This is a genomic window from Stenotrophomonas sp. GD03958 (assembly GCF_029839005.1).
Classification (GTDB): domain Bacteria; phylum Pseudomonadota; class Gammaproteobacteria; order Xanthomonadales; family Xanthomonadaceae; genus Stenotrophomonas; species Stenotrophomonas hibiscicola.
In genome coordinates this window covers 54,033-110,343 of sequence record NZ_JAOBZT010000005.1, presented here as the reverse complement: position 1 = coordinate 110,343, position 56,311 = coordinate 54,033, and the positions used below count along the sequence as shown (strand labels likewise).

The window sequence follows — 56,311 nt, the reverse complement described above, 5'->3', positions numbered from 1 at the left end:
CTCTCTTCCAACGTCGGGTAATCGGTGAAGCCGACCGCTCCGCCACCGAAGAACGTCGCACGATCCGGCGGATTCAGTTCCGCCCCCAGCCGCAGGCGCTCAGGCAGATCCGGGTTGGCGATGAACGGCCGGCCGAAGCCAATCAGGTCAGCCCAGCCTTCGGCCAGTGCCTGCTCGGCACGCTCGGCGGTGTACTTGCCGGCGTAGATCAGCGTGCCCGGATAGACCATGCGCAACGCCTGCTTGAACGCCACCGGCATCAACGGTGCATCATCCCAGTCGGCCTCGGCGATGTGCAGGTAACCCACCTCCAGTTCGCCCAACAGGTGGGCTGCCGCCAGATAGGTCGCCTGCGGCGTATCGTCCACCGCGCCCTGCAACGTGGTCAGTGGCGCCAAGCGCACGCCGACGCGATCACCACCGACCACCGCAACCACCGCCTGCACCACCTCGCGCAGGAACCGCAGGCGGTTCTGCAACGCGCCGCCATAGCCATCGGTGCGCTGGTTGGCCTGCGAGTCGATGAACTGGTTGATCAGGTAGCCATTGGCACCGTGCAACTCTACGCCATCGAAGCCTGCGTCCAGCGCGTTGCGTGCCGCATGGGCGTAGTCGGCGACGATGCCCGGAATCTCGTCTTCGCGCAGCGCGCGTGGCATCGAATGCTGGATCATTTCGCCCACCCCGGTTTCGGGACCTGCCCCGGTCGGGTCGACGAACACCTTCACGCCTTCCGCCAACAACGCCGACGAGGACACTGGAGCGGCGCCGCCCGGCTGCAGCGCCACATGCGAGACCCGGCCGACGTGCCACAGCTGGGCGTAGATGCGACCGCCGGCAGCGTGCACGGCATCGGTCACCCGGCGCCAGCCCTTCACCTGGTCCGGGCTATGGATGCCCGGGGTCCAGGCATAGCCCTGGCCCTGGGGACTGATCTGGGTGCCTTCACTGACGATCAGGCCGGCGCTGGCGCGCTGCGCGTAATACGTGGCCATTTCTGCAGTGGGCACGTTCCCATCGGCGGCGCGCGAGCGGGTCATCGGCGGCATCACGATGCGGTTGGGCAGCGTCAGCGCGCCCAGGCGGTGGGGGGTGAACATCATGGCGGCAATCTCTTTCGGGGGGAGTGCCGCAAAGGATGGGGATGCCGGCTGCCAGGCAACAGGCATGCACTGGCAAAACAGTTGTTCCCCCACGGCAAGGATCAACCGGTACGAGGGCTCGTCCACGCATGGCGTGGATCTACTCCAGCCTTGGCTCGATCCTTACCGCGCCATGCGCCACGCGGTCATAGCAGGCGCGCACCACATCTTCCCCGTACTTCAGCTCGAGCCGGCGCACGATGAAGTGGCCGCGCGCCATGTCCTGGTAGTAGTCGGTGAACATGGTATTCAGCGTTGCACCGGCGGCAGCACCGACGATCGGCACCGCCTGTGCGGCGAATTTCTCGGTAACCACCACGCCGAAGCGCGCCGCCACCTTTTCCACCATCTTCGCCAGCAGCTTGCCAGCTTCCTTTGGCGCCACGCCCAGGGTCAGGTCGCGGCCGGTCACCACGCGCCCGGCCAGCTCGGCCGACAGGTGGCGCATCACATCCGTGGTGAAGCCGCGGGCCAGGTAGTAGCCGGTCTCGCTGGCATCATCGCGCGGCGAGTTGCCGCCCAACGCGAACACCTCCAGGCACGCCTGGCGGGTGCTGAACTCGGACAGGTCGAAGCCCTCGCTGCGGGCCACGTCGGCCACCGCACGCATCATGATGGTGGTCGACACCGGCAGCTCGATGAACAAGGCCGCGAAGCCGAAGGCCCCACCGACCGCGCCCGAGGTGGCCGCCGCCAGTTTGTGCCAGCGGGTGGACGCCCCCTTGCCGGGGGTGTTGTCCATGCTCCACAGCGCGGCCTGTGCCGATTTGCTCAGCGCCGCCTGCACGGCGCCGTGGATGCGGTTGGAGACCGAGCTGGGCAGCGCCTTCACCGCGAACTCCAGCGGCGTGCCGACCAGGTTGGCCATGCGCGCGGTCAGGGTCGGCGCTTCCAGCAGGGCCACCGCGCGCTGCAGGTCGGACCAGTCGCGGGCGTCATGGGCGATGTCGCGGGGGAGCAGGATCGGCTCGTTCATGGCGCGGATCTTAGCGCCCGGAAGTTGAACGGTTCGTCGCGGGGTACGACAGAGGGGTCAGAGCCCTTTCCGCAGCAAAGGGATCCGACCTCCGCGCCTTGCCGGCCAGCGGCCGGCACTACCCGTTGGTGTGTCACCCGGTAGCGCCGGGCCATGCCCGACGGCGTCGTTCAGGCAGCCGGCAGGCCCGACAGCGCGCCCATGAACTGGCGGTAGTGACGCAGCTCGGCGATTGAATCGTGTACATCGCTCAGCGCGGTATGGTTGCTGTTCTTGCCGACGCCGGCGGCCACGCTCGGCGCCCAGCGCTTGGCCAGCTCCTTCACCGTGGACACGTCCAGGTTGCGGTAGTGGAAGTACTTCTCCAGGCGCGGCATCTGGCGGTGCAGGAAGCGGCGGTCCTGGCAGATCGAGTTGCCGCACATCGGCGAAAGGCCGGCCGGGATCCACTGCGCCAGGAAGTTCACCGTCTGCGCCTCGGCCTGGCCCAGGGTGGTGGTGCTGTCCACCACGCGCTGCCACAGGCCCGAGCGGCGGTGCTGGTTGCGGTTCCACTCATCCATCGCTTCCAGCGTTTCCAGCGGATGGTGGATGGCGAATTCCGGCCCTTCGGCCAGCACGTTCAGCTGGGCATCGGTGACCACGGTGGCGATCTCGATGATCGAATCGTTGTCGGTATCCAACCCGGTCATTTCCAGGTCGATCCAGATCAGTCGCTCGTTGGCCGCGCCGTTGTCCGCCATGTGTCGCCTCGTTGCTGGGCAGGCGCGCGGCCTACCGGTGAAGGAAAGAGGCGCCCATCATACCCGTTCGCCCCTCAGCCCTCGCCGGCGTGGTCTTCCAGCAGCAGCGGCGGCTTGCCACGTTTGGCACGGAAATAATTGGTCAGGCGCATGCTGGCCTCCTTGGCCAGCACCCCACCGTGGATCTCCACCCGGTGGTTGTGGCGGGCATCGCCCAGCAGGTCGAACACGCTGCCGCAGGCGCCGGTCTTGGGGTCGCTGGCGCCGTAGACCAGGCGGGCAACGCGTGCATGCACGATGGCCATCGCGCACATCGCGCACGGTTCCAGGGTCACGTACAGGGTGCTGCCGAGCAGCCGATGATTGGCCAGCCGCGTGCCGCCGGCACGCATGGCCACGATCTCGGCATGCGCACTGGGATCGTGCGAGGCGATGTTGAGGTTCCAGCCCTCGCCCAGCAGCTGGCCATCGGCGCCCACCAGTACCGCACCGACCGGAATCTCGTCGAACTCGCGCTGCGCACGCTCGGCCAGCGCCAGCGCATGGCGCATCCAGTGTTCATCGGCGTCGTGCACCGGTACACCCAGGGCATCGGTCATGGCGGTTCTCGCGTGTCTGCAGGGCCAGGATGGCCGCCGGGGCCGCATTGTACGCCCGCGGCCGTGCAGGCGCCGCTAACGCGCGTCGAAGCGCTCGCGGGCGGCGTCCAGCGCCGGGAAATTGTGCTCGGCCCAACGGTCCAGGGCGGACAGCGTGTCAACCAGTCCACGTGCGACCTCGGTCAGCCGGTATTCCACATGCAGTGGCTTGCTGCCCCGCTCACACCGCTCGACCAGGCCGTTGCGCTCCAGCTGCCGCAGGGTCTGGGTCAACACCTTCTGCGAGATGCCTTCGATCTTCCTCAGCAGCGCGCCATTGCGTTGCGGGCCCTGCGCCAGCGCCGGCAACAGCAGCATCACCCACTTGCCGGAGATCAGCGCCAGCGCATCGCGTGCCGAGCAATCGGCGGCATAGACATCGCCCGGATAGGCCATGGTTACCTCAAGGTGCGTAATTGCCGGGGCATACCGGCGCCGCGAGGATGGTCGCACACTCCTCGAACACCTCGCCCCATGCGCGCCCTGATCCTGCTTGCCCATCCCGAACCCCGCTCCTTCAACGCCCACCTGGCCGCGCAGGCCGCGGAGCAGCTGCGGCATGACGCGCTGGAGGTGGACGTGGTCGACCTGTATGCAGAGGGCTTCGATCCGCTGGAAGCGGCCCACCATCATTCAAGTCGCCTGGAGCCCGGCCGTTTCGATGCCCAGCGCGAACAACGCCACGGCGCCGAACAGGGTCGGCTGCCCGCCGATGTGCAGCGCCATCTGCAGCTGCTGCAGGCCGCGGATCTGGTCATCCTGCAGTTCCCGCTGTGGTGGTTCGCGCCGCCGGCAATCCTCAAGGGCTGGCTGGATCGCGTGCTGGTTTACGGGCCGATGTACAACAGCCGCCTGCGCCACGAGCACGGCGCGATGCGCGGCAAGCGTGCGTTGCTGAGCGTCACCACCGGCTCATCGGCACGGGCCTGCGCCGTCGACGGCCGCGAGGGAGATACCCGGTTGTTGCTGTGGCCCTTGATGTACAGCCTGCGCTACGTCGGCTTCGACGTGCTGGAGCCGCATCTGGTGCATGGCGTGCGTTCCGGGCTGGCAGCGGAGCACGTGCAGGCACACGACGAGGCATTGGCTGCAGCAACCCACTACTACCGCGAACGCCTGGCGCAATGGCCGCGGTGGCCCACCGTGCCCTTCAACGACAGCGGCGATTTCGAGGATGGCGTGGTGCTGCGCGCGGAGACCACTGCCTACAGCCCCTTCATCCGCCATCGCAACACCGGATGAATCCACGCCTGCGCGCTGGGTCGGGACGCGCCATACTACGCGCTCTTTGCAAGCACCTTGGTGAACCCATGACCACCCTCCGTCCCTCGCGCGCCGACGACGGCGCCGCCCTCGTCGACCTCTGGCGCCGCGCCGTCGACGCCACCCACAACTTCCTCAGCGCCGACGACCGCCAGGCCATCGATGCCGAAGTCGCCGGCTTCCTGCCGCAGGCTCCGATGACCGTGGCCGTCGACGCTCAGGACCGCCCCCTTGGCTTCATGCTGATCGACGGCACGCACATGGAAGCGCTGTTCATCGATCCGGACGTACGCGGCACCGGTATCGGCCGGCAGTTGCTGCAGCACGCGCTGGCCCTGCATCCGCAGCTGAGTACCGACGTCAACGAACAGAACGCGCAGGCCGTCGGCTTCTACCAGCGCATGGGCTTCGTCGAAACCGGCCGCTCACCGCTTGATTCGCAGGGCCGTCCGTATCCCCTGATCCATCTCCGGCACAACGGCTGACATCCCTCGGCAGCAGCCACGTGCTAGCGTGGCTGCTTTCGGAGAGGAGTGCCGTGCATGGATGGTGGCAGAGCCCTGCTGACCCTGTTCGCACTGGGAATCAGCCTGGTATGGATCCTGGTGCCGTTCGCGATCTTCGCGGTGCGCGATCTGCTGCGTGAGCTGTTGGCCGAGCAGCGTCGCACCAATGAACTGCTTGAACACATCGGCGGCTACCGCATTCCCAAGCCGCAACCCGAGCCTACCGTCTGGCGTGCGCCCTGACCTTCCGCACGCTCAGGCGGCGGCTTCAAAGGCCGTGGAATAGCTCACCTCTCCCTGCGCCATCGGTGGCCGCAGGCACAGCGCCTGGAAGTACTCTGGTGGCACACCCGGCAGCACCAGGCCCGGCTCGGCGCGGAATCCGAATCGACCGTAGTACGCGGGTTCTCCCAGCAATACGCAGCCCCGCGCCCCCTGCTCACGCAATGCATCAAGCGCCGCGTGCATCAGCGCCGCGCCAACACCCTGCCCCTGCCATCCGGGCAGCACCGAAATTGGCCCCAGGCCAAACCAGCCGGTGCTGCCATCGCTGATCGTCACCGGCGACAAGGCAACATGCCCGACGACCTGCCCGTCCTTCTCGGCGACCAGCGAGAGACTCAGCTCTCCACGCGAACGCAGTGCATCCACAATGAACTGCTCGGTATGGCTGCTGTGCGGGGCTTCGCGGAAGGCTGCCTCGGTGATTGCGTGGATGACAGCACGGTCTTCGCGGTTTTCAGGGCGGATCATGCAGTTCAAGGAAAGCGCCTTCTATAAAGTGATGGACATGTGAATGATTGATTTCAGTCACGGATTCAGCCGCAGAGATGCCCCCGGCAGCAATGCCACCGTGACGATCGCGAGCCTTGTGCGGCAAGCGATCCGCCCGGGCAATGCCTCCCCAGCGCGTCAAAAATCCGTCTCCAAGGGTGGCACAGCGCTCCCGGCACGTTCCATAATCGAGATACCTGCCACCCAGGAAGGATAGATGGACACGGACGCACGATGCAGGATCGCGCCATGGGTGTAGTTCGCCCCGAACCAAGGGGACGGCCGCTGCTGGCATTGCTCGCCCTCGTCCCGCTTGCGGCATGTTCGCCCTACGCCGATGCCGAGCGTGACGTCGCCGCAGGTGGACGCGGCCTGGCCAAACTCAACCCGGCACCGAAGCAGGCCTACGAACTGGTGCTGACACTGAAGGACGCGCCGGGCCCGTTCGTGATCGTGGAGGGCGTGGCCCAGTACGACGTCAGCAACTACGAAGACTGCGGGCGGATACTGCCTGCCACAGGCACTGCGAGCCGCATCACCAGCCAAGAGCCCGTCACCTTGCACAAGGTCAGCGAGAACGAGTACCGCGGTACGTTCTACCTGGACCGCATGCTGGATGAGGACTACTACGGGCGCGGTGCCTGCCATTGGTCGCTGAAGGGCGTCGGTGCGATGTTGCGCGCTACGAACGGCGAGGCGGATACGCGATTCCTGACGTTCATCGACAGGAAACGCATGGAGAGGGATTCACCTCTGACGCTCTATTACCCGACACTTATCTATCCGCGCGCCACCACCGTCGCCAACTTCGGCGCCAGTGGCGAGGAAGATCCGTCGGGGTATAGCGAAGATCTGCGCGACGCGCTGTTCTCGACCACAAGCACTGTGCGGACGCTCGCGCCATGAGCTGCCAGTGCCACATTTCCCCCTACACACCAGGAGGCCGACATTGCGCCACAAGATGATTCCGTGCCTTGCTCTGCTTCTGTTGACCGCCTGCCATCCGGAGACCGCCATGAACCAGGAACGTGCCGCTGCTGAAGCCGATGTCGCCCAGGGTGGGCGCGGCCTCGCCAAGCTCAACCCCAGCCCGCGCAAGGCCTATGAACTGGTGCTGCGACTGAAGGACGCCCCCGGCGATTTCGCGGTGGTCGAAGCCGTCGCGCAGTACGACGTCACCAACGAAGACCAGTGCGGCTATATCGAGCCGGCCACCGGCACAGCTGCACGCATCACCAGCCAGGAACCGGTGGAACTGCGCAAGGTCGCCGATGGTGAGTACCGGGGCACGCTGTATGTGGACCGCATGCTGGATGAAGACTACTACGGCCGCGGCGTGTGCCACTGGGAGTTCACTGGTGCTGGGGCGATGTTGAAGGCGACGGGTGCCGAAGGCGAGACGCGCTTCCTGTCATTCATTGAAGCTTCGCCGCTTATCGAAGGCCAAGTCGAGATCCGCCACTATCCGCGAGCCGACTATCCCCGAGTCAGCGAGATTCCGGACTACGGTGCAAGTGGCCAAAAGGATCCGACAAAGTTCCGCCCTGAACTGCGGAATGCGCTGTTCTCCGCTTCGCTTGAAGCCAGCGAGGTCCGCCAATGAGCCTCAACAGCCAAGACTACGCTGCGCTATCCGAAGATGCATACAAGGATTATGCGGTCGGTCGTCGAGCGCCTGGTCAAGAAGAAATCGTTCCGATCAACGGGCACAAGTACAAGATCCTCGAGCACGTTGACAATCGGCTGAACGGTTATCAGGGAACGATCTACCAGCGAGTCGACACCAATGAAATTGTCGTCGCACATCGCGGAACCGAACAAATCGCACGCGATGCGATTCTGACCGATGGTGGCATGGTCGTTGCCCGTACCAATGTGCAGGCGCCAGACGCAATCGCGCTGACCCAACGCGCCCTGGCTTACGCCAAGAAGGAGGGGCAGGATCTCGGCCAACGTCCGCCTGAGGTCACCGTCACCGGCCACTCCCTCGGCGGCGCTCTGGCCCAGATCACCTCGCACCACTTCAACGTCAAGGGCGAGACCTTCAACGCCTATGGCGCGGTCAGCCTCAGCTACCGCATCCCGGAAGGTGGCAACACCATGATCAACCATGTCATGGCCTCCGATCCGGTCAGCGCGGCGTCGCCACATTTCGGCCAGGTGCGGATCTACGCCAGGCCGAATGAAATCAGCACGCTCGCCGCGAACGGTTTCAGCAATCACTCGTTGCGCGCCCTTATCCCCGACCGGCCGATCATCGCCGCAGGCAGCTCGTTCGGCGCGCACAAGCTGGGCAACTTCCTCGGTGACGGCTCGGTGCTGCAGCACCCGGAAACGCAGAAGCTGGCAAAAGACAACGCCAGGATGATCGAGGAATACCGCGACGACGTTGAATTACTGCGCCGTGGTGTCACCCGCGCGGCGCGGGGCATTCCGGGCGGCGCCGTCGACCTGTACGACCACATCCGCGGCCCGCTGCAGCCCGGTGAGCCGGCACGCCGCGAAGCGGAGAAGAACGGCCATCACACCAGCATGCTGCGAATGGACGATGCCAACCATGTGGGCAACCCACTGTTCAACGACGCGATCCGTGGCGTGCACGCGCAGGATGTCCGCGTCGGCCGGGTACCAGACGTGATGAGCACGCAACTGGCAGGCAGTCTGGCCGCCGAAATGCACGCAGCAGGCGGCAAGCGCATCGACGAAGTGGTCATGAATGCCGATGCCTCGCGCAGCTTCGCCGTGCAGGGCCAGGGCGGTGACCCCGCCCACCTTCGTGTGTCGGTGGATACGGCAGTGGCGATGAACACCCCGCTGGAACAGAGCAGCCAGCGCATCGACCAGCAGGCCGCCGACCAGCGCGTTGCGCTGGAGCGCGACCAGCAGCTGGAACAGCAGCGGAACCAGACCCGCAGCCTGCAGGCCTGATGGCGGCGCGGGAGCCACTCACCCCGGCTCCCGCACCCTTCGGCACTCCGGCTCAAGGGCTGGAGGCCGCCACTGGCACGCCTACTCCGGCAGTCACGAACGGATCCGGGCCCGAATCCGGGAATCCGCCGCAGGCACGATCGCCGGGTGCCACCGGATCACAGGGCCACAGGGCGCGTGCGACCTTCTCACGCAGCTCGAAGCGATCCCCAGTCCAGACCACGAACGCGATGTGCTCGCGGTTCCAGTCACCGTAGGCGCGCGGACCGCCCTTCTGCGCAGACTCCGGGTACTGCACGAACCAGCGCATGGCCGGGCCGTACTGCAACTTGCTATGGTCCAGGATGACACGTCCCTCACGCGACAGCTGTCGCGCACGGTCGGCGTCCGTCACCGGCGGCATGGCCGGCATGGCATCGGCGGTCACATCCCCCGGCGGCGCGTCCCCGCGGACCTGGTACACACGCTGGGCCACATAGGCCTCGGGGCAATCACCCGCTGGTACGCGGACCGGCTCCGCGCCGTACTCATCACGGTTGGCGACCTGGTCGCTGCAGGTGAACGGCGCCGACACCAGATAGAACGTGCTGTCGGCGTCGCGCCCTTCCAGCGAACGCACCCAGATGTCGCCCATCCGCACGATGAAGTCCGGGCGCTGGCCATAGCCCGGCACCGCCTTGAACCATGCCTTCTGTCGCACCTCACGCTCGCGCCAGCTGCGCGGCAGGTGGATGTCCTGCACGGGCAGCGCGACCAGCAACGCTGCCAGATGCGCCGGCATGGTGCCCTGGCAGGCGCCAATCAGCAGGTCGCCCTGGGTCGCCAGCCGCCCGGCCAGATCCACCGGGCAGCGGGCACCGAGCGCCCGCTCGGTCGCCTGCTCTGGCGGCAACGGCACGATGGCCAATGCGGGCGGAGCGGGGGCTACCGCGGGAACGGTTGGCTCGACGGAGGCGGGCGGTGCAGCCACAGGTGCCGCCGCTGCGGGCGCAACGGGCGCCGGCGCCGGGTCCGCAGCCGGCGCCGGCTGCGTGTCCACCACCGGTGTCGCAGGGGGTGTCACGGCAGCCGGTACTTCGGGAGCCGGCGCCGCGACAACGGCGTCGGCCGCCATGGGCGCTGCGACGGGCGCCGCCCCTGCAGGCGCCTCAACGATTGCATCTGCAGCGGGGGGCGTCTCCACGGCGGGTGCCGCTGCCTCCTGAGCCTGTGCCGACGCTGCGGCAAGTCCAAGTGACAGCAGCCAGAGCGGCGGCAGGCGGCGCACGGATGCATTGCAGCGGGCCGCGGCGTGCCGGGCATTCGAGGTAACGATTCGCATGTGGTGTCCTTACGGGTGGGTTTCCATGTCGGCGCCACAGGGCGCCACGCGTCGTACGTAAAGCGCCTGCAGGCACCCTGCCCGCCGGCATCAAGTGCTACAGGGATCGAGAGCGCTGCTCCTGCTCGCGGGCGAGCGCGGCCGCGGGGTCCTGCTGGGCGACGCTGGCGGCCAACTGCTGGCTGCTCTGCGCCAGCGGCTGCTGCGCCGCCTGTTCGCGATCGACCGATGCGCGCAGCATGGCTGGGTCACCCAGCGCGCCCTGCACGGCAAACAACGTGCGGCCGTCGTTGCCGGCCAGTAGATGATCGATGCGCGACATCCCCGCCTTCTGCGCGCTCAGCGCCAGTGCGCCGGCAGCATTGTCCAGTTCCTGCACGCTGCGCAGACCGCTTTGCGGCCCCATCTGCTGCAGGTGCTGGCGCGCTCCCGAGAACAGCGTGTATCCCGGCTCGCCCGGTTGCGACATGTCGCGTCCCGTTGCCTGCTGGGCAGGCGCCCCCACTTCGCAGCGCTCCAGGCGCGCCATCACATCGGGGGTCAGCTTCTGTTGCCACACGTCAAAACGCTGCTGGCGGGCTTCGATGCCGTTGAGCGCGCCATTCAGGGCACGCGTGGCTTCGCGCACATCCTCGCGTGCCGCCTCCGGCACCCGCGTCTGCCACTGCCACACGGCAATGCGACCTGCGTGCTCGGGCTGCGCGGCCAGTTCCGGGTGATTCACCAGGTCCAGTTCCAGCGCCTTGCCGGCACGCTCATAGTTCTCCTTGCCGACCAGCGGCAGATAGCCGCGGCCGTGATACTTCAGTGCGTCGCCAGGGGCATCGTTGCCCATGCGCCCGCCGTACATCAGCTCAGCCAGGTTGTCCGGGCGGCCACGCAGCGCGTCCTGACGGGCGCTCTCCAGCGCACCGTTGCCATTGCGCCACGCTGCTTCCACCGGGATCTGCGAGATGCCCCGGGTGAAGTTGAAACTCTCGTTGAGACGGCTCAAGCCACGGGATTCATGCCCGGCCTGCGCCATGAAGTTGGCCAGTTCCCGGGACGAAGTCATGCCGGCCTCCGTGGCCTGCCGCAACAGCAACGACTCCCTATCCTGCGACACGGTGAAACTCCTGCTCGATCATCGTTGGATACTCCCGCCTCCTCACAGGCATGGCATTCAGGGCAAGCTCACGTCGGCGACGACGGAAGGGTCGAAATCCTCGAATCGCACCCGGCCAAGCTCGGCCGCGGAGAAATCGCGCGTGTGGGTCGCTTCGGTTTCGGTGTCCACCACCTTGCGCTGCACGCCATGCACCCAGCACGCCTGCTCGGCAGGTGCATACCGGAAGGTGTAGACGCTGCTCCAGCGTTCGCGGCTGCCGCCGTTGGTGATCACGCTGAACGCGCCGTCTTCAATCGTCACGTAGGCGAAGGGGTCACCGGCCATGCCACCGCGCGTTGAGCACGGCACCAGCTTGTCGTTGCGTGCCGCCAGCTGCCAGCGGCCCGTGGCATCGCCCAGCAGCAACAGCAGGACCCGGTTCGGTCCGTGCTCGCCGGGCAACAAGCCCTCCGGAGGAGGTTGGTCGATCACCAGGAGCTGGTCCTGGAAACCATTGCCGGTCAGATCGCCGCGTACAGCTTCCAGCAGGTTCGCGCCGGACGGAACGAACGCCAGGGCATTGTCCATGTGCGTGCCACTCCCCTTCTCCATCCCCTGCAACTCCTTCAATCCCGTCTTGCCAGTTCCCGAGCGGAGGCCGGAAACGGGGCGATGCCCCGCACGTGCCCGGCGGCCGCCATGGCGGATGATAGCCCCGAGCCCACGGCAACCGCGATGGTGGCAAGCGTCACCCGCACCGCGGGGGGACACAGTCCTCATGGACGGAAAAGCTCCTGCGTTCGATGGCACCGGCGCGTCGGGATTTTGACGCGCACGCAGCTTACTTCGAGGAGGCGGGTCTCGTCGAAGGGGGCTTGGGATGAAAAGCGCACTTGATCACAGAAAGAGTGCGGTTAACGTGAATGGATGCCTACTTGGAGATGACGGCAGCGCTGATCAGGCACTTAACGCTCGTGCAGACGCAAGCAGAACGGGTGCAGCGAACACGGATCAGGTGAACGAACCCACCCGAATACAAGCACCATTGCGGCGCTCGGGATCCGTCATTCGCAATGAGAATTTCCAAAAAATTGAAAACACTACGGCCGGCCCCACGAAACAACCGGGGCGCTCGCGCGGCGCTATCCTCGCTTCACTTCCGCACATACTCAGGAGCTGAGCACGCGGTGTACACGACGTGGCATCCCTGACCCCCATCCCTTATACAAAGACGAGTTGCCAATTGAATTGCTTCATCAACAGTCGCCTTTCCACCAAAGCTGGTGCCGCCGGAACCCGAACTGGGGACCACCGCAGCAATGCACTGATTCTCGTAGGAAAAAGAAGTTCGACAGGCACGACCACCTGAGTGCCGGCATTGCATCACAGCCTCTGCCTCTGCCTCAGACTTACTACGCTTCCCGGTAGACACTCCGGACGCGCCCTCAGGAGAAACAGAGATCGCGCCCCACGTTTTGATCCACTTTCCTCCGGGCTGCGGCGTCTTGAGCGAGCCGTCACCCGCCCCAGGGATCGGAGCGCATCCTTGGACACCTTGCCCGCCAATAGGATACTGCCCCGGAGGACACCCGCCCTCCGCGAACGCTGCCGACTGGAAGACTGCGGCGAACAAAAGGCCCAGGATCACCCGCCAACTACGTAGAAGCGTAAGCCTCCAAGACATCGCGCCTCCTGCCCGTATTCGACTGCACTGCCACCCATCTGCAAATATGCCATGAAGCTGCCCGAGGCGCCCTAGACGAACATGGCCGCCATTGGCGACAGTCAGATAGTGTTCGCTAGGATCAAGCCCATGTCGCGCTACTGCTGCCCGGACCTACTCAGATGTGAGCGCAGCACCCGCCACGTCAATTGCTGCGGCCAAATTTGTCGCTGCTGAACGCCTGATCATACCGAGAATCTCCCAACATCAAGAGTAGAGTTCTTCTTAGTTTGATGGGCGCAGAAAAGAAACAGCCCGCTCAACGGCGGGCCATTCTATCGCCGCATCATGAGAAAAATGCGGGCAATTATTCAAAACTTCTCAAACTCCGGCTCGGTGCAATTGGACATGACAACTTCACATGTCCGTTTGGAAGCAGCACGACATTGCGCCAAGGATAGGCCTGCCGCCTCCTCCTTTGTGGCTGCAGCAGAGTAGAAAGTCCCTCCGGCTCCCGCATTCGAAACAGCCGCCGTCGCGCATTGATTCTTATAGGTGAACTTCACTTGGCAATCCCGACCGCCTGCATCAGAGCAGGATCTCACCGCCGCGCTTCCCGCATCCGCCTTCTTCCTCCACCCACTTGCCGCTCCTGCGATTCCGGAAGGCGAGGCGGCAAATGCTCCCCAAGTCTTGATCCACCGCCCCGTTGGACGCGGGCTTTCCGCTCCTGATCCACCAGCAGGTATTGGCGCGCATCCGCCGGCACCCTGCCCGCCAATCGGATACTGGCCTGGAGGACACCTTCCTTCCGCCCAAGCCAGGTCGGACGTAAGTGCTAGAACTACCGCTAGACTCGCCGCGAACCTATACATGACCTTCGAACCCCTGATGACGTTCGAAATCCCCCAACATCCGAAGGAAAGCTTTTCACCTGTCATCCAGAGCCAAATCCCGAAGAATCCACTATCAGCTAGCCATTCGCAGCCGGTACAGTCACCCGTGCTCCGCCAATCCGCAGAACGCAGGAAACTACGAAAGAGTGGCCACGATTGACAATGCGCAAGAATCTAAATCAACGCATCGACATCAAGCCAACTCTCTGAATTTCCGGCCCATTTACGCAAGCCCTGGATGCACCTTCAAGCTCCAGGCGACTCCGACGCAACCAATCATCGACTTAAGAGAATCGACGAACTTGCATCGCTAGAACTTACGGAAAACGGGTTCAGAACAGTCTGCGTAAAAGACCCTGCACTTCTTTCCACTGGGATCTACGCAACCTTTACCCGCCAAGGAGATCGCTTGCCTTTTCTTTGGAGCCTTACCAACTGCGGATTTAGCCCCCGAGCCACCTGAAGAAGGAATCAACCACGCGACGCACTGATTTGAGTAAGAGACAGTAACCTTGCAGTCCGTGGCTCCTCCACCACCACAGCGCCTCACAGCCTCGGCAGCGGCGGCTTCTGCGGAATTCATTCCGGAGGCCATTCCTACCTCAGAAGTTGCTTCGGACGCAGCGATTGCTCCCCACGTACTTAACCATTCCCCCGTCGGCGTTGGAGGAAGTAGCGGCAGCTGATCCGAGCCACCGCTGTCGCCACCAGGAATCGGAGCACAGCCTCTGGCCCCTTGCCCTCCTATCGGGTAGAACCCTGGCGGACAACTACCGCCTTCGGCAAGTGCGGACACAGGAGCCAGCAGCACCCCAAAGAAAAGGAGCAAAGAAAGCAGCTTCATCGTTTTCACCTCTTGCATCCAGTACCCTACCCATTCAGCAACTGCCGTGACATAGCTCACCGAACTGCGGCGTTACCAAGCGACCCCGGCGTATGTACCGAGTTGCTAGTACCCGGCGCGATTTTCGGGATCGTAAGGCTCTGGCTACTCACGGATTCCTCTGAATTGGTTGGAGCTGCCGGCTTGTAACTACCCGGCGGCTGTCCGCTCGGTCCCGGCGCCTGTGCCACCGGGCTGCCACCTATCTGCGAATATGCCATGAAGCTACCCAAGGTGCCCTGGAAGAACATGGCCGCCATTGGGGGCGCAGTCAGAATCAAGGTCGTCAGAATGAGGCCCATGCCGCCCTGCTGCATCGCCTGACTGGTCATACCGTCGCTGGAAGCTCCGTCAAGGAGGAACCTGTTCACCAGCGCCGTCGCCCAGAACGAGGAAGACACACGGATCACCATATCCAATGCAATGGACACCATTGCCGACAGCACCGCCATCGAGAACATGGTCCCGATTCCGTAGAAGAGCCATCGCTGGAACAATTGTTTGGTCTGATCGAACAACAGACAGAGGATGAACAGTGGGCCGAAACCGATGAACAACGCCATCGCGACCTCATAGAGCAACAGCATCGAGCCAGACCGCCCGTACCCAAGCCGATGAACCACATGGCTCGTGTCTTGTCTTCCTGCAGCCCCGGGTCATTCAGGATCTTGATTCCGTCCACGCTGGACAGCGCAACCTGCATCCAGGCCAAGCTCTTGTCGATCTGCTCCTCGGGCTTCTGATCCTTCCCGGTAACGACGTGGGTGATGAGACCCTTCACGTCCTCGGTCAGGAATTCATGAAGATCCCGGCCAAACATGCCCATGCTTGTCGCTACAGCCACGATCAGTACTGGCGTTCGCCTCTTCTATCGCGGGGGCCATCAGTAACTCGCCACTTAATCCCGGGGCAATGTTAGATTCAGCATCTGATCCGCTGTCATTCATCTTTCTGCCATCACGCACTCGAGCTACGGAGGCATGCCGATTCGCCTCTACAACAGCCGCCCAAGTCAGCGCGCAATTATGGCGCACCGAACCATTCCGGCCTGGCTGACATTCAATCGAGCCGGACGATCACAGACCCGCTATGGGACTTCTAGAATTTCTCGAAGATCGGCTCAGAGCAAGCGGCATAGACGGCAGCACAATCGCTCCCTCCTTTCGAGGCACAGAGCCTGGAGGCAAACTCCTTTGCACTCTCGATCGTCGCGCCAGTACCAAACTGCGTGGTTCCATCTGTGCCCGAGCTGGCGACAACGGCGGCCACACATTGATTCTTATATGTAATTGTGACCTTACATCCCACTCCGCCGGATTCAGCACACTTCCTCTGCGCCTCTTCAACAGCCTCCGTCTTCCGTACCCGCCCTGTTGAGGAGCCAGAGGCACCCGACGGCGCCAACGATATTGCGCCCCAGGTCTTGATCCATTTACCCGTCGCTCTAGGCCCACTGGTAGCTGCACCTTCGCCTCCGGGAATCGGCGCGCAACCACCGACCCCCTGCCCTCCGATGGGGTACTGCCCAGGAGGACACCGTCCCTCAGCCTGAGCCTCAAGGGCCGATGTGGCGAACATGAACACCATCGGCGCTAGCAAATGGATCATTCTCATCAGGCAACTCTCCTTACACAGACAACGCGTATCTCCGCGAACTAAATAGGTGCCTTAGCAAATCGACCTGTATCTGACTGCGTATCGGCAACATGTGGAGATCCAGTAGATCTACCCATCTGTCCCACTCCGCTCGCCACATGCCCGGAGCTCCCCTTCTCTGGAGTCGTCGGCGTGTAGTAACTACCCGGCGGCTGCCCACTCGGTCCCGGTGCCTGAGCCACCGGGCTACCACCTATCTGCGAATATGCCATGAAGCTACCCAAGGTGCCCTGGAAGAACATGGCCGCCATTGGGGGCGCAGTCAGAATCAAGGTCGTCAGAATCAGGCCCATGCCGCCCTGCTGCATCGCCTGACTGGTCATACCGTCGCTGGAGGCCCCGTCAAGCAGGAACCTGTTCACCAGCGCCGTCGCCCAGAACGAGGAAGACACGCGGATCACCATATCCAATGCAATGGACACCATTGCCGACAGCACCGCCATCGAGAACATGGTCCCGATTCCGTAGAAGAGCCATCGCTGGAACAACTGTTTGTCCTGATCGAACAATAGATAAAGTACTAACTTCACCCCATGCCAATGAGATCAGCATTGCAGCTATAAGCCAGCAGGCAAATGAATTTCAGACCGAAGCTTGCTCTCCAAGAGCGCTCGACACTCTCACGCAGACTAAACCTGTGAACAGCGACACCCAGCCTTAGTGCAAAGTAGACTTCTCAAGCGAAAAATAGAAGCGGCCCACTTCTCAGCAGCCCCCCCCCTAAAACAACAAACAAAATGTCATTACTCACAACATCAACCCAACGCCAGGATTCACATCAGCGGAAGGGCTTAAACTCAGACATGCTGCAGGCAGAGTAGATAACAGTACAACTGCGACCCTTTCCCTCGGACTCACAACGGCGCACTGATTCCACCTTCGCATCTTCTTCATTAGGTGATCGATACGCCACAGTTTTCACGTCGACGAGGGGTACTGAACCAATCACCGGGCCAGCTAGCGCGGCGCATTGATTGTGATACTCAAGAATAACTTTACACTTCTGCCCCCCCATGCGCTGACATTCAGAAAGCGCGAGGGACCTAGCTTCTCTCTTTGTTTTTTTAACCTCCGCCACACCAATCGCCAAATTCTGGCCGACTTGATGGTCTGTGTCTTGCGCCAAAGCACCCCACCGGGTTTCCCATTTACCGGTCGGCATGGGGCCACTGCTCTCACCACCAGCTTGACCACCGGGAATTGGCGCACAACCTCCTATACCCTGACCTCCCACGGGGTACTGCCCTGGGGGGCAACGTCCTTCTGCCAACGCCACATTAGAAATAACGAGCAGCAAAAGCACGACAATGCACTTCATACGCACACCTTTATCATTCGACACTGTCAATCCACGCTCAGGCGCCAGCCTGCCCATACTTTCCAGTATCTTGCTTGACCTCACCTGAGCGCCCGATACCGTAACCAGAAGTCGCTCCATGGCCGGAACTGACCGATGGAGCACTGGAATGATCCTTTGTCTGGGCCGGCGTGTAGTAACTACCCGGCGGCTGCCCACTCGGTCCCGGTGCCTGAGCCACCGGGCTACCACCTATCTGCGAATATGCCATGAAGCTACCCAAGGTGCCCTGGAAGAACATGGCCGCCATTGGGGGCATGATTCATTACTGCCGCGAGGCTCTCGGCTCAGCAGGATCCCCCAAGGCACTACCCATTCGATACGGTCAGAATAATGTCGCGACGGAGTTGCTTGCGCTTGCGCTTGTGCCTGCTCCTGCCACCCGCAGATATGACCAGCTCAATGATGCGATCCACCAATAGAGTAGATAGCTTCGCACCAGCTGAGAACCGGTAGCAAGACCGGACATTCAACGCACGCCTAGTATCTCTTGAAAAGTGGAATAGTGCACGCGACGTAGACGGATCTACATTTTCCTCCGGCCGCCGCTTCGCAATCCCGTTAGGCAGTCTGGGTTACCCAGTCTACTTTACTGGAATTAACGCATTTCGTCCCAGTGAACATCAGTTCAGGAGAGGAAACTGCTGAGACACATTCAGCCGGAAACAAGCGCGCAGAATTTTATGCCGTGACTCGCCAAGGATAACGCTGTTCGAGACTATACTAGCGAGCCCACCGGCACATTTACATCAAAACTCTTCAAAAATAGGCTTGGTACAGTTTTCATACAGCACCGCGCACTTCCCGCTCACATCGTTCTTGCACTTGGAATGCGCCATTATCAGCGCCATTTCCGGCGTAGCACCACGCCCCAATGCCGACATTCCACGACCAGTCTTTCCACTTGGAATGACCCAAGCCACACACTGATTTCGATACGCCAAACTGACGGAGCAATCGGCGGCACCTGTTGAACTGCACTTCCGCAAGGCCTCTTGCTCTGCCGCTAGCTGTGACCGAAGGCCGGTCGATGCTCCTGCATCCTGAGTAGACCGAGACTCGGCGATTGCCCCCCAAGTCTTTATCCACCGCCCCGTCGGAGAGTTTGCGGGCAATTCGGAAATCCCGCCACTCGATGTACTACTCGGTGCGCCACTTGGAATGGGGGCACAACCTCGGGCGCCCTGACCACCGATCGGGTAGTAGCCGGGAGGACAGTTCCCCTCCGCCGCAGCCGTCGCAGCTGCGCCCAGAAGAGCAAGCATCGACAAGGAAATTACATAGCGTCGAAACTTCATTCTCCAACTTCCTCCAATCTCTGGACCGCAATCATCCAATTCAAGCTACACCCGTACCAGCGTTACCCCTAAGGCCTGGAGAATGTGTCGCGGAATCCGGGCCGACGTGCAACCTAGGGTTCGCTACCTGCATTCCCATGGGTGAACCTCCACCTTCTCCCGCGGGGGCTTGGGGCCTGTAACTCTGCCCGCCCGTCGAACCCGGCGGCTGACCATTCGGGCCAGGCGATGCCGGTACTGCACTACCGCCTATCTGCGAATATGCCATGAAGCTGCCCAATGTTCCCTGGAAGAACATCGCCGCCATTGGGGGCGCAGTCAGAATCAGCGTGGTCAGGATCAGGCCCATGCCGCCTTGCTGCAGCGCCATGCTCGACATACCTTCACTGAAATTCTGACCCATCAGCGTACCCGTCAACGTGCTTCCCCAGAAGGCGAACGCAACCTTGGACACCATCTTCATCGCGATGCCGGTCATCGCTGCCAGAACCGCCATGGAGAACATCGTGCCTATGCCGTAGAGCAGCCACTTCTGGAACAGCTGCTTGGTCTGGTCAAACAGCAAGCACAGGATGAACAATGGCCCCAGGCCGATGAACAACGCCAGCGCGACCTCATACAGCAAAAGCATTGAGCCAGCTGTGACTGCCGGACCGCCCGTTCCCATGCCAATGAACCACATGGCACGGGTCTTCGCATTGTCCAGCGTCACGTCGTTCATCACGTCCAGCGCGTCAACGCTGGATAGCGCCAGCTGCATGTAGCCCAGATTCTCATCGATTAGATCCTCCGGTGAGTCCTTCTTCCCGGTCACGACGTAAGTGATCTCGTTCTTCACGTCATTGATGAGAAAGCCATGCATCTCGCGACCGAACATACCCATGGTCGTGGCAACCGACACGATCAGCGCAGCCTTGGCCATGTTGGTCACAAGCACCATCAACGAATCGCGGCTGCGCCCGGTGGCGATCCGGAAACCCTGAATCAGAACCCAGAGCGTCATGAGAGTCAGTGCAATGCCACCGACCCACGCCATCATGCGTCCAAGCAGCTTGACGCCGTACTCCGCGATTTCCTTATGCAGGTAATCGAGGATCAGCCGGAAGAACACAAAATCACCAATTGAGGATGACGCGTGCAGATTCTGCAGCATGTGCAAGGGACCCTGCCCCAACATGCCATCCATCAGCCCAAGATCCATAACTTCACCTAGAATGTGATTGCAGCTCGACCGGAGCAGCGTCTAATCAGTTGGAGAGCGCTGCCTTCAGTGCCGCGGCCTTCACTACGGTACCGAGAGGTGACTGACCGGTACCCTTCAATGCGCGCTGCGCAAGAATCTGCTGCATCTTGGTCAGCGCCTGAATCTGCTTGTCATACCCTTCAGTCTTCTTTTCCCAAGTCGCAAAATCCGCCTGCATATAGGCATCAGAAACGACTGCATTCGCGGAGGCCTCCGCCATCGCACCCTCGCCGCTCCACAGATCACGGATATCCTTGATCCTGTCCAGCACCTTGCGCATGTCAGGCATCGTCTTCTGCACAACTTCCACGGTTTCGTTGTACTTCTGATTCTCCATGACCTGGATTGCAGCGCAGATGTTGCGCTGCTGGGCTAGGATGTCCCCACCCGGGCTCAAGTCCAACGCAGTAAGGATACCGCTCAGGCTCATGATATTGCCGGCGCCGCAGCGCTCGGCGACATTCCACTCAAGCGGAACCGGCTCCAGCTTCACGCCTTGAGGCATCAGTGGCGAGGCGATGATCTGATTGAACTTCGCGAGCTTCTGCGCCCAGTTCTGAGTGGTTTCCAGAAACCGTTGCGCCTGGGTACTGTACTCAGCCAAGGCTTCCGCCTGAGCGGCAAGTGTATTGGCTTCAGTCAACGTGCTGTTTAAGGTATTCAATCCAACTTCAACCACCGGGATGGTGTATCCCTTCGCAGGGAAGACAAGCAATGCGGCGACGGAAATCGCCATGGCGGTGAAACGGAGCCGGGATCCTGCGCTCGGCGTCTTGGCAATACGGGGAGGGGTTTCCATGTTCTTCTCCATCGAATTCAAGGGGCTTGCTGCGTTCACGTCCATTGCGACAGTCATGCTGCAACCTCCTCATTGTTGGATGCGGGCTTTCCGGAGCCCTTGCGGTTCTTGTAGAAATCTTCCAACCACTGCTCCGGCGTCAGCTCATCCACCGTCACCCGTGCACGCACGGCGGCGGTCTGCAGTACGCGATGCATGATGTCGATGTTGTCGGTCGAGGCCGAGATCACTGACAGGATGTCGTCCATGCCACGCAGGTTGAGCTGGCACACGCTGGAGGCATGACCCTGCTTGACCAGGAAGCAGCGCGAGCGCTCGTCCAGGGCGGTAACCACCTTGAACTCGGCCTCGGTCAGTTTCAGGCCATCCATGTAATCGCTCTTGCTGGCATTCGGGTTCGGCAGCAGGATCAGGGTGGCGGTCTGTTCGATCAGGGCGGCAGAGATATCGCTCTTCAGCGCGTCCTCCGGGCTCTGCGTTGCGAAGATGCCGAGACCATTCTGCTTACGGATGGTCTTCTGCTTGTTCTTCGCGAATTCCTTCAGACCACCCTCGCCGTCCAGGATCTTCCAGAATTCGTCCATCACGTAGATCAGCGGACGACCATCGATCAACGACTCCAGGCGGTGCAGCAGGTAATTGATGACCGGCACGCGCACTTCGGGATTGTCGATGATGTCGGTGTAGTCGAAGCCGATGATGTTGGCCTTGCTCAGGTCAACGGTATCCACCGGATTGTCGAACACCCAGCCCAGCGAATTGCCCGAGGTCCAGCGGCGCATGCGTGCATAGAGCCCATCGTCGCCCATGTTGGGCAGGCTCTTCTGGAAGTTGGTCATGCTGCGCAGGTGCATCGGCGTATCGAGCATGCTTTCCACTGCGCGGTAGATGTCCTCCTCCTCGCGCGCACTGTACTCACGCTTACCGGCCAGCACCTTGATCAAGTCGGCCAGGAACTGCACGTTGGCTTCATTGTTCTCGCACTGGAACGGGTTGAACCCGGTCGGCGCGCCGTTCTCCAAGGCCAGATAGTTACCACCGCAGGCGCGCACGAAGATCTCCGCACCCCGATCCTTGTCGAAGAAGAAGATGGTCGGTGACGGCTCATACTTCTGCACCTGGCTGAGCAGGAAGTTGATCAGTGCGGTCTTACCGGTACCGGACTTACCAATCACCATGGTGTTGGCGATCGCCTTCTCGCCCAACGAGTTCTCTGACGGATGGGTCGCGTGGAAATTGAAGTAGTACGGCTGGCCGTTGGTGGTCTGCAGCGTGGTGACGCAGTCGCCCCACGGATTGTTGTGCTGCTTGCCGGTCGCGAAGTTGTGCAGTGGCGACAGGCCCAGGAAGTTCAGCGAGCTGACATTGGCCAGGCGGGTGCGGTAGCGCCAGTTGGCCGGCAGCTGCGAGTAGAAAGACGAGGTAACCGCCAGATCTTCCTTGGTCGACACAAAACCGGCATTGGACAGCTCGGCGCGCGTCGTGGCCACGTTCTGCGACAGCTTGGCCTGGCTATCGCCGTAGACTGCCATGATGAAGTGGTATTCGCCCAGCACGAAATTGCCCGACGACAGCTGGTCCATCGCCTGGTCCAGCTCGACAATCTGGCTGACTGCCTTGTCACCGGAGGAGATCATCATGCCCTTGGTGCGGTCGAGCACCTTGAGCGCGTCCTGACGCCCCATCGGGCTGAACGAATGGGTGATGACGTACTCGTAGTCCAGGTACTTCAGGCCGTTGAGGATGCCCGGGTAAGTCCCCTCGGCATACTCCTTGATGTTCAGGATGGCGCCGAAGTGGTTGGCACCATTGGGGGTATTGATGACGAAGTCACCGGTCTTGGCCGAAAACATGTGCCGGCTGACCGGCAGGTAGTCCTTGATGGGTGCCGACAGCACCGGGACCGGCTCGTCAATGCGATTGATCAGGTAGCCGAACAGCTCCAGCGTTTCAGAGAACACCACGCCGTTCTTGGCCTCGTACATTCCGAGGCGGTACGGCGCGTAGTCGCGGATGACGGCCTCGACGTTGCCGGCCAGCTCCATCAACTTTTCTACTGCCTGCTCCTGCTCGGCGCGCAGCTTGTCCACGTTCGCCGACTTCTCGACGAAGCGCTTGCCCGCCACCACGGGGCGGTAGATCATGGTCAGGTACAGCTCGTTCTGCATGATGCGCTGTGAGGACAACATGCCCATGTACTGATCGGACACATCCTGGTTGAAGCGCTGCTTGTAGTTGCTCTTGCCCTTCAGGGTCCGGCGACGACGGATGTCATGCACCCAGAACGCCACGTTCACGAAGTCGGGTGCACGCAGCGTCTGCAGCAGGCGGTTGAACGTGTTGTGGCGATGCTCAAGCTCCCACTCCTCACGGCCGACGAACGGCAGCCCTTCCAGATGCCAGGTCAGCAGGTAATCGCCGCCCGTGGTCTTGACCACGTTCGGGGCGACGTGCGACGACAATGGAATGAACTCACTGATGGACGTGTCAGGGCTGAACATACGACTGCTTCCAAAGAGGTAGTGCCAAGGAGTTACAAAAGACCCGACGGGCGCGGACGCCCGCCAGGCCGGATCCGGACCTCAATCCATTCGGGCCGGCTTGTCGCGGTAATGGTTGGGGTTGAACACCCACATGCCATCGTGTTCCTGCACGTTGCGGACTTTCAGCTTGAACATCAGGCGCAGGCCCAACAGGCGGAAGATCATTTCGTCACGCTTGGCCATCTGCCGCATGATGAAGACCGCCACCGGAATGGTGAGCAGGAACCAGAAGTTCGTGTACATGCTGAGCAGCAACAGTCCGCCTGCCACCATGAAAAATGGCAGGTAGGGCACGCCCAGGAACATCGCTGGGCGCGTGCAGCCGCGGAACACGACGTTCTTATGCACTGTAGTACTGGATCACGTGGTTGATCAGGTAGGAGGTGCTGGTGCCAGCGCCGCACTTGCCGTCGCTGCCCTCGCCCAGCAGCATGCGCGCGATCTGGCCCGCAGCGCCGATCAGCACGCCGCCAATCAGAATCGGCGCGACGTCACCGATGCGCTTGTGTGCGAAGGCGATCTGGTAGCCAGCGAAGATCACCGCAATGGTCACCACGGCGATCGAGGCCATGTTCAGCAGGCCATTGATGTTGGAAAAGAAACCGCAGACCTTCTTGTCGGTGCCGCCGAAGTCGGTGTTGGTGGCGAACACCTGCGGGGCGAACAGTGCGCCAACGAAGATCGTGGCCATCAGCAGGGTCTTCAGCGTGCGCTGGGCCTGGACGAGGTCGAGATTGGATCGCTTCATGGATTGATTTCCTTGTTGATGGACTAACACAACTGAATCGGCCAGCCGGGGGACTGGCCGCACCACGACTTCGTCAGAACACGAAGGCCGCATCCCCTGCGGGAATCTGTTGCACCGGCGCGGCCTGCACCGGCGCGTTGTACGAATTGTCGGTACCGGCCACAGGCTGGTTACGCTCACTCCAGGGGCGCAACATCACTGGACCCTCGTTGCCGGCGCCAGCCGCGCCCGGCAACTGCTGCGGCATGGCCATCGCCTGTGCGGAGCCCTGCTGTGGCAGCTGCTGTGGCAGCTGCTGCGGATAGGCGCCCGCTTGGGTCGGCTGCGCCTGCGGCTGCATCATCCGATCCACCGAACCCAGTACCACCTTGGACAGTGCCTGGTCGGCGATGTTCAGCAGGCTGCCCCGCGCCATCGCCCCGGTGGACGGGTACACGACATAGGCGCGTGCGGGATCTTCCGACGGCACGTACACCGGGCCATTGGACTGCGCAACGATGCGCGCCTGCGCCGGCGAAGCGAGCTGCGGATGATGCTCGACCTTTACTGCACGGCGCTCACTGCGACTGACCACGTCGATCGGCGCGACACCATTGCTGGCGACCTGCTGGCCGCGGCGGATCGAGTCGTAGATCTTCTGCACGTAGCCGTGACGGAAGCCGGTCTCGAAATTGCCCGAGTAGTAGCAGCTGAACGACTTGCCCCAGTCACCACCGGAGCGCTTGTAGCACTCGGCGAGAATGCGCGAACCGGCCTGCAGGTTCGGGCACTGCTGGAAGGCCTTCTCGTAGGAATCCAGCCCGTATTTGCCCAGGTTGTAGCGATTGACCTGGGCCAACCCGATCGAGAAGTTGTAGCCCTTCTCTTCCAGCATCCGTACCGTCGCCAGCGCTTCGTCCAGCGCCTTGGGCTGGCGCACCAGTGCACCGCCCACCACACCGATGGCGTAGGGATTGCGCGATGACTCGACGTTGATGACGTGCTGCATCACGTCCATCGAGACGGCCATTTCCGGGCACGCCATCATTTCCAGTCCTGGCAGCATTGGTCAGCCCTCCTGCCCCTGGGCACGCCCAGGATTGAAGTCGATGCCGGTGATGTAGCGCGAGCCGGCATGCGCCTTGATATGCACGACGATGTCGATGGTCATCATCAACAGCCGCTTGATCACGTTGAACTCCAGGCCCGAACCTTCGGCTGAAGCCTTCACCATCAGCGCCAGCTGGTCCCAGGTCTGCTCCGGGCTGCCGGCATGGCAGCTGGTGATCGAGCCCGGGTGGCCGGACGCGCAGTTGCGGATGAAGTAGAACGCTTCGTCACCGCGCAGCTCGGCCAGGATGATGCGTTCGGGCTTCATGCGCAGGCAGGCTTCCATGCAGCTCTTGGCCGTCACATTGCTGGTGCTCTGCCCGCCCTTGGAATACAACAGGTGCACCACGTTGGGCTGGGTCAGGAACAGCTCGCGTGCGTCCTCAATGGTGACCAGGCGCTCGTTGTCCGGGATATGGTTGACCAGCGCCTTCATGAAGGTGGTCTTGCCGCTGCCGGTCGCGCCGGATACCACGATGTTCTTGCGGTACATCACCGCACGCCGGAAGAACTCGGCGTACTCTCGCGAATGACGCAGCTCCAGCAGCTCGCGATCCTGCTCGCTGATGCTGCCATCGCTTTCCAGAATCTGGTTGAAGAAGCCGTCTTCTTGATACTGCGTGAGCGACTTGGTGTGCTTGGAAGGCAAACGGATGGTGATCGACACCTTCCCCGCGTCACAGGCCGGCGGAATCACGAACTGCGCACGCTGGCCGGTGGGGAACGTGAGCGACACCACCGGATCGGCATCGGTGATGCGCTGGCCGGTGTTGCTCTCGTTCACCACTGCCGTGCAGAACTGCCGGGCCCGCTCGAACGTCAGGCTCGGCACGTCCACCCGCTGCCACCCCGCCCGGGTTTCCAGGTACAGCTCGCCGGGACGGTTGATGCAGATTTCCGTCACTTCCGGAGAAGTCATGTACTCGGCGATGCCCAGCACTTCGTACTGATAGCGCAGGAAATCGCTGGAGACGAGGGCGAGGGGGGACACTTCGGCGTCCATGATCGTTCGTTGGGTTACCGGCGGGGATTCAGCACATTGGTGAAGTCAACGTCCTTTGCAACGTAGACGTTCACGATCGTGCCCTGGTTGATGGTGACGGTCGGCGGACGACGGGTGCTGCTGAGTGCCTCATTGGCCAGGCGCTCCATCGTGCGGGCGGTGGCGCTTTCATAGGGCGACTGCACCGTCATGCCATTGTTGGCGATGGTGGTGGTCTCCGGGCCGTGCTCTGCGGCCGCATACTTGAAGGCATCGGAAATCAGGCTGATCATCAGCGCCGAGGCGATACGGCTGCCCCAGTGTGCGCTGTACTGGCCCGGATGACCGGCGCCACCCAGCTGATCCACGCCCGGGCTGGACATCGCAACGTCGATTCCGTTCGGGGTAGTGATGCGATCCCATATCACTTCCACGCGCTTGCCTATCGGACCGCCGCCGTAGGCGCCATAGATCTTGGAGCCCTTCGGCAGCAGAAGATTGCGACCGTTGATCGAGTACACCGGCTCGGTCAGCAGACACGAGGTATAGCCGGCGAGGTCGGTGATGATGCGGGTTTCCAGCACGCAACGCAGGTAGGTGCCGCGCACCAGCAGTGCATCGGGGCTTTGGATGTAGGTGGCACTCGACACATCTCCAACGTCCGGGCCCCGGCGAATCTTCTGCTGACCCTGCTGGTTCGGCATCATGTTCGCAAGCAGGGCTTGACGGGTCTGCTCGTCAATTGCACTGCGCTGAGGCTGTGCGCGGTTCCCTGCCGCAAGCGCAGCGTCATCCACACCTGCCATGCGGCGTTCAAGCAGCGTCGGCCCACGAGGCTCCGCTACTTCCGGACGGGAAGCGACGGGCACCAGTTTCGGGCCATCATCCTGCGGCATCGGCGGGAGCATGGGAATCGGTTCGGCGGCAGCCGGCGGCGCTTGGGGCGGAGGAGCAACGTCCGGCAGCGCCGGCGTGCTGGCACGCGCGACATCCGGCACCTTCTGCGCGGCGTCGTCACCATCCTGGCCCTTGCGGAACAGCAGGAAGCCCATGGCCACCAACAGCAACACGATGCCACCGAGGAACAGCAGCGCCTTGCGGTTCAGCCGCTGCTCTTCGGCCGAGCGCAGCTGCGGCGCGGCCGCGTCCAGATCCGGCGCCGGCTCGGCCTGGGCCGTGCCGAAGTAGGGATTCGACGGCGCGTCCGCGGCACCCTGTGCGCCGTACGGGCTCTGGCTCTCGTCGCGTCCATTGTTCGGGTCGTTCCCGGGAGTGTTCTGCTGGCTCATTTCTTCACGTTCCTTCGCAGGCCGACGACGAAGTCGCCGTGGCGGATGACCAGGTACGGGTGCGTCCCGTGCACGATCAGCGTATTGCCTTCAACCGTGGTGTTGACCACAAAGTCTTCACCGTATTCCGTTTCACGACCAAACACGGCCGGGAAGATGCCGGTCTTGTACTCCGGCGAATTCGGCAGTTTCAGGTAGGTGAAACGGCCATCGTCGTAGGCGTTGACCGGGATCAGCCACCCCATCTTCTTCGCCTTGCTGGTCGAATAGGAGTAGTTGAAGTTGTACTGGCGGTCCTTGGCCAGTTCCGAGCTCAACAGCGGTTTGGCCTCTTCCTCCACCGCTTCCTGGGCGACACCGAACACGGTGTCGTTGGGATAGACGAAGGCGATCTTGTACTGCACGCCTGCACGACGGGCCTGCTCCAGCTGGCGCCAGTCGGTGGCCACCACCTTCAGTTCGAAGATGTAGGAATGGGTCTCGGTGCGCACCATCAGGTTGGTATCGACGTCGACGTTCTTCGGCTTGAGGTAGAACACGTTCTCGCGACGGGTCAGTTCCCAGCCGCTGCTGAAGCCGGTGCTGTAGTCGAGGATCTTCTCGTTCGGGCTCAACTCGATCTGGGTGGTCAGGCCCAGGCCGGTGCGAACCGGATAGATGCGGTCCTTCTCGTACTCGTAGTGGTCAACCGCCTGCGCCATCGCCGCTGCTGAGAACAGCAACGATAACATCGACAGCAGCGCCAGCGCGCTTCCCCTGATATTTCGACTACTCATCGGTTGCTTGCTCCATCAGCAGTTCCGGTGGAATTGTTCTGCGCCGGCCTCATGGCCGGCTGTCCGGGCATGGCCTGCCCCGGCATTGCTTGCCCCTGCACCGGCTGACCCGGCATCGGTTGGCCCTGTACAGGCTGTCCCGGCATTGCCTGGCCCGGTACCTGGCCGTTGGCTGGCACCGCGACCGGCTGGCCGGTGGCCGGGTCGATCATGGTGGCTGCGGCCGGATTGTTGGGATCGTAGACACCCTGTGCCTGCTGCGCCGCCTGTGCGGCCTGCTGCGCCTGCGCCTGCATGGCACCGTCATCCGGCACCGGCACGCCACGCGAATAGTCGTTGTCGACGCGGTACTCGGTGACCTGGAAGGCCAGCGGATTGAGGATGCGATCCTGTTCGGACAACGCCAGGTTCTGGTTGTACTCGAAGCGCATCGTCACCAGCTGGTTGTCCAGGTAGGTAGAGACGCCGGTGCGCTTGTCCAGCAGGCTGCGCTGGATGCGCACCGAAGCGCCGCGGAAGCTGCCGTTCGGCTCGGCCCCCAGTGGCGTGATGCTGAGGATCTTGACCCGGATGGCGCGCTCGCGACCGTACATCACGAACGGGTTCTGCGGATTGTTGCCGGCATAGCGGACACGCATGGACTGCGCCACCGGATCGGTGGACATCACGAACACCAGTTCCCAGTCACGCAGGCCCATCACCGCCGAGTCATACGATTCGCGCGCGAGCACGTACTGGGCGACATTGCTGCGATTGATCGCTTCGTTGGTGGTGATCGTCTCGCCCTGGAAGGTGCCACTCAACCGCGCGACGGTCGCGGTACCCGTGTAGGCATCGGCCATCACCAGGAACGGCACCTTCTCCTTCAGCGGCAGCATGTAGTAGTAGCCGCCCGCCAGTGCGAGCGACATCAGCAATGAGCCTGTGGCGACCCACCATGCACGCCGCTCGCTGCGGCGTGCCATGTCGGCCACGGTGATCTCGTAGCTGACCGCCTTGGCGACCGACTGCTCGACCTTGGGGCTATTGCCGGGATCCTTCTTGCGGAACATGGATTCTTCCGTACTGCTGAAACATCAATGGGCGTGGCACCCCTGCGACAGGCGCGGGGAGCGGCACGTTCGATGATTTCGAGGTGGACTCAGGTGCCGCTGTTGGAATCAGCGCCCTGCGCCGACGCGGTCGGCGTCGAGCCAGCGCTCTGCACAACGATCTGGTTGCCAACGATGGAGACCGAGATACCCTGCGCCGAATAGGCCGATGTCAGATCGATCACGGCCTGCTGCGCGTTGGTCGTATCGATCTTCGAGACCGCGCCATAAAGGGTGAAATCCGAGCTGAGGCGGTAGTCCAGCGTGCGCCCGGAATCCTTGGCCCAGCGCTCGAGCATGGCTTTGAGCGTGCCATCCATCGGCGAGGCCTGGTAGACGTAGCTGGAGTACAGCGGAATTTCGGTCGTTGTCGCAGCAAAGCGGTTGACCGGCTTCCAGCGGCCTCCGAAATCGGGAGCGGACTTGGTGGCGCAACCGGCCACCATCAACGCCGCCACTGCGGCGATGGACATTTTCGCGATAAACGCCTGATTCATACGGGCTTCACTTTGACGTACGAAAAAGCAGTCCCGAGCATTGGTCCCCTGGTCGTCCGGCGCTGCATCGCGCACGCCGGAATCAGAGGGATGCGCTGCGTACAGCACACCCACTCCGGCTCCCCTGCAGCCAGCGGCTGCCAACCAAGTTGCGGGGCCGCCGGACATAGCCGACAACCCACCCGCATACCTCACCAACGTCGAAACCATCCTTGTTTCCATGGCACAAACTCCTGGCCACCCTACTGCCACATCTTTGACATCCAGCACACATTTCTGGACGACAGACATAGGGTCGCACAACCACGCGTCAATTCCATGTCAGACAAGTCTGAAAATCTATGAACAGATGCCGAATTTTTGACTTCCCTCACGTTTTCACTTCAATGAATATGAATCCAAGTCACAAATTTAGCGTCGTGAATTAGACGTTAAGCATCGGAACATCGACCTTCGGCAGCAGCCTGGACGTGAAATAGCGATCCTTGTAATAGCGGATCTTGTCGCATTTCACCGGATGCGGTATGCCTTCGTAGAGGAACACTTCCTTGTCGGGCCCCATCGCCTTCAGCTCCTGCGGCAGCATCAGTGCACGCCGCTCTTCGGTGAAGTTGTGGGTCTTCTCTCTGGCATGCGTGACGTTCTTCTTGCGCACCGTGGTGTAGCCCAGCATGTCCGAATAGTCGTTGGCATCCTGCTGCTCACGCGGCGCGTACAGGATCTGCAGGGCATGGTTGGTGATGATCGTGCGCGAGACTTCGCGGCCGTATGTGGCATCGAGCTGGGCCATGCTCTGGATGATCGGCAGCAGGCGGATGTTGTAGCCAGCCATGTAGGACACCGCCGAGGCGATGATCTCGACTTTGCCGATCGAGGTGAATTCGTCCATCAGCAGCAGGCACTGGTACTTCAGGTCCGGGTTGGACCTGGGCAGTTCCTTGGTGTTGAGGTTGATCAGCTGACTGAAGAACAGGTTGATGATCAGCCGGCTCTCGGCCAGCTTGTTCGGCTGGATGCCGATGTAGATGGTCATCTTCTTCTTGCGGACGTCGGTCAGCAGGAAATCGTTGCTGCTGGTGGCCTTGTCCAGCACCGGATTGATCCAGGGGTTCAGCGGCTCCTTGAAGGTGCCCAGGATCGAGGCGAAGGTCTCGTCCGCCTGCGAAAGCATGTTGGCGAAGGCCGAACGTGCGTTGGCACTGAGGAACGGCCGCTCCGACAGGGTCTTGAGGTACTTCTTCAGGTCGGTCCCGTCGCCCGAGGACAACCGGTACACCGCGCCGAGCGTGGGCGTGCCGGCGCCCCCCGGGAAACCGCTGCTGCGCTCGTCGTCCCAGTTCTCGAACAGGTACAGCGCGAAGGCCATGAACGCGTTGCGCGCCTGGCTGACCCAGAACTTCTGGTCCTCGGCCCCATCCGGATACAGCATCGCAGCGATGCTCATCAGGTCCGAGACGCGGAACGCGGGATCGTCGGAGACGTAGCTGAGCGGATTCCAGCGATGCGTGCGCCGGTCCTCGGCGAAAGGATTGAACAAGTAGATTTCCTGACCCTGGCTGGCGCGCCAGCCGCTGGTCAGGTCGAAGTTTTCCTGCTTGATGTCCAGCACCACCAGAGATTCGCCGTACTCCAGCAGGTTCGGGATGACCACGCCCACGCCTTTGCCCGAGCGGGTGGGCGCGGCCAGGATGACGAACTGCTGGCCATCCAGGCGCACCAGCTTGCCACCATGGCTGCCGACCACGATGCTCTGGCCGGTCTTCTTGAACATGCCATGCCTGGCCAGGTCGGCGCCGGTGGCAAAGCGTGCATCGCCGTGCAGAGAGCGCTTGTCCTTCTTCAGCAGCAGCACCAGGCCGGTCACCACCAATACCAGCAGCGGCAGGCCGAAGCCCACGTAGCCGGCCCATCGGATCTTGCCAACGAAGGGCGCGACCTGTGGCTGGTCCAGCGCGTTGAAGTACTGGTAGTAGGTGTTCCAGGTGAACAGCTTGGTATCCAGGCCCAGGAACAGCAGCGTCAGGTAGCCGGAAAACACGAAACCAAGCAGCAGGGTCGCCAGCGTGATGATGGCGATGAGCAGATACTTCTTACTGGGCAACACCCGAATCCTCCATGATGCGCACGAGGGCGCGACGGCCTAGCGGCGGCGCCAGCGCGACGCCTTTTTCCGCAGGTGATTTTCGTTCTCCAGCCCGGGCTCTTCGCCCTCTTCACGCACCCGTTGCAACAGCAACTGGCGCGCTTCGGCCAGCGATACCAGGTCGGTCAGACGATCCCCATCGTCGGCAACGACCGCATGGCCGACCACATCGCCCGGAGCGTACACCGGCTCGTGGGACACCGCTACCAGCTGGAAGCGGCCACGGGTTTCCAGCACATGCCTGAATTCCTGCATCGAACTCCTCCTCCTCGGGGCGACGCCGCGCCCCTGCCCAGCCATCATGCCCATCGCAGTGTCATCGCCGCATCGACAACCGCTCCCTGCTTTTGCGCGAAACTGCGCGCCGATATCCAAGGAGACCGATATGGACTGGGTAGCACTTGCCCGCACCCTGGCCACCGAGGCGCACGCCGGCCAGATGGACAAGGCCGGCCAGCCTTACATCGGTCATGTGGCACGGGTGGCGGCTGCGGTGCGCGGCGACGATGACGCCGAAGTGGTGGCGTGGCTGCATGATGTCGCCGAGGACTGCCCGGCGTTTGCCGCACGCATCGAGGCATTCCCCGCCCCGCTGCGCGAGGCGGTGCACCTGCTCAAGCGCGCCGCGGCCCCCGACGCGGACAGCTACTACGCGCGCATTGCCGCCCACCGCTGGCACTGAAGGTGAAGCGGGCCGATCTGGATGACAACGCCGATCCGCAGCGCCTGGCGATGCTCGACGCGGCGACGGCCGGGCGCCTGCGCGGCAAGTACGCGCACGCCCGGGCAGCGCTGGGCATCTGACCAGGCCGCACGGACAGCGGGGGGGCGGCGTGTCACTGATCGAACGCTGATTTACCTGAGCGCGGCTGCCCTTGTTGCGGTGCAGCAGTACAATGGGGGGCTCCCCCGCCCCGTCGCGCCCCCCGCATGAGCCCCACTTCTTCCCTGGCTGCGCGGCTGACGCCCCGTCAGCGCACCCTGATCATCCTCGCCCTGTCTCTGGGTGGCTTCGCCATCGGGACCAGCGAGTTCGCCAGCATGGGCCTGATGCTGGAGATCAGTCGCGGCTTGTCGATCTCCGAAACGCAGGTCGGTCACCTGATCAGCGCCTATGCCATCGGCGTTGTCGTCGGTGCGCCGATCCTCGCCTTCGTGGGTGCCAGCTTCCCGCGCCGCAAGCTCTTGTTGGCGCTGATGGGCTTCTACGCGGTGGGCAACCTCGCCAGCGCGCTGGCACCCAATTACGGCACCATGCTGGCGGCACGCTTCGTCGCCGGCCTCCCGCATGGCGCCTACTTCGGCGTTGCGATGCTGGTGGCCGCGGCGATCAGCCCTGCCGGCCAGCGCGGCCAGGCGATGTCGCGGGTGCTGCTGGGCCTGTCGATCGCAATCCTGGTCGGCAACCCGCTGACCACCTGGCTGGGCCAGCAGCTGAGCTGGCGCACCGCCTTTGCCCTGGTCAGCGTGCTGGCCATCGCCACCGTGGCGATGATCGCCCGCTTCCTGCTGCCGGATCCGGACGAGGTGCGCACCTCGCCGATGCGCGAACTGCGCGCCTTCAACACGTCCCAGGTGTGGCTGGCGTTGGCGATCGGCGCAGTCGGCTTCGCTGGCATGTTCTGCGTGTTCACTTACCTGGCTCCGACCCTGGTGCAGGTCACCGGCGTGGCCGAATCGTGGATGCCGCTGGCGGTGGGCGTGTTCGGCATCGGCGCGATCATCGGCAACATCGCCGGTGGCTGGCTGGTGGACAGGTTCCACTTCAAGGCCGCCGCCGTGGTCCTGCTGTGGTCGATCCTGATGCTGCTGCTGTATCCGCAGGCCGCGCAGTCCGTGTGGACGATCGGCCCGATGATCATCACCGTCGGCACCATGGGCGCGCTGGCGGCAGTGCTGCAGACCCGCCTGATGGACGTGGCCGGTGAAGCACAGACGCTGGCGGCCGCCTCCAACCACGCCGCGTTCAATACCGCCAATGCGCTCGGCCCCTGGCTGGGCGGCATGGCGATCAGCGCCGGCTTCAGCCCGGCCAGCACCGGCTATGTCGGTGCGGCCACTGCCATTGGCGGCCTGCTGCTGTGGTGCGTGGCGGTGTCACTGGACAGGAAGCGTAAGGCCGCCGTCGCCGGCAGCCACTGAAGAACCGGCATTCACAGGCAAGTGGATGCCAGCGCCTTGACCAGCACGGCGCTTCGTACCGGCAGCACCTGCAATCTGCCGAGGGGTGTTCCACCAAGGATGCTCGACCACGCGCTTCGGGTGCAATGAACACATTTCGTGGATGTGCCTTTGGGCAAAGTGCAGCCGACGCCCCTCGGCCTGCACCGGACCCGCAATGCGCCACCACCGCGTTCCTGCCCACCACGATGCCATTGCCTTGCAGGCCGGCATGCTGGGCAGTGTGCTCGGCGTAGCGCTGTTCAAGGCCATCGCGTTATCTGCATTGGCGGCCGGATCGGTGATGGCCATCGGGCTGTGGCTGGTGGCCTGCGCGCTGCTGGCTGCATGGGCGCTGGCCGCCTATCTGGCGTGCCTGGCGCTGAGCCGGCGTGTGTTCGTGCTGATGCTGGTGCTGTGCACGGTACTGATGATCTGCATCGCCTGAGCCGGCAGGGCGGGACTTCTTCTGTCGCCTTCATTGTCCTGCGGGACCCGCTTCAACAAGGGCGTGGAGTGTGATCAAGCGAGCGCGACGGCTGTGACAAGCCGTGGGACCTGATTGGAAAGGATCCCTGAAAAGGAACCCCTCCCCATTGCCGCGCCTATCTTGATCGTGTCCATGCATCTGGCTGACTGCGCCATCACGGCCAACGCGCGACGATGCGATCTCCCAACCTCCCTGCCCTGTCGAGATCCAGATGCCGGACACTGCTCATCCTGTCATTCGCGCATTCGAGGCCGTGTTCGATCTGTCCGGCGGCGTGCAGCGCATCACTGCGCTCACTGTTACCTGCCGGCATTGCTCCTCGACCAGTTCGGCCAGCGAAGACAATCTGGTTCACCTTCCGGGTGGAGCACTGTTCCGCTGCGACGAGTGCGGCTGCCACCAACCGGTCAGCCACGCCAGGCTGTCGGATTGGCAACCGACCTCGTTGCTGGGCATCTGAGGGCCGGCTCATGGGCATGACGGCGCAACAGCGGGAGATCCTGGAGGCAATCGCCGCTGCGCAACCGGTGCGCGGCGACGCGGCGACGTGGGCAGTCAACGCGGGTTTGGCGGTACAGGCGGAAGACGGGGATATCGATCTCACCGACGCCGGCCGCGACGCCCTCGCCGCGCGGACCGCACGTGAGGACTAGACGCGGCGATCAGGCCGCCTTCGCGACCTTCCGCCAGGGGCAGAGTCCGCGGGCGTAGTGAGCAGCGCGCGGCGGTCCCGATCGCGGCAACCTGCAGGACAGAGGTGCAACGCTGCCCCGTCAACCGAAGTGGTGATGCCCTTCATACCGGTGATGTGCAGGGCGCCATGACATCCACTCGGCTATGCTGCGCCACCTTCCTGCGCCAATGGCGGCCATGCATCCTTTTCCCCTGCCCGTCTCGGCGCCTGAGCAGCTTGCCTACCGACTGCTGCAGGACAGTGACTGGGCGCGTTCGGCCACTGCCGCGAGCGCACCGGCCGAGCTCCGCATGTTGCTGGCGATGATCCTTGATTCGCCCGAACCCCTCTGGCTCGCCTGGGGCAAGGAAGACAAGGCCTTCTTCTTCAATGATGCCTACCTGCCGATGCTGGGGGAAAAGCTGCACGGCGCGATGGGCAATCGCCTGGAGGATGTCTGGACCGACGTATGGCCGGATGTGGTGCAGGCGGTCAACGATGCCTTTGCCGGCACCAGCCGCAGCTTCAAGAACCTGCCCCTGATGATGGACCGCGACGGCACGCTGCGCGAAACATTCTGGACGTTCTCCTATTCGCCGCTGCGCGTCGGCTGCGGCAGTGTGGCGGGCATCCTGTGCGTGGTGAGCGAGCAGACCGAACGGGTGATCGAGCGCGACCTGCACAGCCGCCAGGTCGCGGCGATCACCGAGCAGGCGCGGGAGGCCCACCTGGAACTGGTCCGCGCCCGCGAGCAGCTGCGGCAATCGCAGAAGCTGGAAGCGATCGGCCAGCTCACCGGCGGGGTGGCCCACGACTTCAACAACCTGCTGCAGGTCATCACCGGTTCGGTGGACATGCTCCTGCATACGTGGCCGGCAGACGACTCCCGGCGCCGGTACATCCAGGCCATTGCAACAGCATCGGACCGCGCCACCAAGCTGACCGCGCAGCTGCTGGCCTTCTCGCGTCGCCAGAGCCTGTCGCCGGAGGTCTTCGATCTCTGCGAGAGCGTGCACGCGCTCTCGGATATCATCACCACGGTTCTGGGCGCGCGCATCCAGGTATCGTTGTCGTTGCCCAGTACGCCGTTGCCGGTGCTGCTGGACCGGACCCAACTCGACACCGCATTGATCAACATCGCGGTCAACGCCCGCGATGCGATCGACGGGCACGGCAGGGTGACCATCGAAGTGGAACAGGTCACTGCGGTGCCTTCGGTGCGCTTCGCCGCCCCGATGAAGGGCGACTTTGCTGCCATCAGTGTCACCGATACCGGCGCAGGCATCGACCCTGCAGTGGTCGACCGCATCTTCGAGCCCTTCTTCACCACCAAGAGCGTTGGTGCCGGGACCGGGCTCGGTCTCAGCCAGGTGTTCGGTTTCGTCAAGCAGTCCGAAGGCGAGGTGGACGTGCAGAGCCAGGCGGGCGCCGGTAGCCGCTTTACGCTGTACCTGCCGCTGGCGCAGGCAGGAGAAACGACGGAACGGCCGGCGGCGCAATCGGGGCTGCAGCATGGCCACGGCGTCTGCGTGCTCGTGGTGGAAGACAACGTCGACGTGGCCGAATTTGCGGTTGGCGCCCTGCGCGAGCTCGATTACAGCGTGATGCTTGCGCGCAATGCAGACGAGGCCTTGGCGGAGCTGGAACGGGATGCCTCGCGCTTCCACGTGGTGTTCAGCGACGTCGTGATGCCGGGCATGAACGGCCTGGATCTGGCCCGCACCATCCGCGACCGCCTGCCAGAGCTCCCCGTCATCCTCACCAGCGGCTACAGCGAGTTGCTTGCCCGGGATCCGGGCCACGGCTTTACCCTGCTGCGCAAGCCTTACTCGTTGAAGCAGCTGGCCTCGGTAATGACCGAGGCCGCGCGCCGCGCGCAGGCCGTGGTGGCATCGCCCTAGCGGGCGCGTTGCTGAAGCGAACCGAATCCGCGTCCCAGTGAGGACTCCGGCGCGGACGCTTTGCCGCCGACCTCGCACCGCTGATGGCACGTGGGGGGCCGCACCGGTGTGCGGGTGGCTTTGCCGGGCACACCGTACACCCACCCGAGCCTGCGTCCACAGGGTACCAGGGGGGATGGGCCACGAACCTTTGCAAATGCTAATCTTTCTCATTTGCAGCCCATCCTGACTCCCTCATGCCCCCTCCCGCCCTTCTGAAGAACGCGCTCTGCGCGGCGCTGTCCCTTTCCCTGGCGACGCCTGCATTGGCCTCCCAAGCCCCAGCCGACGCCCCGAAGGATCTGGACAAGGTCGAAGTCCGCGGCCGCGCGCAGACGCTTTACCGCGCCAACGATGCCGCTGTCGGCACCCGCACTGACACGCCTCTGGAACTGGTCCCTCAGTCGATCCAGGTCGTGCCGCGCGAGCTGATCGACGACCAGGCCGCGCGTCAGGTCACCGACCTGTATCGCAGCATCAGCGGCATCAGCTTCTTCAGCTATGCCGGCGTTACCTTGCGCGGTTTCCGCCAGGAAAACGTGCTCTACGACGGTCTGCGCGGCGATCCCTATGCAGGCTTCTCGGTGCCGCAACTGTTCAACATCGAACGCGTGGAAGTGCTGAAGGGTCCGGCCGGTGCGCTGTACGGCGGTGGTGATGCGGGCGGTGTCATCAACTACGTGACGCGCAAGCCCAGGGCTACCGCCGAACGCCGGATCGAACTGCAGGCAGGCGACAAGGACTTCCGCGCCGGATCGATCGAAGGCACCGGCCCGTTGAATGCCAACGGCAGCATCCGCTATCGCGCCGGCCTGTATGCCGACACCGAGCAGGGCGTGCGCTGGAATGCCGACAGCGAAAGCGTGATCGGCGATGCATCGCTGGCTTTCGATGTCGGCCAGACCGGCGAACTGGTGCTGCAGTTCACCGACATCACCCAGAACCTGGGCGGCAACCGGCTCCGGGGCGTCCCAGTGAACGATGCCGGCACCTTCCTGACCGACCGGCGATGGAACCACAACGAGGCCAGTGATTTCCTCGACATGCGCGCCAGGGTGGCGCTGGCGCAGTATCGCTTCGCACCGCTCGATACGCTGGACGTGGATATTGCTGCGCGCTGGTTCAGCAACAACGAGCACCAGATGTACCACGAACCGATGGGGCTGATCGACCGTGACCGCGATGGCGTGGCCGAGTGGATGACGCGCCAGCTGCGCAACCAGATCCGCGACAACGAGGCGTTCACCGCCAGCGGCAATGTCGTATGGCGGATCAACACCGGCCGTATCGAACACAAGGTGCTGTTCGGCGCCGACGTCTACCAGCTCGACGCCGACTTCACCGCGCAGACCGCCAACAGTGCCGACCTGGTACGCGGCGCCGGTCCGGTGCGCGGCATCGATCTGTTCAACCCGGTCTATGGCGCCAGCACCTGGCACGACTACAACCTGGCCGCCCTGCCCTGGCGCAGCACCGCCACCCGCAGCAAGCGTTACGGTGGCTATCTGCAGGATGAGCTGGCACTGGGTACGCGCTGGCATGTGCTGGCCGGACTGCGTTGGGATGGTTTCCAGGACGACGATCGCATCACTGGCGGCAGCGTGGATGGCAACGACCTCAGCTGGCGGCTGGGCAGTACCTTTACCGTCCGGGACGGCGTGAACCTGTATGCCAACATCGCCAGCGGCTTCGTGCCGCAGAGTGCCGCCAACCAGAATCCGGCAGCCGGTGGGCCCTTCGACGCTGAGCGCAGCAGGCAATGGGAAATCGGCCTGAAATCCCTGCTGGCCGACCGTGTGACCCTGAACATGGCGGCCTACCGCATCGACCGCAGCAAGATCGTGCAGGCCAGCGGCGAAGTGCGGGACGGCGTGAACCAGCTGGCCGCGCTGGGCCTGGTACGCAGCACGGGCATGGAACTGGACCTGCTGGCCGACGTGACCGAGCGCTGGGTGGTGAACCTGACCTACGCCTACAACGACGCACGGGTGAAGGATGCCGGCCCGAACGGCATCACCAATGCCTCCGGAGACCGCTTCGCGAATGCGCCACGCAACAAGCTCGGCCTGTGGACGCGCTACGACCTGCCGTCGATCAATTCGGCCATTGGCTTCGGCGCCGACCATGTGGGCCAGCGTGTCAGCCTGGATGGGCAGACGGTCAAGGCTTACACGGCGTTCGACATGAGCTGGAAGACCACGTGGAAGCAGTGGCAGTTCCAGGCCAACGTCAAGAACCTGTTCGACAAGGTGTACGCGGCCAGCGGCTTCATCGAGCGCAACGGGCATTTCCCGGGCGAGCCGCGACGGGTGTATGTGCAGGCGGCCTACCGCTTCTGAGCCATTGATCCGGTCCCCTTTTGGGAATTCAGGCGAGCCGCGGGGCGGGCCGCGCATGCGCCCCCGATTCAGGTATGCTTTCGCGCGTTCAGCCACACCAGCAGGTCGCCGGCGGCAAAGCACGCGGTGCAGCACGGACGTTGCGGACGAGCACGAGACACACCATGGATGTTTCAGCGTAACCACAGGGGAAAATGGATGAAGAAGTTTCTGTTCGCAGCGATCCTCGCTGTGTCGCTGGTGGGCTGCACCACCAATCCGCCGCTCAATTTCTCGGTGCCGAACGTCGGGGTCAGCAGCAAGAAGATCGACGGTGAGCTGAAGTCGCTGACGGTCACACTGGCACGCCCGGACGAGGCCAAAGGCAAGATCCCGGCGCAGGCCCAGCACGAAGTGCCGCAGATGTGGCAGAACGCGCTGACCGAAGCACTGAACAAGATGGCGGTGTTCCGCGACGATGCGCCGGTGAAGCTGAGCCTGTCGGTGAAGATCCTGGCCATTGACATTCCCACTTTCGGGGCATCGATGACCACAAAGACGATCGCCCGTTATGAGCTGATCGATCGTGCCACCGGCAGCATCGTCTACACCCAGGACGTCAGCGCTTCCGGCGAGGTGCCGTTCAACTATGCATTCGCCGGTGTCATTCGCGCTCGCGAATCCATCAGCCGCTCGGCGCAGAACAACATCGCCCAGTTCCTGCAGGCGCTGGAGACCGTGGACATCACCAAGCCGATGTTCCCCAACAAGCAGGAAGCACCGTGAGACGCCCGTTGCTGACCGCTTCGGTGGCGGCAATGCTGACGGCCTGCGCACCCAACGTGCGCACCGACAGTTACTCCATCGGCTCGGTGGGACAGGTCAACCGCACGGTGGGCGGTACTGTCATCAGCGTTCGCGCGGTCAGTATCGACGGTTCGCAGGGAGGCGGAGCCGTTGCCGGCGCTGCGGCTGGCGGGGTGGCCGGCTCCACCATCGGCGGCAGCGACCAGGCAGCGGCCATCGGTGCCATTGGCGGCCTGGTGGCAGGCGCGATTGCCGGTGCGGCCTCTGAACGCGCACTCTCCCAGGCCAAGGGCCTGGAGTACGTGGTGCAGACGGAGAACGGCAATCTGATGACCGTTGTGCAGGGCCCGGACCCGGTGTTCAGCACCGGCACGCGGGTCTTGGTGCTGTATGGATCCCCCTCGCGGATCATTGCCGATCCGCGTCAACCGAAAGCTGCTCCGTAGTACCCGTGATGCCCCTCCTGCCAGGGGCATCGCTCCAGCCGCTACGGGTGGTGTCATTCAACCCATCCGTATTGCGTGTAAGCGCGAGCGCATCCGGCCGGAATGCGCCGCCGCAGTGGAACCGGAAGTGTCTTCAACCTTGGCAATCGCCTTCCGTGCTTCCATGGCCGCGATAGGTTTCTCCCCACTCGCGCATGGCCAGCAGCACCGGCACCAGCGTGCGCCCGAACTCGGACAGCTCGTATTCCACTTTCGGCGGCACTTCCGGGTACACGTGGCGGATCACCACGCCATCGGCTTCCAGTTCACGCAGCTGGCTGGTGAGCATGGACTGGGTGGCATTGGGCACCCGTCGCGTCAATTCCATGAAACGCCGCTTGCCGGTCATCAGGTGAAACAGAATGATCGGCTTCCACACGCCACCGATGACCGACAGCGTGACTTCCACCGCGCAACCACTCTTGCCATCCCACCGTTTGCTACGCATGCATACTCCGGAAAACCATAGTACCTACGAAAAATCGTCGTTCTTGTTGCGATAGAGGCGCGAGCCTAGCATGGCCCCATCCCATGAATGTGAGGCCATCCATGACGTTCAAAGCACTGCTGACCCGCAAGACGAACAACCAGCTTTCGACCGAACTGGTCGATTTCGACGAGGCCAACCTGATGGAAGGCGACGTCCTGGTACAGGTCGAGTACTCCACGCTCAACTACAAGGATGCGCTGGCGCTCACCGGCAAGAGTCCGGTCATCCGGACGTTCCCGCTCATTCCAGGCATCGATCTGGCAGGCGTAGTGCTGGAATCCAGCAGGGCCAACTTCAAGCCCGGCGATCGCGTCGTGCTCAATGGCTGGGACCTGAGCATGGGCCACCACGGCGGCCTGGCCCAGCGCGCGCGCGTGCGGGGCGAGTGGCTCAACCGGATTCCCGACAACCTGACAACCCGCGACGCCATGGCCATCGGCACCGCTGGCTACACCGCGATGCTGTGCGTGCTGGCCCTGGAACATGCCGGGGTGGCGCCTGCACAGGGCGATGTGCTGGTCACCGGCGCCAACGGCGGCGTCGGCTCGATCGCGGTGGCGATCCTCTCGAAGCTGGGCTACCGCGTGGTGGCCGCCACCGGGCGACCGGAGCACGCCGACTATCTGCACAACCTGGGTGCGGCCGAGATCATCGATCGTGCGCAGCTTTCGGAGCCGCGCAAGCGGCCGGTGAGTGCCGAGCGCTGGGCCGGCGTGGTGGATGTGGCCGGCGGCACGACGCTGGTCAATGCCATCGCCGAAACGAAGTACCGCGGTGCCGTGGCCGCCTGTGGCCTGGCCCAGAGCGATGCGCTGCACGGCTCGGTGCTGCCCTTCATCCTGCGCAATGTGACCCTTGCCGGCATCGATTCGGTGAATGCGCCACAAGAGGTTCGCCAGCGCGCCTGGGATCGGCTCGCGACCGACCTGGATCCGCGGAAGCTGGAAAGCACCGTGCAGCAGATCGGCCTGGCAGAGGTGCTGGATGTCTATGAGCAGATCATCCCCGGCAAGGTGCGCGGCCGCATCGTCGTGGATGTGAACGCCTGACGCCTGTCGCGCTGGCGAGGGTGCAATGCCATCGCTGGCTCGCGTGTGCGAGTGACCGGAAACGCAGCGTGCCATGCCAAGCCGCCTTATCATGGGTCGGCAAGGGCGCTTTACGCCCGGTGACGTACGCAAGGCAGTATCTGGATGTCTATGGAATGGCGCCCCTCGGGCTGGGGCCAGCGTGTGACCCGCTCGCCGGACTGGCAGTTGCGGCTGGATGGCGAACAGGTCGCGCTTTTGATCGACGGCAGGCAGTACCGCCAGCATGTAGCGAACGAACACAGCGTGCGGGTCGTTCGCGGCGTGCTCTGGTCCAGGGTCGAACTGACGACCGAGCGCGGTGAAGCACTGTCCGTGGATGGGCTGCCCAACAGCCAGGGCTCCCGGCTTGCCGCTGCCGTGCAGCACGTGCTTTTCGCGCGCTCCAAGCGGGGGCGCAAGGCACTGTTTGAGCGCGTTCTGGCGCAGATCCAGGCGTGGCTGGCCGAGGCAGATGCGCTTACCGACCGAGGCGCCACCGGCCGCCGCTGGATCACGCACGAACAGCAGCAGGCGCTGCTGGCCGACCGCCCCACCCTGCCCCTCCCGCCAGCCGAGCTCGAGCAGCTGTTCCTCGACGAGGAGGTGCACGACGACCTGCACGCGCCCGGCCACCGCATGGCGCTGGACGCACTGCACGACTGGCAGCTGGATTGGCCCGCCGTGTGGGCGGACGCCAATGAGGCAATGGCGACCCGCGAACTGGGTCTGGCCAAGCCCATCCTGGACCGGGTCGAGAGCAGGCCGCTGACCGAGGAGCAGGCTCGCGCCGTCATCTGCTTCGACAACCGCGTGCAGGTCGTGGCCGCGGCCGGCTCCGGGAAGACCTCCACGATGGTCGCCAAGGCCGCGTATGCCATTGATCGCGGCTTTGTCGAACCCGAACGGATCCTGATGCTCGCCTTCAACAAGGATGCCGCCCAGGAGCTGCAGGAGCGCGCACAGCGATGCTTCAGCCGGCTCGGCATGGGCGACACCGTAGTGGAGGCCCGGACCTTTCACGCCCTGGGCCTGTCCATCATCGCCAAGGCCACGGGGCGCAAGCCGGATATCCCGGAATGGGCGGTCGACGCGGCGCTGGGCTTCAACAAGCTGGCCGACCTGGTGGACGACCTGAAGGATCGCTCGATCCACTTCCGCACCCAGTGGGACATGTTCCGCCTGGTATTCGGGCGCGACCTGCCGCCATTCGGCGCGGAAATGGAGGCCGATGGCTACGACCGCGATGGCACGCCCTACATCCGCACACTGCAGGGCGAGCGGGTAAAGAGCCTGGAAGAGTGCGTGATCGCCAACTGGCTGTTCTACAACGGCGTGGCGTATGACTACGAGCGGCGCTACGAGTTCGATACCGCGACAGACACCCACCGCCAGTATCGTCCGGACTTCTACTACCCGGACGCCCGGCTGTATCACGAGCACTTCGCGCTGGATGCCCATGGCCAGCCGCCGCCGCACTTTGCCGATTACAGCGAAGGGATGCACTGGAAGCGCCAGCAGCATGTGGCGCGCGGCTCCGCCCTGGTCGAGACGACGTCATTTGGCCTGCGCAGTGGACAGGCCCTGCAGGATCTGACCGAGCGGCTGGGTGCGTCTGGTGTCGAACTCGACCCGAACCCGGATCGCGAGCTGCCTGACCAGGGTGCCAGGCCGATGCCCGATGCCGACCTGATCGGCTTGATGCGGACCTTCATTGCGCACGCCAAGAGCAACTGCCTGACGCTGGAGGATATGGCAGCGCGCCTGCGGCAGATGCCTGAGGATCAGTTCAAGGAACGCTACCGGCGCTTCCTGGAGATCGCCGGGCCGGTTTTCCAGGCCTGGGACGATGCACTGGCTGACGAGCGCAGCATTGATTTCGAAGACATGCTCAACATGGCCGCCGGGCTGCTGGAACAGGGCCACTATGAATCACCCTACGAACTGGTGATGGCCGACGAATTCCAGGACGCTTCGCGCGCCCGTGCGCGCCTCTGCCGTGCGCTGGTCAGCCAACCGGGCCGCTATCTGTTTGCGGTGGGCGATGACTGGCAGTCGATCAATCGCTTCGCTGGCGCCGACGTTTCGGTGATGACCGGTTTCCGCGAGTGGATGGGGCATGGCCAGGTGCTGAAACTGGAGCAGACGTTCCGCTGCCCGCAGGCACTGTGTGATGTTTCCAGCCGCTTCATCAGCCGCAACCCCGCGCAGATGGCCAAGAAGGTCCGCTCTGCTGCGCCGGCAGTCGGCCCGGTGCTGCAGGCGTTCCAGATGAACCGGCGTGAGGAGGTGCAGGATGGCGTTCGCCAGTACCTTTCGAAGCTGCACCAGCAACTGTTGTCAGGCGCGGTGGCGCAGGGCCGCAATGGACGCGTCACGGTCTTTGTTCTGGGGCGGTATCGCGCGGATCGCGGTGCGATGCCTTCGGATTGGAAGACGGCCTTTGGCAGCACGATGGACGTCGAGTTCCTGACCGCACATCGATCGAAGGGGCGCGAGGCGGACTACGTGATCCTGCCGGGCATGATCAACCGCAGCTTCCCGAGCCTGCGTGCGGATGACCCGGTGCTTTCGCTGGCGATGCCGGACGGCGATACCTACCCATTGAGCGAAGAACGACGGTTGTTCTATGTCGCGCTCACGCGTGCGCGGCGGTCGGTTGCGATGTTCACCCTGCAGGGCAAGCACTCGCCATTCCTGGATGAGCTGGTGAAGGACGGAGCAGTGGAAGTGACCGCGATTTCAGGTGCGGCCATTTCGGAAGAGCGCTGCCCAGCGTGCAAGGTTGGCGTGTTCGTGGACCGCAATGGGCCGCATGGGGCCTTCCGGTCGTGCTCCAGCTATCCGTTGTGCCACAACAAGCCGAAGGATGGGCGTCGCGGGTAGAGAAGCTTGAGAAAACAAGAAGGCCCCTGTCGCCAGGGGCCTTGTGGAATCCTGGCGGAGAGAGTGGGACTTCCTTGAGAAGTGCCCTCACCCCTTGGGCGGCTTGGGTTTCACCCATCTGGGAGGTGCCCTGGAATGTGCCCGCCACGAGCATACCCCTTGCGGTGCAACGGATCCAGCCGTTTTTGCAGCCCTTGGGAGCGTCAATCTCGATCCCCTCCGAACCTGCGCGATCAGGGCAGATGACCCGCTTACCCCCACTCTCCGCCGAAAAGGGAAGCAATCCGGTGGACCGCTTCCTCATGTATGTCTCAGGGCAATTGGGGCCATGGGACAGGACGCCTCAGCAAACGGTTCTGGACGGAGTCCTTTCAACGGCGGCCTTGCCCCATAGCTCCATGGCCGGCTCACCGTCGCCCAAGACGCACTGCAAAGCACGGACTCGCACGCCCAGTCCGGCGCCAACTCGGAATCGACGCTCCAGGCCCACCGAGGTGCTCTCGGTAGGTCAGACACTGACTCCGCCTTGGCAATCACTGTTTGCATTGATCGTCGGGGGGCAGATCCGCCACGAATGGCTACCAGGCACTCGCTGCGCATCTCGACGTGGGGCATGTCCTTGAAGCTCTTCCAAGCCCCACCCCACCTCAATCCCGCCTGCTGGGCCAGCTCACCGAAGCGTTGGTAGCCCTGCCGCACCTGCTCGTCCGTCAGGTCCCAAGACGGGCGGCCGCGCTTGTAGATGACCATGTCTGCGGCCCAACCGTGGTTGTGGCAACTGCTGCCTGGCCCCACCTGGGTCACGCCCTTTTGGCTGGCGAGCAGCGCGGCCTGGCGCTGTTCAGAACGGTAGCCCTCCATCAGCCGCAGGTCGTAGCCCTCGTCCTTCATCTGCAAGGCGATGCGTTCCAGCGTTGAGCGAAGCTCAGGGTGGACACCGTCCCACTGCGGGGCGTCCTTGTGACGGTGGAACAGGCGTTTGAAAAACCCTGGCTTCTTCCCGTGGACCTCAACGGAATCGGTGGCTGGCACGTGAGCGTGGACCAGGATGGGGGCGCTGGCCAATGCAAGCGCGAGCAACAAGCGTTGAAACATGAGTAGGCCTCCTTACTCACATGAGCGATGCACTCATGCAAGCGGAGAATCGAGAATGCGCAAGGGGGGGCTTGCGGAATCTTTTCCCTGACGTAGAAGAAGAGGGGTGGGGAAAAGTCGGCCCCACCGCTTCCCGGCGCAACGGCTCCTCCTACCGTTGTGCCGGGAAGTTTCGTTAGGGGGGGCTTGCGCATTCCAGGATCTGATCTATTCGTGAGTGCACACGATCACTCATTTCATATCCCAGGAGGCCATCCCATGAAACGCTCCCTCATCCACTGCGCTTTGCTGGCGGGCCTCTTTGCAGGCACGGCGCAGGCCCAGGTTCAAGTGGGCAACGGCGCCGTTGCCACCAAACCCGATACCACCGCGGTGGGCGACCGCGCTCAATCGTTGACGATAGGGGCCACGACCATCGGGGCAGACGCCCTCGCCGATGGCGGGGTGGAGGTGAATGAAAACGGCGTTCCGGGCGAGTGCCTGGGGGCCACCGCGGTGGGCAATCGCGCCACCGCCCGCGGGTGCAGCACAACCGCTCTGGGATTCTTGAGCGAAGCGCAGGGCCCACATGCGCTCGCCATTGGCTCTCGCGCACAGGCATTCGCGGTTTACGCCGTCGCCGTCGGCCCTCAAGCGCAAGCCACCGGCGACTTTGCGGTAGCCATTGGAGGGCACAGCTTGGCCAGCGGAATCACCAGTGTGGCCATCGGCTCTAATGCCCGTGCGCCTGGAGCCAGTGGGACCGCTGTAGGGCCGTCCGCAAAAGCCAATGGAAACGGTGGAGCGGCTTTCGGCAGCGGTGCGACTGCGCAAGGCGTTAACAACCTGGCGCTGGGCGCCGCATCCCAGACCGAGGGCGAAGGCGCATCCGCCGTCGGGCCCGGTGCCAACGCCACCGCCGACTTCGCGGTTTCCTACGGTTACGGCGCTGGCGCTGCCGGCGAGGCCGGCACCGCCGTGGGCCCGTGGGCCCAGGCGTTTGCGCCCTACTCTGCAGCCTTCGGCGCGTCTGCCACGGCCAACGCCACAGAAGGCGTGGCATTGGGGCCTCGTGCCGCGGCCAACGCATGGGGATGCGTGGCCGTGGGCGCCAACACCACCTGCGATGAAGAAGAGACCGCAGCGTTCGGCAACCGTCGTTTGACCCAGGTTGCCTTGGGCAAAGCTGACGACGACGCCGTGGTCGTCAGCCAACTGCGCACCGCCGTGGAAGCCCTGGGCGCTGGCGCTACCGTAGTAAACGGCGTGATCGTGGCGCCGAACTACCAGCTGAGCAGCGGAAACAACCACACCACCGTGGCCGGCGCTATCTACGATCTCGACGGGCGCGTTCACCAGCTGGAGCAGAACCCTGGCGGTGGTGGTGGCACCACCGGCCCGCAAGGTCCGACCGGCCCGCAAGGTCCCGCAGGCCAGGACGGTAAAGACGGCAAGGATGGCGGAAGCAGCACCACGGTGGCCGGGGCCAACATCGAGGTCACGGACAACGGGAACGGCACCCAAACCGTTGGCTTGAAAGACACCATTGAGCTGTCCGAGCAGGGCTCGGTCCAAGTGGCCAAGGCCATCCACAACAGCGACGGCTTCACCGTCCAGGGCGGCCCATCGGTCACCCGATCCGGGATCAACGCCGGCAACCAGCGGGTAACCGGAGTGGCAGCAGGAGCGATCGCTCCAGGGTCCACGGACGCGATCAACGGTGGTCAATTGTGGGATTACCAGCGGGAGCAAGACGACCGCTGGAACCTGACGGACCGCCGTTTCCGCCAGCTCGACAAGCGGGTGAGCGGTGTGTGCGCCATGGCCCAAGCCAACGCCCAAATGGCCACCTCGACGTCGGCGATCCACGGTGAGAACCGCAACCGCTTGGCCGTGGGTGTCGGTGGCTGCAGCGGCCAAGCCGCCATTTCCATTGGCTACACTCGGGACGTGACCACCCCACGCGGATCCCCATCGGCTTTCTCTATCGGGGTTTCCCGCAGCGGACAGGACACTGCCGTGGGCGCAGCCTGGGCCATCGGTTGGTAACGAATGTCAGCAGCGAAAAGGAGGTGATCGTGTCTCGGCAAGGGCCCTTCGGGGCCCTTGTTCGTGGCGTCAATTTATTGAAATTCTATTTATATACAATAACTTACGATTGACTAAGGCATTGAAAGCTGGTAGAATCTGCACCGCTAAGCAGTGTAGGAGCCGGACTGACAATCCCGCCTGCAGTGATTACGGCTGTCGTAGCACTACTCACGCCAATGCTTTCCATTGCCCTAGAAGCCGTCAGGGAATGGTTGACCAACCACGACGCAAAGGAAGATGACACATGCAGCACTAACAATTACAGGAATACCTCAATGAATAAAGAAACAAGTAACAGCAACACGCTTGCAACACGCCTCAAGAAACACCCGCTTTGCAGAGCCCTTGGCGTGGGCTTGAAGGTGCTTTACGACACGACAATTGCTGTAGGAGCAAGCGCGCTCCTTACATTACACAGGTCAACGCGCGGTGAGCCATGCTCCCCATTGACCGATATGAAAAGCCCGGGTCGAGCCCGGGCTTTTTCTTTGGAACGCTGCCGCTATCCGCCGCCTCCGATCCGGCAGAGCCGAAACCGCCCAAACCTAGCCCCGTCTTTTCTCCGTTGCCACGAACGCACCATGGGAATGAAGAACCGCGAACGTGTTCCCCTGGACGTGCTCTGGCCAAACCTGTCCTGGCAGGCCCACGAACTCCAGCGGGAGGTTCGCCTCTTGGTCTGGTTCGAACCCAGCGAACGGGTCAAAGCTCTGCGGCTGCCAGTCCTCGAACTGAAAGTCCCTGTTCCAGACCATTGCAAAGGCCAGCGGATAGGCCTTCAGGACATAGATCGCCGAACTGCCGTTCCCACCCAAGATGCCCAGCCCGAAGTCGCGAAGAACCGTTCTCCCGCTGTAGGGATACACCCAGTAGTGAAGCCGAACCTGGCGTAGAAGATCTGACCGGTCATCGAACAGGTGCTGGCTGTGGCGTTCGTCGTAGCGATTCAAGCCCACCGATGACATGTGGCCCAGAACTCCCCTTGCCACAAGCTGCGGCTGGACGCGGATGCTCTGGTAGTAGGTGACCTTGCTTCGATCACCCAAGATCTCCGTCACCTGCCGGCTCATCGATACAAGCGCCTTGTCGTATCGAGAAAGCACCGAGCCGTTGCAGGTCCTGCAGATGCTCCTGAAGCAAACACCATTGGGCATCTTGTGGGACCGCGGCTTCTTCTCTCCACTGATTGCGTCGGCGACGCTGGACACCCTCAGGGCGATGCCTTGAGCCCACGCCTTGGGTGGCACGTGGTTTTCAGTCAGGTCGGTTTCCTGCCCGCATATGTTGCAACGCCCCTTGGAAGGTCCAACCGGGAACTTAAAGGTCACTCGCCCGCCCCATGCTCGCCATGAACTGCGAAGAGATTACACGCAAGCGACGTGTGGCCTCTCACGTCCTTCGCAGCAGGCTTGCCAACTTCAAATTCTGATCTATTCGTGAGTGGGTCGTTTTACTCACGGAGAGGCCATGACCCAGCGCCACCACCTAGGACGCAGCGAGAAGTATCACGCCCTGCCCCGCACCCTTTACGCCCTGCTATTCGACGACGGGGGATGCTACGTCGGCCAAAGCTCAAACCCGCAGCAACGGGAGAAGCAGCACCGTTCCCGGCAAGGTGGCTGGCACCGGCCTTTCCGCTTTCATGCGCTGGAGGTGGTGACAGCCACCAGGGCGGAAGCCGAAGCGTATGAGCAGGCGTGGCGGGTGAAGGCCTCCCGGGAGGGGGGGCGTATCTACGCCGAGCCGCCGGGGATTGTGGTCAACCCGAACCGGCTGGCAACGCCCCACGTGCGATGGCTGGCCCACCAACGGCGGTGGCAGCTGGGAACACCGGTGAAAGCCCCCTCCGAACGCGTGGGGTGGTGGCCGTGGGTAGTGGTGGTGATCAGCGTGTTAACACTGGCCCGATGCGTCACCGGGTAAGCCTCATCTCGCGCCGTTCCGCGTTCGAGATTGGCACCTCGGTTTCCGATTTCAGCCCGGCCAACAGCGTTTCCACGTCCTGGACCAGTTTCCGCACCGGAGCAGCCTGGGTCTCGGACAAGCCGACGCTCAGCGCCATTTCCTTGTGCCGTTCGGTTCCCAGCCGTTCGGCCATGCGCTCCAGCATCTCGTCGGTCGTATACATGCGATAGCTGCCCTTGGTGAGGCGGGTGAACGCCACCAAGGCCGACTGCTGGTCGAGCATGCCCATGTTCGTGGCCAAGTGGTAAACCTCGGATTTCCCCTGTCCTTGCGCCTTGTGGACGGTCATGGCATACCGGTGGGCCAAGGCGTTGTGCTCGCTGGTGTTGAACTTCAGGATGCGCCCGTCCTCTTCCGGGTTCGAAGAGTCGATGCGCACCACCAGGTCGTAGCCACCGGATTTGTCCTTCCGGATGCTCTCCACCGTGCCCTCGGTGCCGTTGATGACACCCAAGTCGTTGTTGGTCGCCGTGAACATCACACGGTCGCGGCGTGAGAGCGTCAGATCCTCCCACTGCCCTTTCACGATCGAGCGGAAGGTGAATTCCTCTCTGTCCAGCACGCCTTGCTCCTGGAGCCCCTTTCGGATGCCCGTGGTGAGGGCTTTGACTTCAGAGCGCGTGTGGGCCAAGACCAGCTTCTCGTCCATCGGCGTTTCGTCTTTCAGGTAATCGTCCACCAGCGCCTTGATGGCCTGTCTTTCCGTTCCGAAGTCGTCGATGCAATTGCGCTGCTTGAGGTTGTTCAGGATTTCTGTGCCCATATCAAAGGTGCCTCGGCGGCTGCGGTGCCCGCGGCGCATGTCCTTGACCTTCCCCTGCTGGTCCCGCTCGTAGAAGCTGTTGGCAGTGATCAGGTCACCGGCGTTCTTCTGCCGGCGGATCTCGGTCAGCTTCGTGTCGCCCAGGGCCATCTTCGCCAGTTCAAAGCCGTTGCCCGCGGCGATGGGCTGAAGCTGGTCACTGTCCCCTTGCAAGATCAGCTTGGCGCCCACCCCTTGGCAGTAGGTCATCAACTTCAAGGTATCGCCGGTGGCAATCATCCCGGCTTCATCGAGCACCACCACAACGTTCTTCGTCAGTGCAACCTTGCCCTGCCGGAGCTGGGAAAAGAACTTTGCAACCGACATGCAGGGCATGCCGGACTCTTCTTCCAGCTTAGCCGCGGCTTTACCCGACACGGCCAAGCCCATCAACTGCTTTCCTTCGGCTTCGAAGCACTGCTTGTAAACCTCGGCCACGGTGGTCTTGCCGGTGCCGGCCAACCCCGACATGACCCCCACGCCGGCCGTGCCGTGGGTGAGGTGACCGATGGCGGCGTTCTGCTCCTCTGTGAGGGTGAACCCCTTTCGCTTCTCATACGCGGCGATCACCCGGTCTACTGTGGAGCGGAACAGCTTGAGATCCGTCTCGTTCTCCCGCTCCTTCGAGCGGCGGATGATCTCGGCCTCCCATTCGACCATCCAGGTGGCGCAGAAGCGATCCTCCCGGTGCTTGCGCGCCAACCGAACGCCCCGGTCGTCTTCGTGGAGGTATTCGGCTTTCACGCGCACCAGATCGTCCTGCTCGGTGAACTCATTCACCATCCTGAGGATTTCTTCTGAATTTTTTTGTCCTGCGAACTCCATCCCCAACTCCCGGACCAGGTCATGCTCGCAGAACATCGCCTCGTTTTCGTGCATGCGCTGCAAAACCTCGTCAAACGTATGCGGGTCCAGGTGTTGGCCTTTCGTCTGCTTGAGCGACTGGGTGGTGGGAACCAGCTCCGGGTGCTCTTTAGCGATGTTGGCGAAGGTTTGCTGCCAGTCCTTGACCACCTGCTCGAAGGGCGGTTCTTCCTTTTTTTTGCGGGTGGCCTTGCAGGCCTCGTCGTGGCTGGCGTTGGGGTGTTCCTTGACGTAGTCCAGGATTTCTTGGCGGCGGGTCTTCGTCTGAAGCACCAGCTCCCGGTCGATGCCGGCAATCGTGGTGAGAGTCTGGCCCGTTTCGTGCCCCATCACGTCCACCTCGCGTTCCCGCTGAATCCCATAGCCCAGCGCTTTCATCGCGGCGTAGAGCTCGACTTTGTAAAGGTGATCCGCGGCGTGCCGGTGACGGTAGATTTCGATGGCGTCGAAGGTGCCCCACTGACCGTCCTCGCCCATCGAGATCCCGTAGACCAGGTGATGGGTGTGCAGGTCGGGTTCCACATTCCGGTTGCTGACATGATCGGCGGCTGTCCATACCAATCCCGCCGTGCCTATAACGTCTACGCCTCCTTGTCCGCGCCGGGTCTCCACTTTGCTTTCGATGTAGCGCATGGCCACGGCGCAGGCCTGGCGGTGGGCCTCCAGGATGGCCAGCTTCTCGCGATCATCCGCCAGCGCAAACGCCACGCTCACGTCCCCCGGGGCGGAGATGGTCAGATCAAACCCGACCCGATGGCCGCCCTCCCACTTCTCCATTGGCTTGCCATCGTCGTCCAGTCGCACGTTGCCCATGCGATCCGTCTTGATGACCAATTGGGGCTCCTCTCCCGCGTTTTTGCACAACGGCCTTCCGGTGGGTGAAAAGCCCTTGCCCAGCAACTCCATCACCCTTCGGGTGACCGGTTGATCTTCCAGGTCGAGTTCGGCGGCGAGCTTGCCGCCCCAATTGAGCGTCTGCCGCGGATCGGGACCGCTGCCGGCGTAATAGGCCACGGCGCTGTCGATGGCCAGGCACTCGGTGGCCAGCATGTAGTCGAACATGTTTCCGTTGTTCTTGTTGTGGCCGCGGGCATCGATGCGGGTGCAATTGATCATGGGGCTCCCTTAAAGAACGTTGACTGTTCCAAGGTCCCAGAAAACGGAGAGTTGGCAAGGCCGATCACCGCTTGAAAAGCGCGTCGATTTCCTCGGGTGTCATGGTCAGCACCCGCTGGACCGTGTCGATGCCTTCTGCGGTGGTTGGGAAGGCCAACGCGTCACCGGTCAAAGGGGGCAATTCAGCTTCTCCCACCACACCGGCCGGCTTGGTGGTCCACGCGGCGGCCACCTGCCCTTCGCGAACCGTTGGATGGCTCCTGCCGGGCCACGTCAGCAACAGCACGTCCCCGCCCATTTGGACGATCGCCTCGATGCCCCACTTCTCGGAACCGTAGCGATTGCCTTTGCGGAAACCCAACCGGTCGGTGAGCTCACCGCTGGAAACCAACGCGCGGCTCTCTTCGTGAATCTGGGCCTTGTCTTCGTGCCCACGCCAGGCGATTTTCCGCTTGCCGAGCTGGCTGGCCAGCTTGTCCCGGGTCGCCCCCATCTGCACTTGGCACACCACGTGGGTGCCCACCAGCGATGAGAAGGCCTGGGCGGTCTTGTCCCCGTAGACCAGCTCAATCTGCGAGTGATCCTGGACGGCCATGACGGCCACCACGCCTTTGCTTCGCCCCAATGCGAGCAACGGATCGATGTTCAAGCGCCCTGCGCTGGTCAGCTCGTCGAACACGAAGTAGAGCCCACGCCCGCCTTCGTTGTCCGGCAAGCCTGGCCCAATGAGATCCGGCACGGCCACGTTGATCATGGCGGCGATGTAGGCCTTCGTGAGGGTCGGATCGGGTCCGGATTGAACGATGACCTGCTTGCGCCCGGTGTAGTCGTCCCGTATCCATTCGGTCATCGAGAAACGTCGCTTTCCCACCACCGGCCATGCGGTGGCCAGATCGTCGATGAGGCGGGTGAAGCCCCCCAGGGAAGACAGCACGCTGGACGTGGTTTGACTCTCCGGGTCACGCACCAGTGCGGCGCCGCGGGGGTAATGCGGGCGCATGCCTGCGGCCATCTCCGCGGCCGGGCGGCGCACCAAGGCCGCCAGATCGGGCCATCCCCACTGGCTAGGACGGGTGTTCTGGAGTTCGCGCACGCACCCGATCAACAAGTCCTGGGCGGCCATGCTCCAAAATTTGGCGTTCCCGTCGCCCTCTGGGATGAGAGAGGCGGCGAACGCCGCCGCTTGGGTCGGGGTCCGCACGTCGGCGGCGACGTCCCACACGTGGGAGCGCGCATCGAAGGGCGACACGATGATGGGCCTTTTGAAAATCGACGTGAAATCACCCTTGATGTCGTAAAGGAACAGCTTTGCGTCCCTCTTTCGCGTCAGTTGTTCCAGGATGTGCTTGAGGATGACGCTCTTGCCCGAACCCACCGAGCCGGTGATCAGAACATGGCGCGCCCAATGCTTTTTTGGCAACAACAGATCTGGATGGAGGGACAGGGCGAAGGGATCCGCCTCGGCGTCTTTAGGGGTCGTCGAGCGGCGCCGGGCTTCGTCCACGGCCTCCTTTCCTTCCAATAGCCGCGGTCCGGCCAGGTGCCAGGTGTTGCTCACTGGCTCGGCCGCCTTGAGGAACACCCGCAGACCGAGGCCCGCCGCCAGCAGAAGCGACACCCCGATCCGGGACCACGTCGCCACTGGGTGGTGGTAGGACACCAGTTCGATGAACTCCCGTGCCGGAGCCCGAGCCGAGATGCCGACGGTCAGGAAGTGGTAGACGGTCACCAGTCCGCCTTTTAAGGCATCGGCAAAACGGATGAGCGAGCCATCTGGATTCGGCAAGAGCCAGGCAACGCCCATGCTCCCCACGTAGGCCACGCCAAAAACGAATGCACCGGCAAGAACGGCGCGGTGCCAGTATCGGACCGGCTGGGAAGGCGCAACGCTGCCGGGCACGTCGCCCAGCGCGTCAAAGGGCTTGGGTTTGCTCATGTCGGTGCATGCGCGTTGGGGTCCGCCCTCGCCACCCTGGCTGCTCAGGATTGGCGCCGTGGGCCATCAGGTGGAGGCAGGCCCGGGCGTGCTTGTGAAGGGCGGCAAGGTGGAGCGGTGCCCACCCGTGGGCGTTGAGGGCCGCCACATCGGCGCCGGCGTGGACCAGCGGGGTGACCAGCGAGGCGTGACCAAACCGGGCCGCGTGGTGCAGGGGCGTGTTGCCGCTGGCATCGGGCAGCCGGGCGTCCGCGCCCATGCCGATGCAGGCCAGCAGTGCTGCTTCGTGGCCCGCCCGGGACGCCCCCACGAGCCAGCCCTGCCACGGTGCGTTCTCCCGCAACCGGCTTGCATCGGACTGCCGAGTCCGCGCTTCCTCCACCGCCATCGCCATGCCTTGGAAGAGCGAGGTGTGCTCTGCCATGGACAACCCAGCCACCCTCTCTGCCAAGGTGCTGTAAACCATCGGCTCGTCACGGTCTGCCAAGCGCCCCTCGTAAGCACGCACCAGGTTCCGGGTGGAGGCCCGCGTGGGCGCGTCGAACCCCAGGCGATGCAAGCCCCAGCGCAGGTCCACTTGGGGCGCATCATCGTGCTTCCGCTGGCGGACCTGCCAGACCAGATCGCCCAACCGACCCTCGACAGGGGCAACGCTCAGGGCGTGGGCGCGCGCCAACACTTGCGAGTCGTGAAGGCCTTTGGATGCGCCGGCTTCGCGCGCGAGCGCGCCCGCCAAGGCCTCCGCTCGTTGGAGGCCCGGGGGACGCAAGAGGTGCATCAGAGATTCTTGGATGTCCATCTCTATTGTTGTAGAGC

At 63.2% G+C, this 56,311-nt stretch carries 51 protein-coding genes and 4 pseudogenes; 19 read left to right on the top strand and 36 right to left on the bottom strand.

What is annotated here, in order from left to right; all coding sequences use genetic code 11:
- The 5 genes from N5C25_RS03115 to N5C25_RS03095 all read right to left on the bottom strand — a co-directional run.
- Positions 1-1,103 (bottom strand): alkene reductase (locus N5C25_RS03115; RefSeq protein WP_279936390.1); only part of this gene is annotated, 1,103 nt, incomplete at its 3' end.
- A 139-nt stretch (positions 1,104-1,242) separates the two neighbouring features.
- Positions 1,243-2,118: an EcsC family protein gene (locus N5C25_RS03110; RefSeq protein WP_251101766.1), complete on the bottom strand. Its 876-nt coding sequence runs from the start codon at positions 2,116-2,118 to the stop codon at positions 1,243-1,245.
- 170 nt (positions 2,119-2,288) lie between these two features.
- The gene (gene orn / locus N5C25_RS03105) at positions 2,289-2,861 is read right to left on the bottom strand and encodes an oligoribonuclease (protein ID WP_019660274.1); all 573 of its coding nucleotides are present in this window, start codon (positions 2,859-2,861) and stop codon (positions 2,289-2,291) included.
- A 74-nt stretch (positions 2,862-2,935) separates the two neighbouring features.
- Positions 2,936-3,460 (bottom strand): tRNA adenosine(34) deaminase TadA, encoded by a 525-nt coding sequence (gene tadA, locus N5C25_RS03100; RefSeq protein ID WP_005417177.1) that lies wholly within the window; start codon positions 3,458-3,460, stop codon positions 2,936-2,938.
- Between the two features lie 75 nt (positions 3,461-3,535).
- Positions 3,536-3,895 carry a helix-turn-helix domain-containing protein gene (locus tag N5C25_RS03095; protein WP_032961582.1) on the bottom strand — a complete coding sequence of 120 codons (360 nt, stop codon included), beginning with the start codon at positions 3,893-3,895 and terminating at the stop codon, positions 3,536-3,538.
- Positions 3,896-3,973: 78 nt separating this feature from the next.
- Between N5C25_RS03095 and N5C25_RS03090 the strand changes: the two genes are divergently transcribed.
- From N5C25_RS03090 to N5C25_RS03080, 3 genes are all read left to right on the top strand, one after another.
- Positions 3,974-4,741: an NAD(P)H-dependent oxidoreductase gene (locus N5C25_RS03090; protein ID WP_279936389.1), complete on the top strand. Its 768-nt coding sequence runs from the start codon at positions 3,974-3,976 to the stop codon at positions 4,739-4,741.
- A 68-nt stretch (positions 4,742-4,809) separates the two neighbouring features.
- Positions 4,810-5,247 (top strand): acetyltransferase, encoded by a 438-nt coding sequence (locus tag N5C25_RS03085; protein ID WP_279936388.1) that lies wholly within the window; start codon positions 4,810-4,812, stop codon positions 5,245-5,247.
- Between the two features lie 57 nt (positions 5,248-5,304).
- Positions 5,305-5,511: a hypothetical protein gene (locus tag N5C25_RS03080; RefSeq protein ID WP_279936387.1), complete on the top strand. Its 207-nt coding sequence runs from the start codon at positions 5,305-5,307 to the stop codon at positions 5,509-5,511.
- A 12-nt stretch (positions 5,512-5,523) separates the two neighbouring features.
- Here N5C25_RS03080 and N5C25_RS03075 read toward each other — a convergent pair whose 3' ends face one another.
- The gene (locus tag N5C25_RS03075) at positions 5,524-6,030 is read right to left on the bottom strand and encodes an N-acetyltransferase (RefSeq protein WP_279936386.1); all 507 of its coding nucleotides are present in this window, start codon (positions 6,028-6,030) and stop codon (positions 5,524-5,526) included.
- Positions 6,031-6,276: 246 nt separating this feature from the next.
- On the opposite strand from N5C25_RS03075, the gene N5C25_RS03070 reads away from it, so the two are divergent.
- Genes N5C25_RS03070 through N5C25_RS03060 form a run of 3 tightly spaced genes read left to right on the top strand, consistent with a single transcriptional unit; the run spans position 6,277 to position 8,970 of the window.
- The gene (locus N5C25_RS03070; RefSeq protein ID WP_279936385.1) at positions 6,277-6,948 is read left to right on the top strand and encodes a hypothetical protein; all 672 of its coding nucleotides are present in this window, start codon (positions 6,277-6,279) and stop codon (positions 6,946-6,948) included.
- 43 nt (positions 6,949-6,991) lie between these two features.
- Complete coding sequence (locus tag N5C25_RS03065; RefSeq protein ID WP_279936384.1) at positions 6,992-7,645, top strand: hypothetical protein; 654 nt, start codon at positions 6,992-6,994, stop codon at positions 7,643-7,645.
- Complete coding sequence (locus N5C25_RS03060; protein ID WP_279936383.1) at positions 7,642-8,970, top strand: XVIPCD domain-containing protein; 1,329 nt, start codon at positions 7,642-7,644, stop codon at positions 8,968-8,970. Before N5C25_RS03065 ends, N5C25_RS03060 begins: the two co-directional genes overlap by 4 nt.
- A 52-nt stretch (positions 8,971-9,022) precedes the next feature.
- Here the strand turns inward: N5C25_RS03060 and N5C25_RS03055 are convergent, their stop codons facing one another.
- The 24 genes and pseudogenes from N5C25_RS03055 to N5C25_RS02940 form a co-directional block, all read right to left on the bottom strand.
- A complete protein-coding gene (locus N5C25_RS03055) occupies positions 9,023-9,868 on the bottom strand; it encodes a hypothetical protein (RefSeq protein ID WP_279936382.1) in 846 nt (281 codons plus the stop codon).
- Positions 9,869-10,388: 520 nt separating this feature from the next.
- Complete coding sequence (locus N5C25_RS03050) at positions 10,389-11,396, bottom strand: XVIPCD domain-containing protein (RefSeq protein WP_345781907.1); 1,008 nt, start codon at positions 11,394-11,396, stop codon at positions 10,389-10,391.
- 57 nt (positions 11,397-11,453) lie between these two features.
- Entirely contained in the window at positions 11,454-11,990 is a 537-nt protein-coding gene (locus tag N5C25_RS03045; protein WP_019660284.1) for a hypothetical protein, read from the bottom strand.
- A 541-nt stretch (positions 11,991-12,531) separates the two neighbouring features.
- Positions 12,532-13,062, bottom strand: a complete 531-nt coding sequence (locus tag N5C25_RS03040; RefSeq protein ID WP_279936380.1) for a DUF4189 domain-containing protein — start codon at positions 13,060-13,062, stop codon at positions 12,532-12,534.
- Between the two features lie 350 nt (positions 13,063-13,412).
- Positions 13,413-13,916 carry a DUF4189 domain-containing protein gene (locus tag N5C25_RS03035; RefSeq protein WP_279936392.1) on the bottom strand — a complete coding sequence of 168 codons (504 nt, stop codon included), beginning with the start codon at positions 13,914-13,916 and terminating at the stop codon, positions 13,413-13,415.
- 331 nt (positions 13,917-14,247) lie between these two features.
- A complete protein-coding gene (locus N5C25_RS03030) occupies positions 14,248-14,781 on the bottom strand; it encodes a DUF4189 domain-containing protein (protein WP_154081328.1) in 534 nt (177 codons plus the stop codon).
- Positions 14,782-14,837: 56 nt separating this feature from the next.
- Positions 14,838-15,646, bottom strand: a pseudogene (locus tag N5C25_RS03025) (type IV secretion system protein).
- Positions 15,647-15,918: 272 nt separating this feature from the next.
- Complete coding sequence (locus N5C25_RS03020; protein ID WP_227844496.1) at positions 15,919-16,398, bottom strand: DUF4189 domain-containing protein; 480 nt, start codon at positions 16,396-16,398, stop codon at positions 15,919-15,921.
- A 215-nt stretch (positions 16,399-16,613) separates the two neighbouring features.
- Positions 16,614-16,997 (bottom strand): annotated as a pseudogene (locus tag N5C25_RS03015) (type IV secretion system protein); the annotation flags it as partial.
- An 834-nt stretch (positions 16,998-17,831) separates the two neighbouring features.
- Positions 17,832-18,089 (bottom strand): annotated as a pseudogene (locus tag N5C25_RS03010) (type VI secretion protein); the annotation flags it as partial.
- 493 nt (positions 18,090-18,582) lie between these two features.
- Complete coding sequence (locus tag N5C25_RS03005) at positions 18,583-19,098, bottom strand: DUF4189 domain-containing protein (protein WP_079993548.1); 516 nt, start codon at positions 19,096-19,098, stop codon at positions 18,583-18,585.
- Positions 19,099-19,171: 73 nt separating this feature from the next.
- Positions 19,172-20,317 (bottom strand): type IV secretion system protein, encoded by a 1,146-nt coding sequence (locus N5C25_RS03000; RefSeq protein WP_134735807.1) that lies wholly within the window; start codon positions 20,315-20,317, stop codon positions 19,172-19,174.
- Positions 20,318-20,378: 61 nt separating this feature from the next.
- Positions 20,379-21,230, bottom strand: a complete 852-nt coding sequence (locus tag N5C25_RS02995; protein ID WP_262213411.1) for a hypothetical protein — start codon at positions 21,228-21,230, stop codon at positions 20,379-20,381.
- Complete coding sequence (locus tag N5C25_RS02990) at positions 21,227-23,674, bottom strand: VirB4 family type IV secretion/conjugal transfer ATPase (RefSeq protein ID WP_134735809.1); 2,448 nt, start codon at positions 23,672-23,674, stop codon at positions 21,227-21,229. Before N5C25_RS02990 ends, N5C25_RS02995 begins: the two co-directional genes overlap by 4 nt.
- 81 nt (positions 23,675-23,755) lie before the next feature.
- Positions 23,756-24,064: a VirB3 family type IV secretion system protein gene (locus N5C25_RS02985; protein WP_019660289.1), complete on the bottom strand. Its 309-nt coding sequence runs from the start codon at positions 24,062-24,064 to the stop codon at positions 23,756-23,758.
- Positions 24,057-24,464, bottom strand: coding sequence for a TrbC/VirB2 family protein (locus N5C25_RS02980; protein WP_207049148.1), 408 nt, complete (start codon positions 24,462-24,464; stop codon positions 24,057-24,059). Before N5C25_RS02980 ends, N5C25_RS02985 begins: the two co-directional genes overlap by 8 nt.
- A 568-nt stretch (positions 24,465-25,032) precedes the next feature.
- Positions 25,033-25,497, bottom strand: a pseudogene (locus N5C25_RS20480) (lytic transglycosylase domain-containing protein); the annotation flags it as partial.
- A gap of 15 nt (positions 25,498-25,512) precedes the next feature.
- Positions 25,513-26,556 (bottom strand): P-type DNA transfer ATPase VirB11, encoded by a 1,044-nt coding sequence (gene virB11 / locus N5C25_RS02970; protein ID WP_207049150.1) that lies wholly within the window; start codon positions 26,554-26,556, stop codon positions 25,513-25,515.
- A 14-nt stretch (positions 26,557-26,570) separates the two neighbouring features.
- Positions 26,571-27,824 (bottom strand): TrbI/VirB10 family protein, encoded by a 1,254-nt coding sequence (locus tag N5C25_RS02965; protein WP_279936379.1) that lies wholly within the window; start codon positions 27,822-27,824, stop codon positions 26,571-26,573.
- On the bottom strand, positions 27,821-28,600 hold the full coding sequence (locus tag N5C25_RS02960; protein WP_279936378.1) for a TrbG/VirB9 family P-type conjugative transfer protein: 780 nt from the start codon (positions 28,598-28,600) through the stop codon (positions 27,821-27,823). Before N5C25_RS02960 ends, N5C25_RS02965 begins: the two co-directional genes overlap by 4 nt.
- Entirely contained in the window at positions 28,597-29,652 is a 1,056-nt protein-coding gene (locus tag N5C25_RS02955) for a type IV secretion system protein (RefSeq protein ID WP_019660295.1), read from the bottom strand. The genes N5C25_RS02960 and N5C25_RS02955 overlap by 4 nt, the downstream gene beginning before the upstream one ends.
- An 89-nt stretch (positions 29,653-29,741) precedes the next feature.
- Entirely contained in the window at positions 29,742-30,188 is a 447-nt protein-coding gene (locus N5C25_RS02950) for a hypothetical protein (protein WP_021202791.1), read from the bottom strand.
- A 424-nt stretch (positions 30,189-30,612) separates the two neighbouring features.
- Positions 30,613-32,292, bottom strand: a complete 1,680-nt coding sequence (locus N5C25_RS02945) for a type IV secretory system conjugative DNA transfer family protein (protein ID WP_058981382.1) — start codon at positions 32,290-32,292, stop codon at positions 30,613-30,615.
- Positions 32,293-32,328: 36 nt separating this feature from the next.
- The gene (locus N5C25_RS02940) at positions 32,329-32,586 is read right to left on the bottom strand and encodes a hypothetical protein (RefSeq protein ID WP_058981379.1); all 258 of its coding nucleotides are present in this window, start codon (positions 32,584-32,586) and stop codon (positions 32,329-32,331) included.
- A gap of 130 nt (positions 32,587-32,716) precedes the next feature.
- Here N5C25_RS02940 and N5C25_RS02935 point away from each other — a divergent pair, with 130 nt between their 5' ends.
- The 9 genes from N5C25_RS02935 (at position 32,717) to N5C25_RS02895 (ending at position 41,165) form a co-directional block, all read left to right on the top strand.
- Positions 32,717-33,013 carry a hypothetical protein gene (locus N5C25_RS02935; RefSeq protein WP_227844464.1) on the top strand — a complete coding sequence of 99 codons (297 nt, stop codon included), beginning with the start codon at positions 32,717-32,719 and terminating at the stop codon, positions 33,011-33,013.
- A 248-nt stretch (positions 33,014-33,261) separates the two neighbouring features.
- Positions 33,262-34,473 carry an MFS transporter gene (locus tag N5C25_RS02930; RefSeq protein ID WP_279936377.1) on the top strand — a complete coding sequence of 404 codons (1,212 nt, stop codon included), beginning with the start codon at positions 33,262-33,264 and terminating at the stop codon, positions 34,471-34,473.
- A 196-nt stretch (positions 34,474-34,669) separates the two neighbouring features.
- Positions 34,670-34,939 carry a hypothetical protein gene (locus N5C25_RS02925; RefSeq protein WP_019660300.1) on the top strand — a complete coding sequence of 90 codons (270 nt, stop codon included), beginning with the start codon at positions 34,670-34,672 and terminating at the stop codon, positions 34,937-34,939.
- A 253-nt stretch (positions 34,940-35,192) separates the two neighbouring features.
- Positions 35,193-35,441, top strand: coding sequence for a hypothetical protein (locus N5C25_RS02920; RefSeq protein WP_019660301.1), 249 nt, complete (start codon positions 35,193-35,195; stop codon positions 35,439-35,441).
- A 16-nt stretch (positions 35,442-35,457) separates the two neighbouring features.
- Positions 35,458-35,634, top strand: a complete 177-nt coding sequence (locus tag N5C25_RS02915; RefSeq protein ID WP_227852274.1) for a hypothetical protein — start codon at positions 35,458-35,460, stop codon at positions 35,632-35,634.
- Between the two features lie 217 nt (positions 35,635-35,851).
- Positions 35,852-37,555, top strand: coding sequence for an ATP-binding protein (locus N5C25_RS02910; RefSeq protein WP_058981443.1), 1,704 nt, complete (start codon positions 35,852-35,854; stop codon positions 37,553-37,555).
- Positions 37,556-37,791: 236 nt separating this feature from the next.
- Positions 37,792-39,933, top strand: a complete 2,142-nt coding sequence (locus N5C25_RS02905) for a TonB-dependent receptor (protein WP_279936376.1) — start codon at positions 37,792-37,794, stop codon at positions 39,931-39,933.
- Positions 39,934-40,131: 198 nt separating this feature from the next.
- Complete coding sequence (locus N5C25_RS02900) at positions 40,132-40,698, top strand: UDP-N-acetylglucosamine acyltransferase (protein ID WP_251101754.1); 567 nt, start codon at positions 40,132-40,134, stop codon at positions 40,696-40,698.
- Positions 40,695-41,165 carry a hypothetical protein gene (locus tag N5C25_RS02895; protein ID WP_251101753.1) on the top strand — a complete coding sequence of 157 codons (471 nt, stop codon included), beginning with the start codon at positions 40,695-40,697 and terminating at the stop codon, positions 41,163-41,165. Before N5C25_RS02900 ends, N5C25_RS02895 begins: the two co-directional genes overlap by 4 nt.
- 133 nt (positions 41,166-41,298) lie before the next feature.
- Here the strand turns inward: N5C25_RS02895 and N5C25_RS02890 are convergent, their stop codons facing one another.
- Complete coding sequence (locus N5C25_RS02890) at positions 41,299-41,652, bottom strand: winged helix-turn-helix transcriptional regulator (RefSeq protein ID WP_019660307.1); 354 nt, start codon at positions 41,650-41,652, stop codon at positions 41,299-41,301.
- A gap of 101 nt (positions 41,653-41,753) precedes the next feature.
- Here N5C25_RS02890 and N5C25_RS02885 point away from each other — a divergent pair, with 101 nt between their 5' ends.
- Positions 41,754-42,743 carry an oxidoreductase gene (locus tag N5C25_RS02885; protein WP_279936375.1) on the top strand — a complete coding sequence of 330 codons (990 nt, stop codon included), beginning with the start codon at positions 41,754-41,756 and terminating at the stop codon, positions 42,741-42,743.
- A gap of 150 nt (positions 42,744-42,893) precedes the next feature.
- Positions 42,894-45,647: a UvrD-helicase domain-containing protein gene (locus N5C25_RS02880; protein ID WP_279936374.1), complete on the top strand. Its 2,754-nt coding sequence runs from the start codon at positions 42,894-42,896 to the stop codon at positions 45,645-45,647.
- A 300-nt stretch (positions 45,648-45,947) separates the two neighbouring features.
- Here N5C25_RS02880 and N5C25_RS02875 read toward each other — a convergent pair whose 3' ends face one another.
- Entirely contained in the window at positions 45,948-46,742 is a 795-nt protein-coding gene (locus tag N5C25_RS02875) for a M15 family metallopeptidase (RefSeq protein WP_071227571.1), read from the bottom strand.
- 258 nt (positions 46,743-47,000) lie between these two features.
- Between N5C25_RS02875 and N5C25_RS02870 the strand changes: the two genes are divergently transcribed.
- Positions 47,001-48,770 (top strand): adhesin, encoded by a 1,770-nt coding sequence (locus tag N5C25_RS02870; RefSeq protein WP_279936373.1) that lies wholly within the window; start codon positions 47,001-47,003, stop codon positions 48,768-48,770.
- 587 nt (positions 48,771-49,357) lie between these two features.
- On the opposite strand, the gene N5C25_RS02865 is transcribed toward N5C25_RS02870, so the two are convergent.
- Complete coding sequence (locus N5C25_RS02865; RefSeq protein WP_279936372.1) at positions 49,358-50,059, bottom strand: hypothetical protein; 702 nt, start codon at positions 50,057-50,059, stop codon at positions 49,358-49,360.
- A gap of 220 nt (positions 50,060-50,279) precedes the next feature.
- On the opposite strand from N5C25_RS02865, the gene N5C25_RS02860 reads away from it, so the two are divergent.
- On the top strand, positions 50,280-50,735 hold the full coding sequence (locus N5C25_RS02860; RefSeq protein WP_279936371.1) for a GIY-YIG nuclease family protein: 456 nt from the start codon (positions 50,280-50,282) through the stop codon (positions 50,733-50,735).
- Here the strand turns inward: N5C25_RS02860 and mobF are convergent.
- The 3 genes from mobF to N5C25_RS02845 form a co-directional block, all read right to left on the bottom strand.
- Positions 50,725-53,559: a MobF family relaxase gene (gene mobF / locus N5C25_RS02855; protein ID WP_279936370.1), complete on the bottom strand. Its 2,835-nt coding sequence runs from the start codon at positions 53,557-53,559 to the stop codon at positions 50,725-50,727. The two genes, N5C25_RS02860 and mobF, sit on opposite strands and share 11 nt — an antisense overlap.
- A 64-nt stretch (positions 53,560-53,623) precedes the next feature.
- On the bottom strand, positions 53,624-55,495 hold the full coding sequence (locus N5C25_RS02850) for a helicase HerA-like domain-containing protein (RefSeq protein WP_279936369.1): 1,872 nt from the start codon (positions 55,493-55,495) through the stop codon (positions 53,624-53,626).
- Positions 55,473-56,231: an ankyrin repeat domain-containing protein gene (locus N5C25_RS02845; protein WP_279936368.1), complete on the bottom strand. Its 759-nt coding sequence runs from the start codon at positions 56,229-56,231 to the stop codon at positions 55,473-55,475. The genes N5C25_RS02850 and N5C25_RS02845 overlap by 23 nt, the downstream gene beginning before the upstream one ends.
- Positions 56,232-56,311 lie beyond the last annotated feature (80 nt).

Coding starts and splice junctions, on each gene's coding strand:
- N5C25_RS02880 (WP_279936374.1), top strand. CDS start 42,894: ATGGAATGGCGCCCCTCGGGCTGGGGCCAGCGTGTGACCCGCTCGCCG.
- N5C25_RS02910 (WP_058981443.1), top strand. CDS start 35,852: ATGCATCCTTTTCCCCTGCCCGTCTCGGCGCCTGAGCAGCTTGCCTAC.
- N5C25_RS03095 (WP_032961582.1), bottom strand. CDS start 3,895: ATGGCCTATCCGGGCGATGTCTATGCCGCCGATTGCTCGGCACGCGAT.
- N5C25_RS02980 (WP_207049148.1), bottom strand. CDS start 24,464: ATGAAGCGATCCAATCTCGACCTCGTCCAGGCCCAGCGCACGCTGAAG.
- N5C25_RS02930 (WP_279936377.1), top strand. CDS start 33,262: ATGAGCCCCACTTCTTCCCTGGCTGCGCGGCTGACGCCCCGTCAGCGC.
- N5C25_RS02950 (WP_021202791.1), bottom strand. CDS start 30,188: ATGAATCAGGCGTTTATCGCGAAAATGTCCATCGCCGCAGTGGCGGCG.
- N5C25_RS02900 (WP_251101754.1), top strand. CDS start 40,132: ATGAAGAAGTTTCTGTTCGCAGCGATCCTCGCTGTGTCGCTGGTGGGC.
- N5C25_RS03045 (WP_019660284.1), bottom strand. CDS start 11,990: ATGGAGAAGGGGAGTGGCACGCACATGGACAATGCCCTGGCGTTCGTT.
- N5C25_RS02925 (WP_019660300.1), top strand. CDS start 34,670: ATGCGCCACCACCGCGTTCCTGCCCACCACGATGCCATTGCCTTGCAG.
- N5C25_RS02885 (WP_279936375.1), top strand. CDS start 41,754: ATGACGTTCAAAGCACTGCTGACCCGCAAGACGAACAACCAGCTTTCG.
- N5C25_RS02995 (WP_262213411.1), bottom strand. CDS start 21,230: ATGACTGTCGCAATGGACGTGAACGCAGCAAGCCCCTTGAATTCGATG.
- N5C25_RS02935 (WP_227844464.1), top strand. CDS start 32,717: ATGGACTGGGTAGCACTTGCCCGCACCCTGGCCACCGAGGCGCACGCC.
- N5C25_RS02920 (WP_019660301.1), top strand. CDS start 35,193: ATGCCGGACACTGCTCATCCTGTCATTCGCGCATTCGAGGCCGTGTTC.
- tadA (WP_005417177.1), bottom strand. CDS start 3,460: ATGACCGATGCCCTGGGTGTACCGGTGCACGACGCCGATGAACACTGG.
- N5C25_RS02915 (WP_227852274.1), top strand. CDS start 35,458: ATGACGGCGCAACAGCGGGAGATCCTGGAGGCAATCGCCGCTGCGCAA.
- N5C25_RS03020 (WP_227844496.1), bottom strand. CDS start 16,398: ATGTTCGCCACATCGGCCCTTGAGGCTCAGGCTGAGGGACGGTGTCCT.
- virB11 (WP_207049150.1), bottom strand. CDS start 26,556: ATGGACGCCGAAGTGTCCCCCCTCGCCCTCGTCTCCAGCGATTTCCTG.
- N5C25_RS03080 (WP_279936387.1), top strand. CDS start 5,305: ATGGATGGTGGCAGAGCCCTGCTGACCCTGTTCGCACTGGGAATCAGC.
- N5C25_RS02990 (WP_134735809.1), bottom strand. CDS start 23,674: ATGTTCAGCCCTGACACGTCCATCAGTGAGTTCATTCCATTGTCGTCG.
- N5C25_RS02850 (WP_279936369.1), bottom strand. CDS start 55,495: ATGAGCAAACCCAAGCCCTTTGACGCGCTGGGCGACGTGCCCGGCAGC.
- N5C25_RS02960 (WP_279936378.1), bottom strand. CDS start 28,600: ATGAGTAGTCGAAATATCAGGGGAAGCGCGCTGGCGCTGCTGTCGATG.
- N5C25_RS03110 (WP_251101766.1), bottom strand. CDS start 2,118: ATGAACGAGCCGATCCTGCTCCCCCGCGACATCGCCCATGACGCCCGC.
- N5C25_RS03005 (WP_079993548.1), bottom strand. CDS start 19,098: ATGCTTGCTCTTCTGGGCGCAGCTGCGACGGCTGCGGCGGAGGGGAAC.
- N5C25_RS03040 (WP_279936380.1), bottom strand. CDS start 13,062: ATGTCTTGGAGGCTTACGCTTCTACGTAGTTGGCGGGTGATCCTGGGC.
- orn (WP_019660274.1), bottom strand. CDS start 2,861: ATGGCGGACAACGGCGCGGCCAACGAGCGACTGATCTGGATCGACCTG.
- N5C25_RS02875 (WP_071227571.1), bottom strand. CDS start 46,742: ATGTTTCAACGCTTGTTGCTCGCGCTTGCATTGGCCAGCGCCCCCATC.
- mobF (WP_279936370.1), bottom strand. CDS start 53,559: ATGATCAATTGCACCCGCATCGATGCCCGCGGCCACAACAAGAACAAC.
- N5C25_RS02940 (WP_058981379.1), bottom strand. CDS start 32,586: ATGCAGGAATTCAGGCATGTGCTGGAAACCCGTGGCCGCTTCCAGCTG.
- N5C25_RS02905 (WP_279936376.1), top strand. CDS start 37,792: ATGCCCCCTCCCGCCCTTCTGAAGAACGCGCTCTGCGCGGCGCTGTCC.
- N5C25_RS03070 (WP_279936385.1), top strand. CDS start 6,277: ATGCAGGATCGCGCCATGGGTGTAGTTCGCCCCGAACCAAGGGGACGG.
- N5C25_RS02870 (WP_279936373.1), top strand. CDS start 47,001: ATGAAACGCTCCCTCATCCACTGCGCTTTGCTGGCGGGCCTCTTTGCA.
- N5C25_RS02955 (WP_019660295.1), bottom strand. CDS start 29,652: ATGTTCCGCAAGAAGGATCCCGGCAATAGCCCCAAGGTCGAGCAGTCG.
- N5C25_RS03060 (WP_279936383.1), top strand. CDS start 7,642: ATGAGCCTCAACAGCCAAGACTACGCTGCGCTATCCGAAGATGCATAC.
- N5C25_RS03085 (WP_279936388.1), top strand. CDS start 4,810: ATGACCACCCTCCGTCCCTCGCGCGCCGACGACGGCGCCGCCCTCGTC.
- N5C25_RS03030 (WP_154081328.1), bottom strand. CDS start 14,781: ATGAAGCTGCTTTCTTTGCTCCTTTTCTTTGGGGTGCTGCTGGCTCCT.
- N5C25_RS03090 (WP_279936389.1), top strand. CDS start 3,974: ATGCGCGCCCTGATCCTGCTTGCCCATCCCGAACCCCGCTCCTTCAAC.
- N5C25_RS02860 (WP_279936371.1), top strand. CDS start 50,280: ATGACCCAGCGCCACCACCTAGGACGCAGCGAGAAGTATCACGCCCTG.
- N5C25_RS03000 (WP_134735807.1), bottom strand. CDS start 20,317: ATGGATGGCATGTTGGGGCAGGGTCCCTTGCACATGCTGCAGAATCTG.
- N5C25_RS02965 (WP_279936379.1), bottom strand. CDS start 27,824: ATGAGCCAGCAGAACACTCCCGGGAACGACCCGAACAATGGACGCGAC.
- N5C25_RS03035 (WP_279936392.1), bottom strand. CDS start 13,916: ATGTATAGGTTCGCGGCGAGTCTAGCGGTAGTTCTAGCACTTACGTCC.
- N5C25_RS02890 (WP_019660307.1), bottom strand. CDS start 41,652: ATGCGTAGCAAACGGTGGGATGGCAAGAGTGGTTGCGCGGTGGAAGTC.